The organism is Paraburkholderia caffeinilytica (assembly GCF_003368325.1).
Classification (GTDB): domain Bacteria; phylum Pseudomonadota; class Gammaproteobacteria; order Burkholderiales; family Burkholderiaceae; genus Paraburkholderia; species Paraburkholderia caffeinilytica.
Map to the genome: position 1 here is coordinate 1,380,653 of NZ_CP031467.1, position 57,303 is coordinate 1,437,955.

At 63.2% G+C, this 57,303-nt stretch carries 50 protein-coding genes (1 of these 50 running past the window's edge); 20 read left to right on the top strand and 30 right to left on the bottom strand.

Annotated elements, in window-relative coordinates; genetic code table 11:
- The first annotated feature begins 71 nt into the window (after window positions 1-71).
- Window positions 72-920, top strand: a complete 849-nt coding sequence (gene trxA, locus DSC91_RS22230; protein WP_115780885.1) for a thioredoxin — start codon at window positions 72-74, stop codon at window positions 918-920.
- Window positions 921-1,010: 90 nt separating this feature from the next.
- On the opposite strand, the gene tcdA is transcribed toward trxA, so the two are convergent.
- Window positions 1,011-1,868: a tRNA cyclic N6-threonylcarbamoyladenosine(37) synthase TcdA gene (gene tcdA / locus DSC91_RS22235; protein WP_115780886.1), complete on the bottom strand. Its 858-nt coding sequence runs from the start codon at window positions 1,866-1,868 to the stop codon at window positions 1,011-1,013.
- A 245-nt stretch (window positions 1,869-2,113) separates the two neighbouring features.
- Between tcdA and pdxH the strand changes: the two genes are divergently transcribed.
- The 3 genes from pdxH to DSC91_RS22250 all read left to right on the top strand — a co-directional run bounded on the left by pdxH (window position 2,114) and on the right by DSC91_RS22250 (window position 5,424).
- Window positions 2,114-2,755, top strand: coding sequence for a pyridoxamine 5'-phosphate oxidase (gene pdxH, locus DSC91_RS22240; RefSeq protein WP_115780887.1), 642 nt, complete (start codon window positions 2,114-2,116; stop codon window positions 2,753-2,755).
- 140 nt (window positions 2,756-2,895) lie between these two features.
- A complete protein-coding gene (locus tag DSC91_RS22245) occupies window positions 2,896-4,110 on the top strand; it encodes an SAM-dependent methyltransferase (RefSeq protein ID WP_115780888.1) in 1,215 nt (404 codons plus the stop codon).
- A 90-nt stretch (window positions 4,111-4,200) separates the two neighbouring features.
- A complete protein-coding gene (locus tag DSC91_RS22250; protein ID WP_115780889.1) occupies window positions 4,201-5,424 on the top strand; it encodes a DUF72 domain-containing protein in 1,224 nt (407 codons plus the stop codon).
- Here DSC91_RS22250 and msrA read toward each other — a convergent pair.
- Window positions 5,411-5,959, bottom strand: coding sequence for a peptide-methionine (S)-S-oxide reductase MsrA (gene msrA / locus DSC91_RS22255; protein ID WP_115780890.1), 549 nt, complete (start codon window positions 5,957-5,959; stop codon window positions 5,411-5,413). The genes DSC91_RS22250 and msrA overlap by 14 nt on opposite strands.
- 258 nt (window positions 5,960-6,217) lie before the next feature.
- Here msrA and DSC91_RS22260 point away from each other — a divergent pair, with 258 nt between their 5' ends.
- The gene (locus DSC91_RS22260) at window positions 6,218-6,727 is read left to right on the top strand and encodes a flavin reductase family protein (protein WP_115780891.1); all 510 of its coding nucleotides are present in this window, start codon (window positions 6,218-6,220) and stop codon (window positions 6,725-6,727) included.
- 93 nt (window positions 6,728-6,820) lie between these two features.
- On the opposite strand, the gene DSC91_RS22265 is transcribed toward DSC91_RS22260, so the two are convergent.
- A complete protein-coding gene (locus tag DSC91_RS22265; RefSeq protein ID WP_115780892.1) occupies window positions 6,821-7,330 on the bottom strand; it encodes an Lrp/AsnC family transcriptional regulator in 510 nt (169 codons plus the stop codon).
- Between the two features lie 130 nt (window positions 7,331-7,460).
- Here DSC91_RS22265 and kynB point away from each other — a divergent pair, with 130 nt between their 5' ends.
- From kynB to DSC91_RS22285, 4 genes are all read left to right on the top strand, one after another.
- Window positions 7,461-8,099: an arylformamidase gene (kynB, locus tag DSC91_RS22270; RefSeq protein ID WP_115780893.1), complete on the top strand. Its 639-nt coding sequence runs from the start codon at window positions 7,461-7,463 to the stop codon at window positions 8,097-8,099.
- 77 nt (window positions 8,100-8,176) lie between these two features.
- Window positions 8,177-9,427, top strand: coding sequence for a kynureninase (kynU, locus tag DSC91_RS22275; protein WP_115780894.1), 1,251 nt, complete (start codon window positions 8,177-8,179; stop codon window positions 9,425-9,427).
- Between the two features lie 25 nt (window positions 9,428-9,452).
- On the top strand, window positions 9,453-10,385 hold the full coding sequence (gene kynA, locus DSC91_RS22280) for a tryptophan 2,3-dioxygenase (RefSeq protein ID WP_425272048.1): 933 nt from the start codon (window positions 9,453-9,455) through the stop codon (window positions 10,383-10,385).
- Between the two features lie 396 nt (window positions 10,386-10,781).
- Window positions 10,782-11,267 (top strand): hypothetical protein, encoded by a 486-nt coding sequence (locus tag DSC91_RS22285; protein WP_115780896.1) that lies wholly within the window; start codon window positions 10,782-10,784, stop codon window positions 11,265-11,267.
- Between the two features lie 81 nt (window positions 11,268-11,348).
- Here the strand turns inward: DSC91_RS22285 and DSC91_RS22290 are convergent, their stop codons facing one another.
- The 7 genes from DSC91_RS22290 to DSC91_RS22320 all read right to left on the bottom strand — a co-directional run bounded on the left by DSC91_RS22290 (window position 11,349) and on the right by DSC91_RS22320 (window position 19,480).
- Entirely contained in the window at window positions 11,349-12,086 is a 738-nt protein-coding gene (locus DSC91_RS22290) for an SDR family oxidoreductase (RefSeq protein WP_115780897.1), read from the bottom strand.
- Window positions 12,083-13,627: an FGGY-family carbohydrate kinase gene (locus tag DSC91_RS22295; RefSeq protein ID WP_115780898.1), complete on the bottom strand. Its 1,545-nt coding sequence runs from the start codon at window positions 13,625-13,627 to the stop codon at window positions 12,083-12,085. Before DSC91_RS22295 ends, DSC91_RS22290 begins: the two co-directional genes overlap by 4 nt.
- 51 nt (window positions 13,628-13,678) lie before the next feature.
- The gene (locus DSC91_RS22300; RefSeq protein ID WP_115780899.1) at window positions 13,679-14,773 is read right to left on the bottom strand and encodes an alcohol dehydrogenase catalytic domain-containing protein; all 1,095 of its coding nucleotides are present in this window, start codon (window positions 14,771-14,773) and stop codon (window positions 13,679-13,681) included.
- Window positions 14,774-14,807: 34 nt separating this feature from the next.
- Window positions 14,808-15,842 carry an ABC transporter permease gene (locus DSC91_RS22305; protein WP_115780900.1) on the bottom strand — a complete coding sequence of 345 codons (1,035 nt, stop codon included), beginning with the start codon at window positions 15,840-15,842 and terminating at the stop codon, window positions 14,808-14,810.
- A complete protein-coding gene (locus DSC91_RS22310; protein ID WP_115780901.1) occupies window positions 15,829-17,349 on the bottom strand; it encodes a sugar ABC transporter ATP-binding protein in 1,521 nt (506 codons plus the stop codon). Before DSC91_RS22310 ends, DSC91_RS22305 begins: the two co-directional genes overlap by 14 nt.
- 70 nt (window positions 17,350-17,419) lie before the next feature.
- The gene (locus DSC91_RS22315; RefSeq protein WP_115780902.1) at window positions 17,420-18,373 is read right to left on the bottom strand and encodes an ABC transporter substrate-binding protein; all 954 of its coding nucleotides are present in this window, start codon (window positions 18,371-18,373) and stop codon (window positions 17,420-17,422) included.
- Between the two features lie 126 nt (window positions 18,374-18,499).
- Complete coding sequence (locus DSC91_RS22320) at window positions 18,500-19,480, bottom strand: AraC family transcriptional regulator (protein ID WP_115780903.1); 981 nt, start codon at window positions 19,478-19,480, stop codon at window positions 18,500-18,502.
- A gap of 387 nt (window positions 19,481-19,867) precedes the next feature.
- On the opposite strand from DSC91_RS22320, the gene dalD reads away from it, so the two are divergent.
- The 3 genes from dalD to DSC91_RS22335 all read left to right on the top strand — a co-directional run bounded on the left by dalD (window position 19,868) and on the right by DSC91_RS22335 (window position 24,000).
- Entirely contained in the window at window positions 19,868-21,280 is a 1,413-nt protein-coding gene (dalD, locus tag DSC91_RS22325) for a D-arabinitol 4-dehydrogenase (RefSeq protein ID WP_115780904.1), read from the top strand.
- A 212-nt stretch (window positions 21,281-21,492) separates the two neighbouring features.
- On the top strand, window positions 21,493-22,974 hold the full coding sequence (gene xylB, locus DSC91_RS22330) for a xylulokinase (protein WP_115780905.1): 1,482 nt from the start codon (window positions 21,493-21,495) through the stop codon (window positions 22,972-22,974).
- Window positions 22,975-23,052: 78 nt separating this feature from the next.
- Complete coding sequence (locus DSC91_RS22335; protein ID WP_115780906.1) at window positions 23,053-24,000, top strand: sugar-binding transcriptional regulator; 948 nt, start codon at window positions 23,053-23,055, stop codon at window positions 23,998-24,000.
- A 167-nt stretch (window positions 24,001-24,167) separates the two neighbouring features.
- Here the strand turns inward: DSC91_RS22335 and DSC91_RS22340 are convergent, their stop codons facing one another.
- The 6 genes from DSC91_RS22340 to DSC91_RS22365 all read right to left on the bottom strand — a co-directional run bounded on the left by DSC91_RS22340 (window position 24,168) and on the right by DSC91_RS22365 (window position 30,367).
- Window positions 24,168-25,277 (bottom strand): ABC transporter ATP-binding protein, encoded by a 1,110-nt coding sequence (locus tag DSC91_RS22340; RefSeq protein ID WP_115780907.1) that lies wholly within the window; start codon window positions 25,275-25,277, stop codon window positions 24,168-24,170.
- A 170-nt stretch (window positions 25,278-25,447) separates the two neighbouring features.
- The gene (locus DSC91_RS22345) at window positions 25,448-26,149 is read right to left on the bottom strand and encodes an HAD family hydrolase (RefSeq protein ID WP_115780908.1); all 702 of its coding nucleotides are present in this window, start codon (window positions 26,147-26,149) and stop codon (window positions 25,448-25,450) included.
- Entirely contained in the window at window positions 26,146-26,979 is an 834-nt protein-coding gene (locus tag DSC91_RS22350; protein ID WP_373291895.1) for a carbohydrate ABC transporter permease, read from the bottom strand. The genes DSC91_RS22345 and DSC91_RS22350 overlap by 4 nt, the downstream gene beginning before the upstream one ends.
- Before the next feature lie 38 nt (window positions 26,980-27,017).
- Window positions 27,018-27,953, bottom strand: a complete 936-nt coding sequence (locus DSC91_RS22355; RefSeq protein WP_115780910.1) for a carbohydrate ABC transporter permease — start codon at window positions 27,951-27,953, stop codon at window positions 27,018-27,020.
- 198 nt (window positions 27,954-28,151) lie between these two features.
- Window positions 28,152-29,474, bottom strand: a complete 1,323-nt coding sequence (locus DSC91_RS22360; RefSeq protein ID WP_115780911.1) for an ABC transporter substrate-binding protein — start codon at window positions 29,472-29,474, stop codon at window positions 28,152-28,154.
- A 110-nt stretch (window positions 29,475-29,584) separates the two neighbouring features.
- Window positions 29,585-30,367 carry an L-iditol 2-dehydrogenase gene (locus DSC91_RS22365; protein ID WP_115780912.1) on the bottom strand — a complete coding sequence of 261 codons (783 nt, stop codon included), beginning with the start codon at window positions 30,365-30,367 and terminating at the stop codon, window positions 29,585-29,587.
- 424 nt (window positions 30,368-30,791) lie between these two features.
- Here DSC91_RS22365 and DSC91_RS22370 point away from each other — a divergent pair, with 424 nt between their 5' ends.
- Genes DSC91_RS22370 through DSC91_RS22380 form a run of 3 tightly spaced genes read left to right on the top strand, consistent with a single transcriptional unit; the run spans window position 30,792 to window position 33,509 of the window.
- On the top strand, window positions 30,792-31,766 hold the full coding sequence (locus DSC91_RS22370) for a metal ABC transporter solute-binding protein (RefSeq protein WP_115780913.1): 975 nt from the start codon (window positions 30,792-30,794) through the stop codon (window positions 31,764-31,766).
- Entirely contained in the window at window positions 31,763-32,734 is a 972-nt protein-coding gene (locus DSC91_RS22375; RefSeq protein WP_115780914.1) for an ABC transporter ATP-binding protein, read from the top strand. Before DSC91_RS22370 ends, DSC91_RS22375 begins: the two co-directional genes overlap by 4 nt.
- A complete protein-coding gene (locus DSC91_RS22380; RefSeq protein WP_115780915.1) occupies window positions 32,727-33,509 on the top strand; it encodes a metal ABC transporter permease in 783 nt (260 codons plus the stop codon). The genes DSC91_RS22375 and DSC91_RS22380 overlap by 8 nt, the downstream gene beginning before the upstream one ends.
- Before the next feature lie 142 nt (window positions 33,510-33,651).
- Here the strand turns inward: DSC91_RS22380 and fghA are convergent, their stop codons facing one another.
- The 4 genes from fghA to DSC91_RS37585 all read right to left on the bottom strand — a co-directional run bounded on the left by fghA (window position 33,652) and on the right by DSC91_RS37585 (window position 37,888).
- Window positions 33,652-34,503 carry an S-formylglutathione hydrolase gene (gene fghA, locus DSC91_RS22385; protein WP_115780916.1) on the bottom strand — a complete coding sequence of 284 codons (852 nt, stop codon included), beginning with the start codon at window positions 34,501-34,503 and terminating at the stop codon, window positions 33,652-33,654.
- A gap of 79 nt (window positions 34,504-34,582) precedes the next feature.
- Window positions 34,583-35,689, bottom strand: a complete 1,107-nt coding sequence (locus DSC91_RS22390) for an S-(hydroxymethyl)glutathione dehydrogenase/class III alcohol dehydrogenase (protein ID WP_115780917.1) — start codon at window positions 35,687-35,689, stop codon at window positions 34,583-34,585.
- A gap of 257 nt (window positions 35,690-35,946) precedes the next feature.
- The gene (locus DSC91_RS22395; protein ID WP_115780918.1) at window positions 35,947-37,464 is read right to left on the bottom strand and encodes a xylulokinase; all 1,518 of its coding nucleotides are present in this window, start codon (window positions 37,462-37,464) and stop codon (window positions 35,947-35,949) included.
- A 199-nt stretch (window positions 37,465-37,663) separates the two neighbouring features.
- Window positions 37,664-37,888 carry a prephenate dehydrogenase gene (locus tag DSC91_RS37585; protein ID WP_162831451.1) on the bottom strand — a complete coding sequence of 75 codons (225 nt, stop codon included), beginning with the start codon at window positions 37,886-37,888 and terminating at the stop codon, window positions 37,664-37,666.
- Window position 37,889: 1 nt separating this feature from the next.
- Between DSC91_RS37585 and DSC91_RS22400 the strand changes: the two genes are divergently transcribed.
- Window positions 37,890-39,302 (top strand): nucleobase:cation symporter-2 family protein, encoded by a 1,413-nt coding sequence (locus tag DSC91_RS22400; RefSeq protein ID WP_162831452.1) that lies wholly within the window; start codon window positions 37,890-37,892, stop codon window positions 39,300-39,302.
- 209 nt (window positions 39,303-39,511) lie between these two features.
- On the opposite strand, the gene DSC91_RS22405 is transcribed toward DSC91_RS22400, so the two are convergent.
- Genes DSC91_RS22405 through DSC91_RS22415 form a run of 3 tightly spaced genes read right to left on the bottom strand, consistent with a single transcriptional unit; the run spans window position 39,512 to window position 45,479 of the window.
- Window positions 39,512-41,029: an efflux transporter outer membrane subunit gene (locus DSC91_RS22405; protein ID WP_115780920.1), complete on the bottom strand. Its 1,518-nt coding sequence runs from the start codon at window positions 41,027-41,029 to the stop codon at window positions 39,512-39,514.
- Window position 41,030: 1 nt separating this feature from the next.
- A complete protein-coding gene (locus DSC91_RS22410) occupies window positions 41,031-44,240 on the bottom strand; it encodes an efflux RND transporter permease subunit (protein WP_115780921.1) in 3,210 nt (1,069 codons plus the stop codon).
- Window positions 44,241-44,255: 15 nt separating this feature from the next.
- Window positions 44,256-45,479, bottom strand: coding sequence for an efflux RND transporter periplasmic adaptor subunit (locus DSC91_RS22415; protein WP_115780922.1), 1,224 nt, complete (start codon window positions 45,477-45,479; stop codon window positions 44,256-44,258).
- A 428-nt stretch (window positions 45,480-45,907) separates the two neighbouring features.
- Between DSC91_RS22415 and DSC91_RS22420 the strand changes: the two genes are divergently transcribed.
- Entirely contained in the window at window positions 45,908-46,585 is a 678-nt protein-coding gene (locus tag DSC91_RS22420; RefSeq protein ID WP_115780923.1) for a TetR family transcriptional regulator, read from the top strand.
- Between the two features lie 4 nt (window positions 46,586-46,589).
- Here the strand turns inward: DSC91_RS22420 and DSC91_RS22425 are convergent, their stop codons facing one another.
- Window positions 46,590-47,222, bottom strand: coding sequence for a cysteine hydrolase family protein (locus DSC91_RS22425; protein ID WP_115780924.1), 633 nt, complete (start codon window positions 47,220-47,222; stop codon window positions 46,590-46,592).
- Window positions 47,223-47,408: 186 nt separating this feature from the next.
- On the opposite strand from DSC91_RS22425, the gene DSC91_RS22430 reads away from it, so the two are divergent.
- The gene (locus DSC91_RS22430; protein ID WP_115780925.1) at window positions 47,409-48,407 is read left to right on the top strand and encodes a helix-turn-helix domain-containing protein; all 999 of its coding nucleotides are present in this window, start codon (window positions 47,409-47,411) and stop codon (window positions 48,405-48,407) included.
- A 246-nt stretch (window positions 48,408-48,653) separates the two neighbouring features.
- Here DSC91_RS22430 and DSC91_RS22435 read toward each other — a convergent pair whose 3' ends face one another.
- The 6 genes from DSC91_RS22435 to DSC91_RS22460 all read right to left on the bottom strand — a co-directional run bounded on the left by DSC91_RS22435 (window position 48,654) and on the right by DSC91_RS22460 (window position 54,439).
- Entirely contained in the window at window positions 48,654-49,415 is a 762-nt protein-coding gene (locus tag DSC91_RS22435) for an SRPBCC family protein (protein WP_115780926.1), read from the bottom strand.
- A gap of 32 nt (window positions 49,416-49,447) precedes the next feature.
- Window positions 49,448-49,846, bottom strand: coding sequence for a DUF427 domain-containing protein (locus tag DSC91_RS22440; protein ID WP_115780927.1), 399 nt, complete (start codon window positions 49,844-49,846; stop codon window positions 49,448-49,450).
- Window positions 49,847-50,052: 206 nt separating this feature from the next.
- Window positions 50,053-50,547 carry a carboxypeptidase regulatory-like domain-containing protein gene (locus tag DSC91_RS22445; protein ID WP_115780928.1) on the bottom strand — a complete coding sequence of 165 codons (495 nt, stop codon included), beginning with the start codon at window positions 50,545-50,547 and terminating at the stop codon, window positions 50,053-50,055.
- Between the two features lie 246 nt (window positions 50,548-50,793).
- Window positions 50,794-52,302 carry a DegQ family serine endoprotease gene (locus tag DSC91_RS22450; RefSeq protein ID WP_115780929.1) on the bottom strand — a complete coding sequence of 503 codons (1,509 nt, stop codon included), beginning with the start codon at window positions 52,300-52,302 and terminating at the stop codon, window positions 50,794-50,796.
- Between the two features lie 168 nt (window positions 52,303-52,470).
- Window positions 52,471-53,772: an ATP-binding protein gene (locus DSC91_RS22455; protein WP_115780930.1), complete on the bottom strand. Its 1,302-nt coding sequence runs from the start codon at window positions 53,770-53,772 to the stop codon at window positions 52,471-52,473.
- Between the two features lie 4 nt (window positions 53,773-53,776).
- Window positions 53,777-54,439, bottom strand: a complete 663-nt coding sequence (locus tag DSC91_RS22460) for a response regulator (protein ID WP_115780931.1) — start codon at window positions 54,437-54,439, stop codon at window positions 53,777-53,779.
- A 216-nt stretch (window positions 54,440-54,655) separates the two neighbouring features.
- Between DSC91_RS22460 and dacB the strand changes: the two genes are divergently transcribed.
- Together dacB and DSC91_RS22470 are read left to right on the top strand one after the other, a co-directional pair.
- Window positions 54,656-56,317 carry a D-alanyl-D-alanine carboxypeptidase/D-alanyl-D-alanine endopeptidase gene (gene dacB, locus DSC91_RS22465; protein WP_115780932.1) on the top strand — a complete coding sequence of 554 codons (1,662 nt, stop codon included), beginning with the start codon at window positions 54,656-54,658 and terminating at the stop codon, window positions 56,315-56,317.
- Between the two features lie 196 nt (window positions 56,318-56,513).
- Window positions 56,514-57,303, top strand: the 5' portion of a protein-coding gene (locus DSC91_RS22470) for a sterol desaturase family protein (protein WP_115780933.1). The gene runs 173 nt beyond the window's last position; 790 of the gene's 963 nt are visible here — the first part of the coding sequence; it begins with the start codon at window positions 56,514-56,516; its stop codon lies beyond the right edge, outside the window.

A 57,303-nucleotide genomic window follows, 5' to 3' on the forward strand; every position in this document is an offset into this window, starting at 1 on the left:
CGCATTGAACCATTGAATTCGCGGCATGCGGCCCCATCTAGCCCGCACACCGTTTTATGGACGAGGACGCAATGGACACCACTCTGGCCACATTCGAACAGGACGTCATCACGGCGTCGACACTGGCCCCCGTGCTGGTCGATTTCTGGGCGCCGTGGTGCGGTCCCTGCAAGACGCTCGGCCCGATGCTCGAGAAGCTCGAGGCCGAAGCCGCCGGCAAATGGAAGCTGGTGAAGGTGAACGTAGACGAGAACCAGGAACTGGCCGCGCACTTCCAGGTGCGCAGCATTCCGCACGTCATGGCGTTTGCCGACGGCCAGCCGGTCGATCAATTCGTCGGCGTGCTGCCGGAAGGCCAGTTGCGCGAGTTTATCGAGCGCCTCGTGCCGCAAGGCGCGGACGCAGCGCGTCTTGAAGCGCAAGCCGCGCTGGCCGAAGGCCGTCGTGAGGACGCGTACGACGCGCTGCAAGCCGCTCTCGCCTACGACCCCGGTTTCGATGAAGCACGCATGGATCGCATCGAAATGCTGCTCGAAGAGCATCGCATCGACGAAGCACGCAATGAAGTCGACTTGCTGTCGCCGAAAACCACGCAAGGGATCGACGCCCGCTTCAACGCGATCAAGACGCGGCTCGATGCTGTGGACGCAGCGGCCGACCTGCCGCCTACGGATGCACTCGAAGCCAAAGTCGCAGCGAACCCGAACGATCTCGAAGCACGCTTCGATCTGGCTAGCGCGCTTATCGCCCGCCGCAAATATGAAGGCGCGCTAGAACATCTGCTAGCCATCGTGCAACGCGACCGCGCGTTCCGCGACGACATCGGCCGTAAGACGATGCTGTCGGTGTTCGACCTCGCCGCGCACCAGCCGGAGCTGGTGTCGCAATGGCGGCGCAAGCTGAGCGCGCTGTTGTTCTGATCTGTACCGTGTTCAGGCGCGGCGAGGAAGCCGCGCCTGAATGCATTACCACATACGCTGCATAAACCGCGCTACCGCCGCCCAACCGCATCAACCCGCCGCCTGCTTTGCCAAGACCCGCAACACATGCGCGGCGGCGGCAAAGCCGAAGCTTGCCGTCACGCACACGCTCGAGCCAAATCCCGCACAGTTCAAACCTACCGGTCCCGTATGACCCGGCGACGTGGTGACGTGCTCCGCTTCCTCGTCGATATCGCAAACAGCGGTTTCGGGGTAGATCAGCGGCTCGTCGGAATACACCGCGCTCACCTTGAACTTCGCCTTCGGACCACGCGGGAAGCCATGCTGTTTGCGCAACTGCCCGCGCACTTTCGACAGCAACGGGTCCTGGATGGTCAACGCGAGATCGTCGATCCGGATGCGTGTCGGGTCCAGTTGGCCACCGGCGCCGCCCACCGTAATCAACGGCTGTTTCTTCTCGACGCACCACGCGATCAACGCGGTCTTGGTGCGCACGCTGTCGATCGCATCGATCACGTAGTCGAAGCCGCCGCCGAGCGTCGCCGAGAAATTGTCCGGCTCGACGAAGTCTTCAATCAGCCGCACGTCGCAGAACGGATTGATTGCCGCGATGCGTTCGGCCATCGCCTCGACTTTCGGTTTTCCGTAGTTGCCGTCCAACGCGTGGATCTGGCGGTTAGTGTTGCTCTCGGCGACATTGTCCAGATCGATCAAGGTCAGCGTGCCGACCGCGCTGCGCGCCAACGCCTCCGCCACCCATGAGCCGACCCCGCCGATGCCGATCACGGCGACGTGAGCCCCTTCGAACGCAGCAAGCGCCGACGTGCCGTACAGGCGGGCGATGCCACCGAAGCGCCGGGCGCGGTCGGCGGTTTCACTCCCGTCGAGGCTGGTAGTAAGATCGGAATGCGCGGTGGGGCTGGACATGGTGGAAAGCTCGTTCAAAACAGGCAAAACACGGAGTGATGGAAACGCTCAGGCACGCCCAAGCGTTCGCAGCCCGTATTTTGCCTGATCGCGTCAATCCACATGGCCGCACCAACCCGGAGATACGAACGGCCGCACACGGGGTTGCGCAGATGTCCACACAGCGCGGCGGGCCTTGATCTGGTCGTGGGCAAAAAATTCACGCCCTGGCTATACTGGTTAGACTGAAGTGTTCGCATAAGAAAATGACCTCACTCGCCGAACTTCGAAAAAACTATTCGCTCGGTTCATTGGATGTTGCCGATATTGACCACAACCCGTTTCGTCAATTCGACACGTGGTTTCAGCAAGCGGTAGACGCCCAACTGCCCGAACCGAATACGATGACGCTGGCCACTGTCGACTCGCGCGGCCGGCCGTCGGCGCGCATCGTGCTGATCAAAGGTGTCGACGAGCGCGGCTTTGTGTTCTTCACCAACTACGAAAGCCGCAAGGGCCGCGAACTGGCCGCCAATCCCTACGCGAGCCTGCTGTTTTACTGGATCGAACTCGAACGCCAGGTGCGCGTGGAAGGCCGCATCGTCAAAACCAGCGCGGAAGAAAGCGATGCGTATTTTGCGTCGCGCCCGCTCGGTTCACGCATCGGCGCGTGGGCATCCAATCAAAGTCAGGTAATTGAAAGCCGTTCGCAGCTCGAAACGCGCGAACGCGAAATCAGCCTGCAATACGGCGACCAACCGCCGCGCCCACCGCACTGGGGCGGTTATCGTTTGGTACCCGAAGCAATCGAATTCTGGCAGGGCCGGCCGTCGCGTCTGCACGACCGCCTGCTCTACACGCGTTCAAGCGAAAGCAGCAACTGGCAAATCTCCCGCCTATCGCCTTGAATCGAAATACAACACGTATGCGCGTTGCCAACGCAGCAGCGCGCGACGGCGGGATTGCGCCTCGCGGCATGGGAGTTGCGCCGCACTGAGCAGCGATCCACACAGGCTTTGCTTTAGTTCAACGGACACGGAGAAATCACATGTTCTGGGAGAAAAAGCTGGCGCAGTGGGTGGAAGACGTAAAAACCAGGGCTAACCTGCCAGCACGCCTCGTGCTGTGGGACGGCCAACAACATGACTTCGGGCAGTTCGCCGCGCCTCAGGTCACGCTACATGTCAAAAGCGCCACGGCGCTGCCTTATCTGCTCGAACCGAGCCTCGACAATCTGGGCGAGGCGTATGTGAAGGGCAAGATCGACATCGAAGGCAAGCTGTCGGACATCATCAACATCAGCTATCAGCTGGCACGCAACACCGTCACGAGCGCGAGCAAGCTGGCGCGCGTACGGCGCTACTTCCAGCACTCGAAATCGTCGGATAAGAAGGCCATTCAGTATCACTACGACGTCTCGAACGAGTTCTACAAGCTGTGGCTCGACGAGAACATGGTGTACTCGTGTGCCTACTTCGAGAATGGCGACGAAGATCTCGCCACCGCGCAGATCAAGAAGATCGACCACATCCTGACCAAGATCCAGTTGCAACCGGGGCAGCGCCTGCTCGATATCGGCTGCGGCTGGGGTGCGCTCGTGCTGCGCGCGGCGCAGAAATTCGGCGCCAGGTGCGTGGGCGTGACGCTGTCGCAGAACCAGTTCGATCTCGCTACGGCGCGCGTGAAAGCCGCAGGCCTTGAAAACCAGATCGAGATTCGTCTGCAGGATTACCGCGACATCCAAGGGCAGTTCGACCGCATCACCAGCGTCGGCATGTTCGAGCACGTGGGCCGCAAGAATCTGCCGGGCTACTTCGAGAAGATTCACGATCTGCTCGCCGACGACGGCATCGCCATGAATCACGGCATCACGTCGAGCGATTCGGACAGCGGCGAAACCGCGCTGGGCGGCGGCGAATTCATCGACCGCTATGTGTTTCCCGATGGCGAACTGCCGCATATCAGCCTCGCGCTCGAAGCGATGCAGCGCGGCGGGCTGGAAGCGGTTGACGTCGAAAGCCTGCGCCGTCACTATGCGCACACGCTGGACATCTGGGCGGAAAACTTCGAGGCGCATGCGGACGAAGCCCGCAAGCTGGTCGACGACGAAAAATTCCGCATCTGGCGCGTGTACCTCGCCGGTTGCGCGTACGCGTTCGAAACCGACGACGTCTCGATCTACCAGGTGGTATGCCGCAAAGCCGGCCGCAGCGCGAAATCCTTGCCGTGGTCGCGCCGCTACATGTACGACAAACCGCTGTGATACGGTTGCGCCGTGGCGGCGTGCCGGGTCTACGTGCATGGCGTGGGCGGCCCGACGCGGCGCAAACCTTAAACAGCAGGTCGAACATCGATGGACCAGAGCGGGACAAGTGAAGTTGAACAGCCGGTGAGCGGCGAGCAAGATGCACAGGCCGAGGAGGCGGTGCAGTTCGATCTGTTCGGAATGCCGGTGGAGCGAACGCCGGCGCCGAATCCCGATGTGGGCGCAAAACCCCGGCGCGCGACGGCCGGAGCCGACGCCAATGCAGCGCCCGCGACCGCCGATACGCCGAAGAGACGCCGTTCGCGCGACGTCCTCCCCGCACCACCCTCGTCCGAACTCCTGGCGCTCGCCGCCGAATTGCCCTCACAGGTCCACCTCGGTACGTCGACATGGTCGTTTCCGGGCTGGAACGGCATCGTCTACGGCGACGAGTACAGCAACAGCAAACTCTCGCGCGAAGGTCTGACGGCTTATGGCGCGCATCCGCTGTTGAAAACCGTCAGCATCGACCGGTCGTTTTACCAGGCGCTCACCGTCACCGAATACCTCCGCTATGCACAGCAGGTGCCGGAGCACTTCCGCTTCATCGTCAAAGCGCCCATGACGATCACCGACGCCACCGTGCGCGCCGAACGCGGCGAGCCGGTTTCGTTGAACCCGTGTTTTCTGAACGCGCAAATGGCCATCGACGAATTCGTCACGCCATGCATCGAGGGTCTCGGCGCGAAGACGGGCGCACTCGTGTTCCAGCTCTCGCCGCTGCCCGACCAGATGCTCGCGCAACCGGCGGTGTTCATCGAGCGACTCGCCGATTTCCTGACAGCGTTGCCGAAGCTGCCGGAAGGCACGTGCTACGCGATCGAGATCCGCGACGGAAGTTTGCTCACGCCGCGCTTCATCCGCACCTTAAAGGCGGCGGGCGTGCGCTATTGCGTGGGGATTCACGCGCGGATGCCCGACCCGTTGCGCCAGGCGGCGGCGCTCGCGCTGCTGGACGGCGAGCCGGCCGGACCGCTGATCGTGCGCTGGAGTTTGCACGGCGGCTTCAAATACGAACAGGCGAAGGCCAAGTACGAACCGTTCAACCAGCTGGTCGATCAGGATCCGGCGACCCGCAGCGCGCTCGCCGAACTGGCCGCGCGCTACGCGCTGGCCGGCCAGCCGGTGGTGATCGCCATCAACAACAAGGCGGAGGGATCGGCGCCGTTGAGTTGCGTGGAACTGGCGCGGGCGATCATTGAAGCGTATGCGCGCCTTGCTCATGAGCATGAGCACGAGGATGAGCCAACGCGCCGGCTCAGCTCGCCTTGATCCGGTGCGCGAACTTCTGACGAAACTTCGCGACCTTCGGCGCCACCACGAACGAGCAGTACCCCTGATTCGGATGCTGCGCGAAATAGTTCTGGTGATACGCCTCGGCCGGCCAGTAGTTGCCGTCGAGCGGCAGCACCTGGGTGACGATCTGGCCGTCGTAGATCTGCTGTTCGCCGATCTCCCGGATCGCCTGTAACGCCGTTTCGCGCTGCGCGTCGGAATTGGCGAAAATCACCGAACGGTATTGCGTGCCGACGTCGTTACCCTGCCGGTTCAACTGGGTCGGATCGTGGATCGCGAAGAAAATATCGAGAATCTCGCGATAGCTGATCTTCGCCGGATCGAAGTCGACATTCACGACTTCCGCGTGGCCCGTCGCGCCGTCGCACACCTGTTCATAGGTCGGCCGCTGGGTCTGGCCGCCCGCATAGCCGGACTCCACCGAATTCACCCCTTCGACGCCCAGATACACCGCTTCGAGGCACCAGAAACACCCGCCACCGAGGGTGGCGACTTCACCTGTCTGACTCATGCTGCTTGCTCCTTGTTACTCATAGTCGGCCGATGCCGGTCCCAGTCAAAACCGCCACGCTCATGCCACCACCGAGACTTTCCAGCTTAGCGGTTTTTCCATTAACCGGTAGGGGTCGCGGCCAGTCCACCGCGATTGCAGTTAAAATTGGGATAAATTGACGATTTTCACTATGACTTTTGAATCATTTGTTTCCGGCCGCACGCGCGACGGGTTCAGCCCGGGCGTCACCCGCCCCGGCACCAAGGCTTCCGCCCAATGAAGCACGCCAGCCCGCCCAACTTCGACCAGTCCGCCTTTAAACAGGCGCTCAGCCAATTCGCCACCGGCGTCACTGTCATTACAACGCGCGCAGCGTCCGGCCAATTGATAGGGATCACGGCCAGCTCGTTCAATTCGGTTTCGCTCAATCCGCCGCTGGTGCTGTGGAGCCTCGCCACGCGCTCGGCGTCGATGCCGGTGTTCCGGGCGAACAGTCACTACGTGGTCAATGTGCTGGCTGCGTCGCAGCTCGATCTGTGCAAACGCTTCGCCACGGTGAAGGGCGATCGTTTCGAAGGCGTGTCGCACGCCGAAGGCGACACCGGCATGCCGGTGCTCGACGGCGCCCTCGCCTGGTTCGAATGCCATAACCGCAGCCGCTACGAAGAAGGCGACCACGTGATTTTCGTCGGCGAAGTGGAGCGCTGCGGCGTCCACGAGAATGCCGCGGAGATTGCGCCGCTGGTCTTCCAGAACGGCCAGTTCCACGGACTCACGCCGCTCTGAGCGCGGCGCCGCTGTGGATAAACAGCGGCCGCAAGCACGCAAAGGCAGGCAAAAGCAGAGACAAGCCGACGCAAGCTGACCAGCCGCCCGCCCTCAGCTATGCGGCGCGCTGTGCCCGCTGGTTTTCTTCACTAGCGACACCGGCACGCCCGAATCTTCCTTGAGCGTCTGCAGCACGATATTCGAACGAATATCCATCACGCCCGGCGCCTTATAAAGGCGTTGCAGCACGAAATCCGAATAGTGTTTGAGATTGTGAGCGAGGACCCGCAGCAGATAATGGGTTTCGCCGGTCACGACAAATGCGCCGACCACTTCCGGCCAGTCCCGCACTGCCTCCGCAAAACGCTCGTGCCAGTTCTCCTGGTCGTTGCGCATCGACACCTGCACAAACGCTTCCAGTTCAAAACCCAGCACTTCCCGGTTCAGGCACGCGCGGTAATGTTCGATGACGCCCTGCTCTTCCAGCAAGCGCAGGCGTCGTAGACAGGCCGATGGCGAAAGCGAAATGCGCTCCGCCAGGTCGAGATTGCTGATCCGTCCTTCTTGCTGAAGCACCGTCAAGATACGGCAATCGGTGGCGTCGAGCGAGATCGCGTTCATATTCGGTCTCCCTTTCCCGTTTGTCTCAAATTATGTTCCAAGACACGGCTCAGAAGGAGATTTTTTCGCAATCACATTTCGCGGCAAGCCACCTATCATTCCTGGATAGACACAATCCGCTGATGGAGACATGGAAACACTCTGGGACATCACCCCCGCCGTCGATACCGCGACGCCCGTCTGGCCCGGCGATACGCCCGTCGGCATCGAACGTGTGTGGCGCATGGAGGCGGGCTCGCCCGTCAACGTCGCGCGTTTGACGCTGTCGCCGCATACCGGCGCTCACACCGACGCGCCGCTTCACTACGACGCCGAAGGCGCGGCGATCGGGCAAGTCGCGCTCGATGCGTACCTTGGACGCTGCCGCGTGATTCATTGCATCGGCGCTTCGCCTGTTGTCACGCCACAACACCTGACTGGCTCGCTCGACGATCTGCCGCCGCGAGTCTTACTACGCACTTACGAAAACGCGCCGACTGCGACTTGGGACAGCGCGTTTTGCGCAGTTGCGCCGGAGACCATCGATCTGCTGGCCGCGAAAGGGGTGAAGCTGATCGGCATCGATACGCCATCGCTCGATCCGCAGGAATCGAAGACGATGGACGCGCACCACCGGATTCGCGCGCATCGCATGGCGATCCTCGAAGGCATCGTGCTGGATGCCGTCGCGCCCGGCGACTACGAACTGATCGCGCTGCCGCTCAAGCTGACCACGCTCGACGCAAGCCCCGTGCGGGCCGTGTTGCGCGCGCTGCCCGAGTCCTGCTGATCGCCGACGCGCCGTAAAACTGAAGCACCACATTCATCGCATCCACCGAACTCCCTGATCTGATTGACTGGACCATCATGAACACTCGTGAAGAAGCATTGGCGCTGGATAGCGCCGACCCGCTCGCAACCCTGCGCGACCAGTTCGCGCTGTCGCCGACCACCATCTATCTCGACGGCAACTCGCTCGGCGTTCCACCGGCGGCCGCTGCGCAACGCGCGCAAACCGTGATCGGCGCCGAATGGGGCGAAGGCCTGATCCGCAGCTGGAATACTGCCGGCTGGTTCGAATTGCCGCGCCGTCTCGGCAACAAGCTCGCGCCGCTGATCGGTGCGGCCGAAAACGAAGTGGTCGTCACCGATACGATTTCGATCAACCTGTTCAAACTATTGTCGGCTGCCGTGCGGCTGGCGAATGCACGCGATCCGAAGCGTCGCGTGATCGTGTCCGAGCGCTCGAATTTCCCGACCGATCTGTACATCGCACAAGGGCTGATCGAACAGCTCGACCGCGGTTATGAATTGCGCCTCGTCGACGACCCGTCCGAACTGCCCGCCGCGATCGGCGAAGACACCGCGATCGCCATGATCACGCACGTGAACTACCGTACCGGCTACATGCACGACATGGCCGCGCTGACCCGACTGATCCACGACAAGGGCGCGCTCGCGCTGTGGGACCTCGCGCATTCGGCCGGCGCGGTGCCGGTCGACCTGAACGGCGTCGGCGCGGATTACGCGGTGGGCTGCACGTATAAGTACCTGAATGGCGGCCCGGGCTCGCCGGCATTCGTGTGGGTGCCGAAGCGGCATCAGAACGACTTTGCGCAGCCGCTGTCCGGTTGGTGGGGGCATCGCGCGCCGTTCAAAATGGACCCGGCGTATCAACCCGACGACGGTATTGGCCGCTTCCTGTGCGGCACGCAGCCGATGGTGTCGATGTCGCTGGTCGAATGCGGACTCGATGTGTTCCTTCAAACGGATATGCAGACGGTCCGCGCCAAGTCGCTCGCGTTGACCGATCTGTTTATCGAACTGGTCGAGGCGCGTTGCAGCGAGTTTCCTTTGAAGCTCGTAACGCCGCGTGACCACGCGCAGCGCGGTTCGCACGCGAGCTTCGAGCATCCGCATGGCTATGAAGTGATGCAGGCGTTGATCGCGCGTGGCGTGATCGGCGACTATCGCGAGCCGCATGTGTTGCGGTTTGGCTTTACGCCGCTGTACACGCGCTTTGTCGATGTGTGGGATGCGGTGGAGACGCTGCGCGACGTGCTTGCGAAAGAGACCTGGCGAGCACCTGAATTTGCCGCCCGCGGCGCAGTGACCTAAGGAGCGCGCGATGACCACCGATCACATGCAAACGCCGGGCTTGCCCGAAGAGAAGCCGGCGCAAGGGTGCCCGTTTGGACATGGCAGTGGGGTTGCTCATTCCGCCTCTACTACGGCCCCTGCCACCTCCGATTCCGGCGCTGGCTGGCACGACGCGCAGCTCGATTTTTCGGAATCGATGAGTTACGGCGATTACCTGTCGCTGGGGACGGTGCTGGATGCACAGCATCCGCTGTCGCCGGATCACAATGAGATGCTGTTCATCATCCAGCATCAGACAAGCGAGTTGTGGATGAAGCTCGCGCTGTATGAGTTGCGCGCCGCGTTGAAGGCCGTGCATCGCGATGAGTTGCCGCCGGCGTTCAAGATGCTTGCGCGCGTGTCGCGGATCATGGAGCAGCTTGTGCAGGCCTGGAGCGTTCTCGCGACGATGACGCCGTCCGAATACACGGCGATGCGGCCTTATCTGGGTAGCTCTTCCGGATTCCAGTCCTATCAGTATCGGCAGATCGAGTTTTTGCTCGGCAATAAGAATGAGCAAATGCTGAAGCCGCACGCGCATCGGGCGGATGTGTATGCAGAGGTGAAGGCTTCGCTGGAATCGCCTTCTTTCTATGATGAAGTCGTGCGCTTGCTGGCGCGGCGCGGGTTTGCGATTTCACCTTCCAGGTTGGAGCGTGACTGGACGCAGCCTACTGTGCATGATGCTTCCGTCGAAGCAGCCTGGCTGGAGGTCTATCGGAATCCTTCGCAGCATTGGGAGCTGTACGAGATGGCGGAGGAGCTTGTCGATCTCGAAGATGCGTTTCGTCAGTGGCGGTTCAGGCATGTGACGACGGTGGAGCGGATTATTGGGTTCAAGCAAGGGACAGGCGGCACGAGCGGTGCGCCTTATCTGCGGAAGATGCTGGATGTGGTTTTGTTTCCTGAGCTTTGGCATGTGAGGACGATGCTTTGATCGGCACGCTTCTATTGTCAATGCGCGAAGCATGGACTGCGTTCGCGCGCTGCCTGTCAACCTGCGGACGCTTCGACCTGAATGTAAAGATTGGTCACAATTCGCGTGTTTAGCCTGTGTGTTTGATCGTCTTAAAAAACAGTTGAGTTAGATTGCTAATTGCCGTCAAACAAAGCGGCCGGATGTGAGAGCCCGAAGCGCAAAACCGCACTATCAGCGAGAGTGGGTAGTGCACAACCATGCACGTCTGTTTCTATGGGCGGGCCGTGGTGAGGTAGCCGCAAGGCTCGCCGGTTTTGGTTTTGTGCCCGGTCTCTCAAACTCGCTACGTGCCCGCTCGCCCCAACTATTGGTTGACGGCTGTCGGGCGATCCAGGAACACACCGGAAATCGCACATGACCAAGACCACCAAGAAAAGTCAAACTGCATCACGCCCGCCCGTTGATGCACTCCAGTATGAAAAGCTTGCACTGTCGGCGTTTGGAGCTTGCGACCGGCAAATCCAGCAGCTTCGAACGCTGATTGATCTCGCGGCAAGCATCACGCGATGCCCCGCCACGACGGTTGAGGAGCGGCGTCGTGAGCGCAATCTGCTGGAACATCTTCTCTATACCGTCGAGCAATACCAGCAGGAAGTCGAATGCGACCGTGACCTGTACCAGGTGATCGCACTCGATGCCAAGGGGGTCGCTCACAGCCGCATCACGGCCAAGCTTGCGACACAGCTTCTTTCGGATGCTGCGCAGGCGGGACGAGAAGCAGGAGAGGCTGCAGCCGAAGCCGAAGCTGCGGCGGATAAAGCTGTGACGCGTAAACAGGGGCGCGTAAAGACAGCAGCGCGTGCGCGAGCTAACGCGCAGCAGACAGCAGTGAAGCACTAAGGTCAAATAGCGGCTACCACGCAGCGACGAAGAAGGCGCGACCAATCGTGCCTTTCTCCTCGCTCCGGCGCCGAACAACCCTCACCTCGCCGTATACCCCCCATCAATCGGCAAACAAACCCCACTAATCATCGAAGCCGCGTCGCTCAACAAAAACATAATCGGCACCGCGACCTCAGCCGACTCAGCGAAGCGCCGCAAAGGAATCGCCATCAAAGCGGGATCGCGCTTCGCCGGATCGCTCCACGCCTGTACCGCCATCGGCGTCAACGTAACCGTCGGATTGACGCTATTCACCCGAATGCCGTAGGGCCCCAACTCGATGCACAACGCGCGCGTAACGGCATCGAGCGCCGCCTTGGAAGCCGAATAACTCAAATGATCGTCGAGCGCCACGAGCGCAGCCTGACTGGATACATTCACGATGCTGCCGGCTCGCTTCGCATCGATCATCCCGCGAGCCACATGCTTGGCAACCAGCACCGCCCCTCGCGCATTCACCCCCATCACACGATCGAAACTCGCGCCGGTCGTGTCCACGGCACGCTCGAGCAAAGCAATCCCCGCACAGTTCACGAGCCCATCGAACGCCTCGAACGAACCGAATGCTTCATCGATCGCCGCTTCATCGCTCACATCGAGCATCAACGGCTCGCATCCGGTTTCCTCGGTCAACCGCGCAAGCTCATTCACATTTCGCGCCGCAGCAACCACATTCGCGCCAGACGCGCACAACGCTTCCACCGTCGCGCGTCCAATTCCGCTCGATGCGCCAGTGACCAGAATCGACCTGCCGGAAAAATCAAACGTAGCATTCATGATGTCTGCAACCGATGCATGACTGGCTTCAACGCCGGATATAAATCCGTATAGATGCCGAACCGCTGCGCGTACAACGCCATCCGTTGCGCGTTCGGCTCCGCGCGTTCAGTCAGCGTGACCCATCCGTTCTGCGCCGCCTCACGCGATACCAGGCCGACGCCGACTCCCGCCAGCAACGCCGCGCCCATCGCTGCCTCCACGTCCTGCTCGATCGTATAGACCGGATAGCCGGTGATGTCCGCAATGATCTGCATCCAGAGATCCGAATGCGCGGCGCCGCCGACGACAATCAACTTGTCATCCAGAGATTGCGCACCTTTACGCCCCGCTTCGATGTTGTGCTTCAGCGCGAACGACACGCCCTCCAACACCGCGCGATACAAATGCGCCCGTGTATGAAACAGGCTCAGGCCGACAAACGCCCCACTCGCCTTTGCATCCCAAACCGGACTGCGTTCGCCCATCAAATACGGCAAGAACATCACGCCGTCTGAACCCGCCGGAATTTGCGAAGCGCTCTCTTCAAGCAACCGATGCGGATCCCCATTCGGCGTCGCACGTGCGGCCTCGGTCTCCGCATGACAGAACTGCTCGCGATACCACGTCACCGAAGCGCCCGCCGTAATCGCGCCGCCGAACACATAAATATCGCGCTGGCCATTGAACACGTGCGGCATGCTGATCAACCCATGCCGCGCGTCGACGGTCTGATTGATATACCCCCAGCACATGCTCGTACCGATCATCGCAACGTGCTGCCCAGCGCGCGTCACGCCTGCGGCAAACGTCGCCACCGCCGCATCCACGCCACCCGCGACGATCGCCGTGCCCGCCTCCAACCCAAGCTGCCCCGTCCACTGCGACAACAATCCGCCCACCACGTCCGACGATTCCACCAGCCGCTCCGGCATCATCGTCGCGGGAATGCCGAGCATGTCGAGCGCGTCATCCGACCAGTCGCGTTTCGCAATGTCGTAAATACCGCCGATATTCCCCGCCGAACTGTGATCGACGGCGACCTCGCCGGTCAGCATATAAATCACGTAGGCATTGGGCGGCAGAAAGTAACGCGTATGCGCCCACACATCCGGCTCATGGTCGCGCAGCCACAACATCTTCGTGTAGCCGTAGTAGCTGTCCACGCCATTGCCCGTAATGGCATACAACCGTTCGAGGTCGATGTTTGCACGCACCCACTCGACCTGATCGGTCGCACGCCGGTCCATCCAGATCAGACACGGATAGAGCGGCCGCATCTCGCTATCAACGGGAATGCCCGAGCCGCCATACAAGCTGCTCACGCATACCGCCTTGATCGACTTCGCCGCGACGCCCGCCTCCCTCGCCTGGCGGACGCACGCGGCAATGCATTCCACCACCGCCTTCAACCACACCGCCGGCCATTGCTCGGCCCATAGCGGCCTGGGCGTATCCGGCTGATAGCTCGACGCATGCTGCGCGACGATCGCGCCGTGCTGATCGACCAGCAGCGCCTTGGTGCTCTGCGTGCCGATATCGACGCCGATGACGTAGTCCATACAGTCTCCGTTCATGTGCCGCTCGTCCTTGACCCACGCTGCGCCAAACTCTCAGGCACGCGGCTTCATCAACACCTTGATCGAATCGAGCGAATTGGCAACCTTGATCGCTTCGTCCCATTCTTCCAGCGAAAAGCCATGCGTGACGATGCCCTTTGACGTCACGAGTCCGCGCGCCAGCAAGTCGATTGCAATCGGATAGCAGTATGGGCCGAGATGCGCGCCGCGTACATCGAGCTCTTTGCGGTCGCCGATCACCGACCAGTCCAGCGTCGTATCCGCGCCGAATACGGAAAACTCGACGAAGCGCCCGAGCTTGCGAATCAGATCCATGCCCTGGTTGACGCCAATCGGCGCGCCGGTCGTTTCGATGTAGACGTCGCAACCATAGCCGCCGGTCAGCGCATGAATGATCGCCAACGCGTCGTCCTGCTTCGGATTGATCGTCACGTCCGCCCCATATTCACGCGCGAGTGCCAGACGCTCTTCAACCAGATCGATCACAACGAGCTTCTTCGGCGTTTTCAGATGCGCGACTTGCGTCATCATCAAGCCGAGCGGACCCGCGCCCGCAATCACCACCACGTCGTCGAGTTGCAGTTCGCCGCGGTTCACCGTGTGGATCGCGCACGCGAGCGGTTCGATGATCGCCGCGTCTTCGAGCGAGATCCCGTCAGGAATCTTGTGGACGATCGCGGTCGGCGGAATGCGCATGTACTCCGCCATGCCCCCGTCCGCGACTTCGCGCTGAAAGCCGAAGATGTTGTGCACCTCGCACATCCAGTACTGGCCGGATTTGCAATAGCGGCACTTGCCGCACGGCACGATCTGTTCGGCGATCACGCGGTCGCCCAACTTCACGCCAAAGTGATCGGCCGCGCCTTCGCCAATTTCTTCGACGAACCCGAAAAACTCGTGACCCGGAATCACCGGCGCTTTGACCCAAGGGCTCGGGCCGCCCCAAAACATCTTCGCGCCGGAATGGCATTTGCAGTCGCTCGCGCAGATACCGCACGCGGCGATGCGGATCACCAGTTCATGGGCACGAGCCTTAGGCTTGGACACCTGTTCGACGCGATAGTCTTTCGGCGCGTGGCAGACGATCGCCGTCATGTCCTGCTTATCTGAATGCGTGGATTGAGTCATTGCATGGTCCTGCTAAAAAGACGTCGGTTAAGAGTTACTTTCTGCGGTCGCGGCTGATGTAGATCGCCAACAAAATAATTCCGCCCTTGATCACGTTCTGCACATACGGATTCACGCCGACCATGTTCAGGCCGTTGTTCAATACGCCCAGCAGCAAGGCACCGATCGGGGTTCCGATGATCGAGCCGCGTCCGCCGGAGATCGAAGTACCGCCCATCACCACGGCGGCAATGGCGTCGAGTTCGAAGCCGACGCCCGCGTTCGGTTGGCCGCTCATCAGGCGTGCAGTCAGCACAATGGCGGCGAAAGCGGAGGTCAAACCTGCGAGCGTGTAGACAATCAGTTTCACGCGCGCCACGCGCACGCCCGAGAGACGCGTCGCCTGCTCGTTGCCGCCGATCGCATACACGTAGCGGCCGAACGGCATGCGTTCGAGCAGCACCCAGGCAATCGCGTAGATCACCACCATGATCACGACCGGCGCCTGGATGCCGAGGATCTTGCCGCTGCCGAAGAAGCTGACCCAATCAGGGAGGCCGTCGATCGGATAGCCGCCGGTGTAGATCAGCGCGAGGCCGCGCGCGATGCCCATCGTCGCAAGCGTGACGATGATCGGCGGCATACCGGCGAACGCAACGAAGAACCCGTTCGCGGCACCGAAACCCAAACCGACCGCAATCCCCACCGCCAACGCGGCCACGGCGTTCATGCCGGCGACCATCAAACCCGCGGCAAGCGTGCCCGCCAAAGCCATCACCGACCCCACCGACAAATCGATGCCACCGGTCAGGATCACGCACGTCATGCCCACGGCAATGATCGCGTTGATCGACACCTGACGCAGCACGTTCTCGATATTCGCAGCGGAAAGAAAGCTGTCGCTCGCGAACACCATCACGATGCACACCACCAGCAAGCCGATGAACGGATAGAACAGCGTCGAGCGTTTCAGCCCGGCCCACGTGAAGCGCATCGGCGCGCCTGGCGCATCCCCCGATGAGACCTCCTTCGGAGCGTCACGACTGACAGCTGAAGTTTTCGGCGAAGAAGAAGGACTAGGCGTGTTCATGGGTTGCTCCACGGGTGCCGGCTGTTGCATAGGTCATCACGGCGTTCGAATCGATCTGATCGCCTTCGAGCATCGCTTCGATGCGGCCTTGCCGGAACACGGCGACGCGGTCGCACATGCCGACGATCTCCGGCAGTTCGGACGAGATCATGATGATCGAGTAGCCGCGTGCGGTGAGTTCGCGCATCAGCAGATAGATTTCGGCTTTGGCGCCGACGTCGATGCCGCGCGTCGGTTCGTCGAAGATGAGGATGTTGGTGTGGTGATTCAGCCAGCGCGCAATCACCACCTTTTGCTGATTGCCGCCTGAGAGCGTCGCGACTTCGGTGTGCATCGTCGGGGCTTTGACGCCGACGCGCTTCATGATGTCAGCAGTGGCGCGCGCTTCGCTGCGCTGATCGATGAAGAAACGCAGCGAGCGGTATTTGCCGAGGTTGTTGATCGAGATGTTCTGCTTGATCGAGAAATCGGTGATCAGGCCTTCGGTCTTGCGGCTCTCCGGCAAGATGCCGACGCCGGCGCGCAATGCGTCGGCCGGATCGGACAGTTTTGCGGCCTCGCCGTTGACGCGGATCTCTTTCTCATACGCCGGGTCCGCGCCGATCACGGCCAGCGCAGTTTCCGTGCGGCCCGACCCGACCAGTCCCGCGAAACCGAGAATCTCGCCTTCGCGCAAATTAAAGCTCAGCATCGGGCTGTCTTTCAGCAGTTGCAGCTTGTCGACTTCGAGCACGACCTTCGTATCGACGCGCAACGGCGGCTTCGGCGGGAAACTGTTTTCGATGCGGCGCCCCACCATCATTTCCACGAGACGGCTCACATCGGATTGCGCGACTTCCGTCATGCCGACGTACTGACCGTCGCGCAGCACCGTAATGCGATCGCACACGTCGAAGATCTCTTCCAGGTGATGCGAGATAAAAATCATCGCGACGCCCTGCTTCTTCAGATCGCGCATGATCGCGAACAGATGTTCCGCTTCGGCCGGCGTCAACGTCGCGGTCGGCTCATCCAGAATCAGAATGCGCGCTTCCAGAGACAACGCCTTGCCGATTTCGACAAACTGCTGCTGCGCAACCGACAGTTCGCGAATCGGCACTGACAGGTCGATCGCCACACCGAGGCGCTGAAAAATCGCGGCGGCCGCGCGCCGCATCTTGCCGCGTTCGAGCAGACCCAAACCGTTCTTCAACTCACGGCCGAGAAACATGTTCTCCACCGCGTTCAGATACGGAATCAGGCTGAACTCCTGAAACACGATTCCCACGCCCGCGGCAACCGCATCGTGGTAATTCGTGAAGTGACGCGCTTCACCCGCGATCGTGATCATGCCTTCGTCCGGCTGATAGATGCCGCACAGGATCTTCATCAACGTCGATTTACCCGCACCGTTTTCGCCGAGCAAGGCGTGAATCTCGCCACGCGCGATTTCCAGATGAATGCCTTGCAGCGCCTTCACACCGGGAAAGCTTTTGCTGATGTTGTCGAGCTTGAGTATCGTGTCCATCGGATCCTCCTCTGCTGCTCGCCGCCATGTTCATCGAAGAAGCACATGCACATGGCAACGAGCATTCGCCTTACCAGCTGAAACCCTTGGCATTGCTCTTGTCGATCATCTTCACGTCGACCGGAATCGCTTTCGGCACATTGGCGCCCCACTTCCTGGCCAGCGCAACGCCGAACGCGATACGCACCTGGTCGGCCGGAAATTGCGCGGACGTTTCGATGAACTTCGAATTCGGCTTCTGGATCGCGGCAATCGCTTCCGGCGCACCGTCGACGCTGGTCAGCCTGATGTCCTTGCCCGACGATTCGATCGCCGAAAGCGCGCCCATCGAGCCGCCGTCGTTCACACTGAACACGCCCTTCAGATTCGGATGCGCCTGAATCATGTTCTCGGTGACGGACAATGCCGTCGCGCGTTCCTGCTTGCCGTTCTGCGTGTCCACGAGTTTGATGCCCGGCACTTTCGCCAGCGCCGCCTTGCAGCCGCGCACGCGTTCGAGAATCGGCACCACCGGAATGCCGTCGAGAATCGCCACTTCGCCGCTCCCGCCGATCGACTTCGCCAGGTAGTCGCAAGCCATCTCACCCGCGTCGAAATTCTTGGAGCCAACGAACGAATCGACCGGACCGTTCGCGTTCGCATCGACGGCGACCACTACCACGCCCGCTTTCTTGGCCGACGTCACGGCCGATTGAATGCCGGTCGAATCGGTCGGATTCACGAGCAGGATGTCGATCTTCTTTTGCAGCATGTCTTCGACGTCGCTCACCTGCTTGCTGACGTCATGATGCGCGTCTGTCACGACGACCGTCGCGCCAATCGACGCAGCCGCGTCGTTCAGCGCTTTTTGCATCGTCACGAAGTACGGGTTGTTCAGTTCCTGAAACGTCATGCCGATCTTCAACGGCGCGGCCTGTGCCGCCGGTGCGGCGATGAACGACAGGCCGAACGCGAGCGTTGCCCAAAGAGCGGTGCTGCGCGCGAAGGTCGTCAAGGATGTCTGCTTCGAGGTGGATTGCGTCATGGTTGTCTCCGTCATTGAACCTGTTCGATTAGGTGAGCACGTCCCTCACGCTGTCTGCGGACAGTGCGATGGGGTTGAAACGCGGGTAAGTTGGAACGCTTCGGGTTTAGGCGCAGCGTGGAAGGACTACGTCGGCGGACAGGCAGCCGCGGCGCTGCGCGGCAAATCCGGCGCAAGCACGATTGCGGGTGCATTGTCGATGCCCGCGCCGCGAGCGGCAGCTTCTTCAGAAGCGTCGCGGCTCGCGTCGTTCAGCTGCTGATAGCGGCGGAAGGTCGAGGGCGCCATGCCTTTGACCGCGAGGAACTGCCGGTTGAAATTCGACAGGTTGTTGAAGCCCGCCTTGAAGCAGATATCGGTGACGCTCAGTTCATCGTCCGTGAGCAGTTGGCACGCGAGGTTGATGCGCATGCGGTTCACGTACTGCACGAACGGCAAGCCGGTATGACGGCGGAAGTAGCGCGAGAACGCACTCACGCTTTGTCCGGCGAGTTGCGCGAGATCCGATTCGCGCAGATCGTTGGCCAGGTTCTTGCCGATATACGAGAGCGCGTGATTGATGCGGGTCGACGCAAAACCGGTCGGGTCGGCCTGATAGGCGGGACTCGCGAGCGTCTCGCGGTCCTCGGCGTTCATCAGGATCTCGAGCATCGACATGAACAGCACAAGACGGCGCAGTCCGCGCGCCGCCAGCAATTCGAGAAACAACGGCTGGATCGCGGCGCTCGTTTCTGCACCGAACGACACGCCGCGGCGTGAATCGGCCAGCAGCGCCTCGACCTGGCGCCACTCCGGAAAACTGCTCATGCAACTCGACACGAACTCCTGCCCGAATTGAACGACCAGATTGCGTTGCGCAATCGTCTCGCCTTCCGGCACGTCGCTGACCCAGTTGTGCGGCAGGTTCGGCCCCATCAATACCAGGTTGCCGGGCGCAACGCTGCTGATATGGTCGCCGACGAACATCTTGCCGGTCGTCGCCACGATCAGATGGATTTCGTATTCCGGGTGAAAGTGCCAACGCACGGTGCGATACGGATAGCCGTGCGACCACACTTTGAAGGATTCGTCGCGCCGTACGGCGACGACTTCCAGATCGGGTTGCATTCGCGTCGTCCTCCATGAAGCGGCGTGTTGCGGGTGCCGCTGAGCTTCGTCTTGTATAGCGAAAAGTAGCGCCCAAAAGCCTGATCCACCACTAAAAATCAAACCGCGGACCGATACTTTTTTGCATTCGGGTTAGTCCTGGCGCGGCGAAAGTCAAATTTGATGCAATGCAATACGCACGGTGAGACACGTCCCATAACGCGCGGACGCCACGCGAGTCGCGCCGAAAATCCCGCCACGCCGCGCTGCGCCACGAAAAGCCGTCTACGTCGCCTTGACATTCGTTTCGCCGGGTACGATCATTCGCTCACAGACAGAGCAAATGCTCCACCTTAAGAAAAAACGCACGCGCCGAGCCGTGCGATCAAGGACATTCAGGAGACGCACATGAATAGCGGGCAAGGCAGCGGCGCGGCCGCACACGTGATCCTGCACATCGGCGCGGGATCGTTTCATCGCGCGCATCAGGCGTGGTATCTCCATCGGTTGAACGAAGCGAAAGTGGCGGGCGAGCCGCACTGGTCGCTGACGGTGGGCAATATCCGCAGCGACATGAACGCGGTGCTCGACGCGCTCGCCGCGCAAAACGGCGTCTATACGCTCGAAACCGTCACGCCGCAGGGCGAGCGCGCGTACGAGACGATTCGCTCGATCGAGCGCGTGGTGCCGTGGACCGAGAGTCTCGATGCGCTGATCGAAGCGGGCGCCGATCCGGCCTGCAAGATCATTGCGTTCACCGTGACCGAAGGCGGCTATTACCTCGACGAACAGGACGAACTCGACACGGCCAATGCCGATCTCGCGGCCGATCTGAACGGCGGCCACACCACGATTTACGGCGCGCTCGCGGCGATTCTGGACGCCCGCATGCAGCGGGGCGCCGGCCCGGTCACGCTGCAGACCTGCGATAACCTGCGCAGCAACGGCGAGCGTTTTCATGCGGGCATGAGCGAGTTTCTCGAACGGCGCGGCGCGAACTTACTGGCGCAATGGTTCGACGACAACACGGCGTGCCCGAGTTCGATGGTCGATCGCATCACGCCGCGCCCGACGCCCGACGTGCGCGAGCGGGTCAAAGCCGCCACCGGTGTCGACGATGCCTGCCCGGTGATGGGCGAATCCTTCATCCAATGGGTGATCGAAGACCGTTTCATCGCCGGGCGCCCCTCGTGGGAAAAGGTCGGGGCGGAACTGGTCGGCTCGGTGCTGCCGTACGAGGAAGCGAAGATCCGCATTCTCAACGCGACGCATAGCTGCGTTGCGTGGGCGGGCACGCTGGTCGGACTGAACTACATCCACGAAGGCACGCTCGATCCGGACATCAACAAATTCGCCTTCGATTACGTGACCGAAGACGTGATTCCGTGCCTCACGCCGAGCCCGCTCGATCTCGAACGCTATCGCGACGTGGTGCTCGAACGCTTCGGCAATCCCTACATCCAGGACACCAACCAGCGCGTCGCGGCCGATGGCTTTTCGAAGCTGCCCGGCTTTATCGCGCCGACGCTCGCGGAATGCTTCGAGCGCGGCGTCACGCCTGCGGCGACGGCGATGCTGCCGGCGCTGTTCTTCCGCTTCCTCGAGCGCTGGAACGCCGGGACGCTGCCGTATGCCTATCAGGATGGCGTGATGGACGAGCGCGTCGCCCGCGGTTTCTTTAGCGCGCCCGATCCGTTGCAGGCGTTCGCCGCCGACCGGCTGCTGTGGGGCAGCATGGCGCAGACGCCGGAGTTGGAATCGGCATTGGCGGGCGCATTGGCGCGTGTCGACGTGTGGCTGGCCAAACGCGGCGCGGCTTGACAAGCTTGACGTGCAGCGCCGGCAACCAGCGCCTCCGCTCCAATGTGGCGCATGGAGACACCGGCAACAACGGGCATCGCGGCACTCACCCAGCACGGCGCGCTGCGCGCCGTTCGGCAACGAACCACGCCGGTGCCAGGCTTAATGCGCATGGCACCGCTTGCCCTATGCGGCTAAAGTAGCGCATCCCTAACGACGAAGGTTTCGCGCCCATGTATCTCGGCATCGACCTCGGCACGTCCGAAGTGAAAGTCCTGCTGCTCGCCTCCGATGGACGCGTGATCGGCACCGCAGGCTCGCCCTTTACCGTTTCGCGTCCGCATCAGCGCTGGGCCGAACAGAATCCCGAAGACTGGTGGGCCGGCACGCGCGCGGCATTGGCCGCCTTGCGCGCCAAGCATCTCGACGAGTTCGCGCAGATTCGCGGCATCGGCCTCTCGGGGCAGATGCACGGGGCCGTGCTGCTGGATGCGCAGGATCGCGTATTGCGGCCCGCGATCCTGTGGAACGACATGCGCAGCGACAAGGAGTGCGCGGAACTCACCGAGCGCGCGCCGGAGTTGCACAGCGTGGCCGGCAATCTCGCGATGCCCGGATTCACCGCGCCGAAGCTGCTATGGGTTGCGCGCCACGAGCCGGAAATCTTCGCGCAAACCGCCTGCGTGCTGCTGCCGAAGGATTACCTGCGTCTGCAACTGACCGGCGGCAAGGTGTCCGATCCATCGGATGCAGCCGGCACGCTGTGGCTAGACGTCGCCAAACGCGACTGGTCCGATTCGCTGCTCGCCGCCTGCAACATGACGCGCGCGCAGATGCCTGGCTTGCGCGAAGGCAGCGCGCCGTCCGGCACCCTGCTTCCCGAGGTGGCGCGCGAGTTCGGTTTGAGCGACGGCGTGATCGTCGCGGCCGGCGGCGGCGACAATGCCACGAGCGCGATCGGCATCGGCGCGACGCAACCGGGCGACGGCTTCGTCTCGCTCGGCACGTCCGGCGTGTTGTGCGTGGTCGGCGACAGTTTCCGGCCGAACCCCGCTTCCGCGGTACACGCGTTCTGTCATGCCATTCCGGATCGCTGGCATCAGATGAGCGTGGTGCTGTCGGCGGCAAGTTGTTTGCGCTGGGTCTGCAAGCTGACCTCCACCGACGAGCCGACCCTGCTCGCCGAAATCGAGGCGCTCCCGGCGGAGGCGTTGAACACCGCGCCCCTCTTTCTGCCCTATCTGTCCGGTGAGCGCACGCCGCACAACGACCCGTACGCGCAGGGCGTGTTCTTCGGCATGAATCACGCGACCGATCGCGCCTTGCTCGGCTACGCGGTGCTTGAAGGCGTGACGCTCGCGCTCACCGACGGCCTCGACGCATTGCGCGCGGCCGGCACCGAAGCGAAGGCGCTGTCCCTGCTCGGCGGCGGCGCTCGCAGCGACTACTGGGCCCAACTGCTCGCCGATGCGCTCGACACCGCCACCCGCAAGCACGGCGGCGGCGAAACCGGCGCGGCGCTCGGTGCGGCTCGCCTCGGCTGGCTGGCGGCGGGCGGCGACCCGGCCAAGGTGCTGACCAAGCCGCCGATCGAAAAGGAGTTCACGCCGAACCCGCGACGGCACGCCGAACTGCGCAACCGGCTCGAAGCGTATCGCGCGCTCTACCGCCACGTGCGGCCGCTGTTCGACCCCGCGCGGCAACCGCTCGCCTGACCGGCAAAGCACAGCCGGTTCCCGTCGAGACGCGGGGACCGGCTGCTATCATCGGCGCACTTCAAGCGAACCGTTACCGTGCCCAAGTCCACAGAAAAATTAGATCTTGCTACCCGCGCCGCGTGGCTTTACTACGTCGCAGGCAATACCCAGAACGAGATCGCCGAGAAGCTGCAGGTGTCCCGCCCGGTCGCCCAGCGGCTGGTTGCCTTCGCGGTCGAGAAGAACCTGATTCGCGTGCGCGTCGATCACAAACTGGCCGATTGCCTCGCGCTCGCCGATCAACTGTCGAAACGCTACGGCCTGAGCATGTGCGAAGTCGTACCGATCGACAGCGACACGTCGGAAGAAGTCGACCGCAAGCTGGCCGTGGCCGGGGCGCAGATCATGGAACGCTATCTCAGCGAAGAAAAGCCGATGGTGGTCGCCGTGGGCAGCGGCCGTACGCTGAAGGCCGCAGTCGATCAGATCGCGCAGCTGGAGCGTCCTCAGCACCGGTTGGTATCGATGGTCGGGGCGATCGCCCAGGACGGCTCCTCGAACCGCTACGACGTCGCGCTGCACATTTCGGAGAAGACCGGCGGCAAGCATTTTCTGCTGCCCGCGCCCTTGCTCGCCGATAGCGAGGCCGAACGCGCGCAGTGGTGCAATCACCGGCTCTACCGGATCGTCGAATCGCTATTGGCCAAGGCGGATGTCGCGTTCGTCGGCGTCGGCAATATCGGGCCGAAATGTCCGTTGCACGAAGACGGCTTCATCACCTCCGCGGAGGTGAAGGAGTTGATGCAGAACCGTGCGGTGGCCGAAATGCTCGGCCTGCCGATCGATGCAGCCGGCGCGCACGTCGAATCGCCGACCGGCCGGCGCGTCACCAGCATCGCGCTCGACTCGCCGCCGCGGCGTCCCACCATCGGCTTTGCCGGCGGCGAGCGCAAGCGCGAGGCGCTGATCGCGGTGCTCAAAGGCGGCTGGTTGTCGGGACTGGTGACCGACGAGCTGTGCGCACGGGCCGCGCTCGAAGCCTGAGCGCGACGCGCAAAGACGGCTGCCTGCCGGGACTTGTTCGCGACGCGTGAGGCCCACGCGGGCGTCGCTCAAAAACTGTGCGGCGGCGGCTTATCCCGGGCGTGATTGAAGGAGAACGGCGGGGAAGCGGTGGGAAAGCGGCGCCCGCCGCTTCCCCATTCACCGGCTCACGCGGCCAGCACTTCGACGATCTTGCGCTGGAATGCCTTCCCTTCGCTGTCGAACAAATGACAGTGCTCAGGCGTCGCGCCGACCCGTTGTGTTTCGCCCTTGCTGTGGCGTTCGAGCGGCGGAATCCGCGCAATCAGGCCATCCGGCGCCACGCTCGACTCCGCATACAGGTACGCCGCATCGCCGAGCGACTCGACCGCCATCGTGCGCGCCGACACGCCGTCCTCGGTCATGCCGACGTGCAGATGCTCCGGACGAATGCCGACGGTCACCTTGTCACCTTGCTTCACCGTGCCCGGCTCCACCGCGACACGTTGCGTCTCGCCGGTTTCGTAGCGCACCGTGACGCCATCGCGCGTCACCGACTGCACGATGCCTTCCATGAAATTCATCTTCGGCGAGCCGATGAAGCCGGCGACGAAGCGATTGGCCGGCGCGTGATACAGCATGGTCGGGCTGCCGACCTGCTCCACATTGCCCGCCGACAGCACGACGATCTTGTCGGCCAGCGTCATGGCTTCGACCTGATCGTGCGTCACGTAGATCATCGTGGTCTTCAGCTCGTCGTGCAGACGTGCGAATTCGAGGCGCATCTTCACGCGCAAGGCGGCGTCGAGATTCGACAACGGTTCGTCGAACAGGAACACCTTCGGCTTGCGCGTAATCGCGCGGCCGATCGCAACGCGCTGACGCTGACCGCCTGAGAGCTGTTTCGGCTTGCGGTCGAGCAGATGGTCGATGTGCAGAATCTTCGCTGCATTGCGCACGGCGGCGTCGATTTCCGGCTTTTTGGTGCCGGCGAGTTTCAGGCCGAACGCCATGTTGTCGTACAGCGTCATATGCGGATACAGCGCGTACGACTGGAACACCATCGCGATGCCGCGCTTGGCGGGCGGCACGTCGTTCACGCGCGTGCCGTCGATGGTCAGATCGCCGCCGCTGATGTCTTCGAGGCCGGCGATCATCCGCATCAGCGTCGATTTACCGCAACCGCTCGGGCCCACGAACACGACGAATTCGCCGTCCAGGATGTCGAGGTTGATGTCGCGCATCACTTCGTTGTCGTCGTAGGCTTTTCTGATGTTGCGCAGAGTTACGCTTGCCATGATGTGTCTCCGTGTATTGCTGTCTGTTGCTAACGATGCTTCAGCTGCTGCGGCTACGGTTGCCTATGTGGCTTGCCTTGCTTGCCTTGCTTCCCTATCTTCAGCAGCTGCATTGATTCGCTTCTCTGTACGCTGTTCAAGTCCTGCTCATTTGCTTTGACCTCCAGCGCTTACGGCGTCGCTGCCGTCGCGCTCAGCGTCCATTGCGCGACCAGGTCCGGCAACTGCAGCATGTCGTCGAATACGGTGCGCGCGCCCGCCGCATGCAAGGCGTCGATCTGCGCGTCACTCGCATGGCCGCCGCCGATAAAGCCCAGCACCGTCATGCCCGCCGCCGTCGCCGCCGTCACGCCCGTCACGCTGTCCTCCACCACGAGGCACGCGGACGGCGCAAGGCCGAGACCACGCGCGGCAGCGAGATAGACATCGGGCGCGGGCTTCGGATTCGGCACCGCATCGGCGCAAAAGAACCGGCTGCCGAAGAACTTCGCGAGGCCCGTGCGCGCCAGCACGTTCTCCACATACGGCCGGTAACTGTTGCTCGCGCATGCCTTGGTGAGCGGCACCTGCGCCAGCGCAGCCTCGATGCCGACGACCGCCGGCGCCTGCATCGCCGCCGCTTCCACCGCTTCGCGGATGGCCTCGATATCCTCGGCGCCGAGGCTCTTGCCCAGTTGCGCCGCCGTGCCTTGCAACACCTTTTCGATGCGCAAGCCGAGCAGCGGCAGCACCACCGGCTCGACGTCGACATCGGGCCAGCGCGCTTCGAGTTCGTGCACCAGCATGCGCGCCGCCACGGCTTCGCTGTCGATCAGCACGCCGTCGCAATCGCAGATCAGCGCGAAATGACCTACCGTCGTGCCTGCGGTCATTTGACCGCCCCAAAGGTGAGGCCGCGCACCAGTTGCTTCTGCGACAGCCATCCGACAATCAGGATCGGGGCGACCGCGAGCAGCGAGGCAGCGGAGAGCTTGGCCCAGAACAAGCCTTCAGGACTCGAATACGACGCGATGAACACAGTCAACGGCGCGGCGTTCGAACTCGACAGGTTGATACTCCAGAACGCTTCGTTCCACGACAGGATCACCAGCAGCAGCGCGGTGGAGGCGAGCCCCGGCAGCGACATCGGCATCAGCAGATAGACGATTTCCTGCCACGTCGCCGCGCCGTCGATCCGGCCTGCTTCGAGAATGTCGCGCGGAATTTCAGCGAAATACGTGAACGACATCCACACCGCAATCGGCAGATTGATCAGCGTGTAGACGATCACCAGACCGGACACCGTATCGAGCAGGCCGCTGTTTTTCCACAGCAGATAGATCGGCACCAGCACGCCGACCGACGGCATCATCTTGGTCGACAGCATCCACAGCAAGACTTTCTGCGTGCGGCGCGTCGGAAAGAAGGCCATCGCGTAGGCAGCCGGCACGGCGAGAATCAGACACAACACCGTGACGCCCACGGAAATCAGTATCGAATTCAACGCGAACGAAAAGTAATTGCTGCGCGCAAACACCTCGCGGAAGCTATCGAGCGTCGGGATGAAAAACAGCGACGACGAATACGCCTGCTGCTCCGTCTTGAATGCGGTGATCGTCATCCAGAAGATCGGGAAGAACAGCAGTAACGCGACCAGCCAGGCGATCACGCCGGGAATCCCGCGGCGAATCGCGGCGAACGGCGACTTGGCCGGCACGCTCATGGGCGCGGCGCCCGACGCAGAGGTAGAGGCAACGTGGCTCATTTTTCGTACTCCCCTTTCAGGTTCTTCGCGAGCATCCGCACAAGGAAGAACGACACGATGTTAGCCAGCACGACAGCCAGAATGCCGCCCGCCGAAGCGAGACCGACGTCGAACTGCTGCAGGCCCAGCGAATAGATCAGGTACGACAGATTGGTGGTCGCGGTGCCCGGGCCGCCGCCCGTGGTCGTATAGATTTCGGCGAAGATCGACAGCAGGAAAATCGTCTCCATCATCACCACCACCGCGATCGCCCGTTTCAGGTGAGGCAGCGTGATGTAGAAGAACATCGAGAACGGCCCTGCGCCGTCGATGCGCGCCGCCTCCTTCTGCTCCTGATCGAGCGACTGGATCGCAGTGAACAGAATCAGGAACGCGAACGGCAGCCACTGCCACGCGACGATCATGATCACGGCCGTGAGCGGATAGTCGGCGAACCAGTCGATCGGCTGCAGGCCGATCGAGCGCATGCCCTGCGCAATCAGGCCGTACACCGGATGCAGGATCATGTTCTTCCAGATCAGCGCGCTGACCGTCGGCATCACGAAGAACGGCGCGATCGCCAGCAGCCGCGCGATGCCCTGACCGTAGAACTTACGGTCGAACAGGATCGCCATCAGCACGCCGCCGACCACCGTGATCACCAGTACGGAGACGATCAGTTCGAGCGTGTGCCCGATCGACGGTCCGAACGATGGATCGCCGGCGAGAAACTTATAGTTGTCGAACCCGGCGAAACCCTTGAGATCCGGATTCAACAGGTTGTAGCGCGAGAACGAGAACCAGATTGTCATCGCCAGCGGAATCGCCATCCACAGCACGAGCACTGCGACGGAGGGCGAGACTAGCCAGCGGGCGGAATTGGCTTTGCGGACTTCGCGTTCTTTTTCTGTCTGGGGATGGGCATGCATGAGAGGTAGGCGCAGAGGACGCATGATTGACCACCTGTTCGGTAATGCGCGGGCCGTCCGGCGAAGCCACCGCCTTAGCCGCATCACTCACCGCGACGCCATGCGAAGTCGCGGCGCGTGGGTGACGAGTCAGTGGCGAGGACGGCCCGCTGTGCTGCGTGAGCCGGCTGACGGGCGTCAGCCGGCGCGTTTCACGTTACATTCCAGTGCCGGCAGGTCGGCTTACTTCTGATAGCCGGCCTGCTTCACCGCGCGGTCCGCGGTCGCCTGGCCGGCTGCCAGCGCCTGATCGATCGACATCTGACCAGCAACCGCGCCGGAGATGCTCTGACCGACCACGGTACCGAACGACTGGAACTCAGGGATGCCAACGAACTGCACACCGGTGTACGGCACCGGCTTGAGCGTCGGGTGATCCGGATCCGCCGTTTCGATTGCCTTCAACACGAAGTCGCCGAACGGTGCAGCCTGTTTGTATTCAGGACGGGCGTAAGTGGATTGACGCGTTCCCGGCGGCACCGAGGCCCAGCCTTCGTCCTTCGCGACCAGCTCGATGTACTGCTTCGACGTGGCCCACGCAATGAACTTCTTCGCCGAGTCAGCCTGCTTCGACGACTTCGGAATCGCCAGCGCCCACGCCCACAGCCAATGCGAACCCCTCGGCGTGACCGCCGTCGGCGCCGCCGCGAAACCCACCTTGTCGGCGATCTGCGACTGCTGCTTGTTGTAGAGCATGCCGGCTGCCACCGTTGCGTCGATCCACATCCCACACTTGCCCGAGGACATCAGCGTGAGGTTTTCGTTGAAGCCGTTCGAGCTTGCTCCCGGAGGGCCGTCCTTCTTCAATAGATCGACGTAGAACGAAATGGCCTTCTTCCATTCCGGCGAGGTCAGTTGCGCTTGCCACTTTTCGTCGAACCAGCGGCCGCCGAAGGTGTTCACCACCGTCGTCGCGTACGCCATGTTTTCGCCCCAGCCGGCCTTGCCGCGCAGACAGATGCCGTAGATGCCGTTGGCTTTGTCGGTGAGCTTGTCGGCGAATTGAGCGATCTGTTCGTAGGTCGGCTGATCGGGCATCTTCAGGCCCTTCGCCGCGAACAGATCCTTGCGGTAATACGTCATCGAGCTTTCGACGTAGAACGGCAGCGCGTACAACTGACCGCCACTGGAGAGGCCGTCGCGGGCCGTCTTCACGACGTCGTTCAGATCGTAATCGGCGGGCAGGCCGGTGAGCGGCGTGAGCCAGCCGCGCTTGCCCCATTGCGGCGTTTCGTACGCACCGATCGTCATCACGTCGAACTGGCCGCTGCCGGTCGTGATGTCGGTGGTGGCGCGTTGACGCAGTACGTTTTCTTCGAGAATCACCCAGTTGAGCTTGATATCCGGATTCGCCTGCTCGAAGGCGGGCGAGAGCTTCTTCAGCTCGATCATGTCCGGATTGTTCAACGTGGCGATGGTCACCGTCGCCGCTGACGCGCTCAGCGCAAAGCATGCAAACGCGCCGGCACTGAGCGCCTTCAGCGCGGATTGGGTAGCAGGTTTCATGTGTTGTCTCCTTTCTCGTACGTTATGTGATGCTGCGTTTGTTCTACGAAAATGACGATCGGTAAGGCGGGTGGGTCAAGCGGGTTCGGCTCGGCCACGCTGCTATTCGCTCAACTCATCCAGTTCCCGCCGTCGACGTTCAGGGTTTGCGCGGTGATGTAGTCGGCATCCGCCGACGCGAGAAACAGCGCGGCGCCGGTCAGATCGTCCGGCACCCCCATGCGGCCGAGCGGCACCGCTTCACCGACGAGGCGCTTCTTCTCGCCGAGCGGCCGGTTTTCATAGCGGGCGAAGAGCGCGTCGACTTCTTTCCACATCGGCGTATCGACGACGCCCGGCGCGATGCCGTTCACATTGATCTGGTGCGGCGCGAGGGCGAGCGCTGCGGATTGCGTATAGCTGAGTACGGCGGCCTTGGTTGCGCAGTAGTGCGACACCAGCGCCTCGCCGCGCCGCCCGGCTTGCGACGACATATTGATGATCTTGCCGCCGTGGCCCTGCTCGACCATTTTCCGCGCGACGGTTTGCATCAGGAAGAACATGCCCTTCACGTTGACCGCGAAGAGGCGGTCGAACACGTCCCAGGATTCATCGAGGATCGGGCGCATATCGAAGAGCGCCGCGTTGTTGAACAGGATATCGACCTGGCCGAAGCGCTCCAGCGTACTCGCGAGGATGCGTTCGATATCGTCGCGGCGCGTCACGTCGGCGCTGACGGTCAGCACGCGGTCGCCATAAGCGGCGCGCAACGCGTCGCCGAAACTGTCCGCCGGTTTGACGTCGACCAGCACGCAGCGCGCGCCTTCGTCCAGATAGCGGCGGGCCACGGCTTCACCGATTCCGCTTGCCGCGCCCGTCAGAATGGCCACCTTGTCTTGCAATCGTGCCGCCACTGCCTGTCTCCGGTTCGTTTCGCTTCTTGAGGCGCGGTGAGCGAACGCTCGTTGCGCGAACAATTGCTCTGTTAGTGATCGAATGATCGGATACGGACCGGGTCATGTCAAGGCGCTCGACCAGATTTCGATGGTGCAGCGCGTCAGGACCGCCACGCATCCCGCCACGCCCCCTCTTCCGGCCTCGATCGGCATAAATATGAGAAATCGAAGACCGCCGATCTGCTTTCTGCTCAAGTCGCTGACAAAAATTCGAGATACGTTATATCATTTCGAACTCGCTCAGCTTCAGCGGCGCAACGACCTGCGCGCGGCATCGCCGGTACGCAGGCATGAACGGCGGCGCAAACGCCCCCATGAACGCCGAAGCGCGCCGCTCACAAGGTTTGCAGTTCATTCAACTCTCACGCAGCAGGACACAACGATGAAGAAATTCGGCTCGATGTTGAACGGGGCGCGCCGTGCGCTGAAGCTGTCGAAGACCGTAGCCATGGGCGCGGCGGTCGCTGCTGCTGTCTCGCTCAGCCAAGGCGCGTTAGCCGCGGATGCGAAAATCCCGGTGGTGGCAGCGGAAAACTTTTATGGTGACGTCGTGCAGCAGCTGGGCGGCGAGCGCGTCGACGTGACGAGCATCCTCAGCAATCCGGATCAGGACCCGCACCTGTTCGAAGCCAGCCCGAAGACGGCGCGCGCCTTGCAACATGCGAGCCTTGTGGTCTACAACGGCGCCGACTACGATCCGTGGATGGCGAAACTGCTGGCCGCGTCCAAGGGCTCGAGTCGCACGACGATCGTTGCCGCCGAGCTGACCGGCAAGAAGAGCGGCGATAATCCCCACCTCTGGTACGACCCGGCCACCATGCCGAAAGTGGCGCGCGCCGTGAGCGCGGCGCTCGTCGCGGCTGACCCGGCGCACAAGTCGGCGTACGATGCGAACCTCGCGAAGTTTCTCGATTCGCTGAAACCCATCGACGCCAAAGTCGCCGATCTGCATGGCCGCTACGCCGGTGTACCGGTGACGGCGACCGAGCCGGTGTTCGGCTATATGTCGGACGCGGTAGGCCTCTCGATGCGCAATCTGCGCTTCCAGATGGCGACGATGAACGACACTGAAGCAAGCGCGGCCGATATCGCCGCGTTTGAACGCGATCTGCGCGAAAAGCGCGTGCGCGTTCTGATCTACAACAGCCAGGCAACCGAGGCCCTGACCAAACGCATGTTGAAGCTCGCGCAGCAATCGAAGGTGCCGACCCTGAGCGTCACCGAAACCGAACCGGCCGGCAAGACCTATCAGACGTGGATGCTGACGCAGCTCGACGCGCTGGGCACGGCGCTGGGCGCGGCCGATGCGGGCGGAGCAAATGCGGCGGCGGCCACTGCCAAAGGAAAAACCCAATGACCGAAACTGGCCGCAGCACGCCAGCTGACGTATCAACCAGCGCACCCGGCAACTCGCCCGTGCTCGAACTCGAGCGCGTGACGCTCGAACTCGGCGACCGCACGATTCTGCGCGACGCCGGCTTCGTGGTGAACCAGGGCGAATTCATCGGCGTGCTCGGGCCGAACGGCGCGGGCAAGACCACGCTGATGCGCGCCGTGCTCGGCCTCGTGCCGGCCGCGAGCGGCGCGATCCGCGTGCTGGGGCAGCCGGTGGAACGCGGCAACGCGTCGATCGGCTATATGCCGCAGACTCGCAGTGCGCTGGCCGGGCGCCGCGTGCGCGGCCGCGACTTCGTCGCCATGGCCGCCGATGGACACCGCTGGGGCCTGCCCCATGCGGACAGCAAAACCCGCGCGGATGTCGAACGGGTGCTCGATCTGGTGGGCGGCCGCCAGCTGGCCGAGCGGCCGTTGTCGGAACTGTCGGGCGGCGAACGGCAGCGTCTGCTGCTCGCGCAATGCCTGCTCGGCAACCCCAAACTGCTGCTACTCGACGAACCGCTGATCAGCCTCGATCCGCATCATCAGAAGAGCGTGGTGGAACTGGTGCGGCGCGTGCAGCAGGAACTCGGCATCGCCGTGCTGTTCTCGGCGCATGAACTGAATCCGCTTCTGCACGCGCTCGATCGCGTGCTGTATCTCGGCAGCGGCGTCGCCGCGCTCGGCACCGTCGACGAAGTCATTACGAAGCCGGTACTGTCGCGTCTCTATGGCTCGCCGATCGACGTGATGCGCGTGAACGGCCGCATCTTCGTGATGTCGGGCGACGTCGAAGTCGAAAAACACGATCACGAGCACGAACACGACGAGAACGGCGGCCATGGCCACTCGCACTCGCACGGGCATGCCCATTCGCACGACCACGGTGGCGCGCACAGCCACTCACACCAGCACGACTCACGCGACGGACACAAGCACGATGTTTGAATACGATTTCATGGTGAACGCGTTCGCGGCGTCGGGGATCGTCGCGGTGCTGGCAGGCGTGGTGGGCTATTTTCTGGTGATGCGCGGGCAGACCTTCGCGGGTCACGCGCTCTCGCACGTCGGCTTCACGGGTGCGACCGGCGCGGTGCTGATCGGCATCTCGCCGATCTGGGGGATGATCGGCTTCACGCTTGCAGCAGGCGTCGGCATGGGCGCGCTCGGCGAGAAACTGGCCGGGCGCGATGTCGCGATCGGCGTGATCCTGTCGTTGTCGCTCGGTTTCGGCTTGCTGTTCCTGCACTTCTTCACCGCGTACGCGACCCAGGTCACTGCGCTGCTGTTCGGCAACGTGCTCGGCGTGAATGCGTCGACGCTCGGCGTGCTGGCGGCGTTGGGCGTCATCAGTTTGCTGGCGCTCGCGGCGATCATGCGACCCTTGCTGTTTGCTTCGTTGCAGCCGGAATTGGCGGAAGCCAAAGGTGTGTCGCTGCGCAAGATGTCGGTGCTGTTTCTCTCGATTGCCGCGCTTGCCGTGGCGGCGTGCACGCAGATTGTCGGCGTGCTGCTGGTGTTCACGCTGATGGTGGGGCCGGCCGCCGCCGCGCAAAACATGACGACGCGGCTCTCGACCGGGCTCGTGCTCGCCGCCGTGTTCGCGCTGGTGCAGGCGTGGCTCGGTCTGACGCTCGCGTTCTATACCGACTGGCCGACGAGCTTCTGGATCACCGTGCTGTCGGCGCTGGTGTATGGCGGGAGTTTGCTGCGCCGGCGTTGAAGCGGCGTTGAAGCGGTGTTGGTACGTTGAGCGGCTAACTGAGCGTACCGGCTCCATGGTCACATTGTCGCATTCGCCGTTGGCAACGATCCGGCAATGGCGGCAATACATCAGCGTGCCGCCGCCATCGCCGTGCGGGATGTCAACCGAGCAGCACGCTCGCGTGATGGGCGAGATGATCCTCGATGAACGTCGAGATGAAGTAGTACCCGTGGTCGTAGCCCGCATGACGGCGCAAGGTCAGCGGCTGTCCCGCGGCCTTGCACGCAGCTTCGAACACATCCGGGTTCAACTGCTCGGCGAGAAACTGATCCGCCAGCCCCTGATCGACCAGAATCCCCTCCGCGAACTTGCGCGGCGCGTGGGCGACCAGCTCGCTCGAGTCGTACTGCCGCCACGCTTCACGGTCTTCGCCTAGATACCCGCTGAACGCCTTCACGCCCCACGGGCACTGCGAAGGCGCGGCGATCGGCGCGAACGCCGACACCGACCGATAGATCTCCGGGTTGCGCAGCGCCAGCATCAACGCGCCATGACCGCCCATCGAATGCCCGAAGATGCCCAGACGCGCACCGTCCAGCGGTAAATTCGCGAGCACTGTTTCGCGCAGTTCGTCGCGCACGTACGAGTACATGCGGTAGTGCTTCGCCCACGGCTGCTGCGTCGCGTTGACGTAAAAGCCCGCGCCCACGCCGAAGTCCCACGCCGCGCTTTCCCCCGGCACGCCCGCGCCGCGCGGACTGGTGTCCGGCGCGACGAGAGCGATGCCGTGCTGCGCCGCGAAGCGCTGCGCGCCCGCCTTGATCGGGAAGGTTTCCTCGGTGCAAGTCAGCCCGGCGAGGTAGAACAGCGCGGGCACATTCGCGTTGGCCTGCAAAGCCTGCGGCGGCAGATAGACCGAGAAGCGCATCGGCAGACCGACGGTCTGCGAGTCGTGCCGGTAGATCCGCTGCTCGCCGCCGTGGCAGGCATGCGAGGACAATAGTTCAAGCATCGACAGGCTCCTTTCTGTGCCGGCTCACTGATGCGTCACCGACGCATCAGTGACGCATTGGTTGCGCACTAGTGCCGCGTTAGTACAGCACGACCGAGCGGATCGACTCGCCCTTCTTCATCAGATCGAAGCCTTCGTTGATGCGCTCGAGCGGCAGACGGTGCGTGATCAGGTCGTCGATGTTGATCTTGCCTTCCATGTACCAGTCGACGATCTTCGGCACGTCCGTGCGGCCGCGTGCGCCGCCGAATGCCGAGCCCTTCCACTCGCGGCCCGTCACCAGCTGGAACGGACGCGTGCTGATCTCCTCGCCCGCCGCCGCCACGCCGATGATGAACGACTGCCCCCAGCCCTTGTGCGTGCACTCCAGCGCCTGACGCATCACCTTGGTGTTGCCGATGCATTCGAACGAATAGTCCGCGCCGCCGTCGGTGAGTTGCACGATGTGGTCGACCACGTTCTCGACTTCGTTCGGGTTGATGAAGTGGGTCATGCCGAATTTCTTCGCCAGCTCAATGCGGCCCGGATTGAGATCGACGCCGATGATCTTGTCCGCGCCGACCATCTTCGCACCCTGGATCACATTCAGGCCGATGCCGCCCAGGCCGAACACCACCACGTTCGCGCCCGCTTCGACTTTGGCCGAGTACACGACCGCGCCCACGCCCGTCGTCACGCCGCAGCCGATGTAGCAGATCTTGTCGAACGGCGCGTCTTCACGCACTTTCGCGACCGCGATTTCCGGCACGACGATGTAATTCGAAAACGTGGAGGTGCCCATGTAGTGAAACAGCGGCTTGCCGTCCAGCGAGAAACGCGAGGTGGCGTCGGGCATCAGGCCACGGCCTTGCGTCGAGCGGATCGCCTGGCAAAGATTGGTCTTGCGCGACAGACAGAATTTGCATTGGCGGCATTCCGGCGTGTACAGCGGAATCACGTGGTCGCCCTTCTTCAACGTGCCCACGCCCGGACCCACGTCGACGATCACGCCCGCGCCTTCGTGGCCGAGAATCGCCGGGAAGATGCCTTCAGGATCGGCGCCGGAGAGCGTGTAGTAATCGGTGTGGCAGATGCCCGTCGCTTTCACTTCGATCAGGACTTCACCGGCGCGCGGGCCTTCCAGATCCACTTCTTCGATCGTCAACGGGGCGCCGGCTTTCCATGCGATTGCTGCTTTGGTTTTCATCGTGAATGCTCCTGTGAGTCTGTGAATGCCTGGCGCGTCGCGCTGAGATATCGTGCGGCGTGCCGGTGTCGCGGTTCGCTTATGCAGTTATTCGGTCAAGCAGTTATTCGGCTATGCAATTATTTCGTGTGCCGGACCAGGGACGGACGGTGTCGTTGCCGCCCGGCATCGTTCGCCGGCCTCTACCTTAGCGTGCGAAAGCCGTCATGGTATTGCAAAGTGCGTCGCGGCATTGTCTGTAGCTGACATCGCGTTGCTCAGCGAAGCGGCGTTTCGCCGAACCATGATTCGACGCGGCCATACAGATCGAGAAAACGCGCATAACGTTCGGCGAGCGCCGCGTCGCCTTGCGGTCCGGCAACACGCGTCGCACCCGGCGCCAGCGCGGCGAGGTCGCTCGCGTGCCAATGCCCGCCCGCCAATCCACCGAGGATAGCCGCGCCACGCGGCGCCGCGTTTGGACAATCCACGGCATACAGATCGACGTTCAGCGCGTCGGCGAGCAACTGCCGCCAGCGCGCATCGACCGAACCGCCGCCCGCGAGTTTCAGGCTCGTCACCGTCGCGCCGCTCGCACGGATCGCATCGAGGCCGGCACGCAGCGAGAACGCGACGCCTTCGAATGCGGCGCGCATCATCGTGCCGCGTGTGTGGTCGAGCGCAAGACCGAGCCAGCCGCCCCGTGCGGCCGGATTGAGCCACGGGGTGCGCTCGCCGGTGAGGTAGGGCAGGAAGGTGAGCCCTGCTTCGGCGCTGGCGATAGCGGCTGTTGTCTCGCCAAGGGCACCATCCGATGCGTTGCCGGCGAGACGGCTGGATGCATTGCCGATCGCAGCACTCGTCGCATCGCCGAACGCATCACGATAAGCATCAACCCATTCATACGACAGCCAGCCGCGCACGCGCTCCAGCGCGACGCCGACGTTTTGCATCGCTGCCATCCGATACCAGTGATCGCTCGCGGCTCGATAGCGATGCAAGCCTCTCACCGCTTGCGGCGCGTGTTCGGCGAGCACGACGATTTGTCCACCGGTGCCCGTGGTGAGCAACGCGTCGCCGTCACTCGCGAGACCACTGCCGAGGGCGGCACAGGGCGTATCGGCGGCGCCAATCGCGAGCACGATGCCGGCTCGCAGGCCCAGTTCCTGCGCAGCGTTTTGCGACAAAACACCGCCCGCCGCATAGGAAGGGGCAAGCGGCGCAAACCATTCGTTCGGCAATTCGAGCCGCTCAAGCAACGCCCGATCCCACACGCCCGCAGGATCGGCGAGCGCCGTCGCGCAGGCGTCGGAAGGATCGGTTGCAATCGCTCCACCCAGCGCGACGCGCAGCCAATCCTTCGGCTGCAGGGCCCAACGCGTCTTGCGCGCGGAGTGCGGCTCGTTCTGCACGATCCAGCGCAGCAACGGACCGGCCATGCCTGGCGCAACCGGATTCGGCTGCGGCTCGGGCCACTGATCGAGCCAGCCCAACGCACGCGTGTCGGGCCACAGCATCGCGGGGCGCACGGCTTCGCCATCGGCGTCGATCAACACGACGCCGTGCATCTGTCCGGAGAAGCCGATTGCTTGCACTTCACGGCGCAAACCGTCGGGCAAACGCGCCGCCGCGTCGCACAGCGCGCGCCACCAGGTTTGCACCGAGATTTCGGCCCATCCGGGATGCGGCGTTTCGAGTGCATACGCGACACTCGCCGCTGCCTGTTCGCAGCCGCTTTCGTCGACGATTGCCACTTTGAGGGAGCCGGTGCCGAGGTCGATGCCAAGAAAACTCATGGGCGATAGGACGTCAATTTGAGCCTGGGAATAAGCACGCGAGAGGTGCCTGGAACGGCGTATTTTCCATCACTGCTGCACGGTTCCGGAAACGCGCCCGAATGCACGCTGAAAACCGGGAATCGCGGGTTAACCCCGCCACGCCGCGAGCCGCGCAAAAACAGCACTATGCGTCGAGCGAGATACACCTCATTGATTCTCACACATAACCCGTCACCACGGGCGCGCGCGGTACGTGAACGCCCATCGCCGCCGCATGGGGCTGACGGCCGATTTGTGCGGCGCACGCATTTCTTTTGCCTTTCAAACGGGTCTCATCCATATCGTCGCCGGGAATGCCGGAATAGGCTCCAGTGGTCTTGTTGCAGTTTTTCGTTCCGCATACCTTGGAGCCATCCCAAAACGAGATGGTGGAGAGAGACAAAATGCAATCGAACACGGTTCACCCGTGCGACGAGCGACTGCCCGCGGGCCAGTTGCTGACGCTCGGCATTCAGCACGTTCTGGTGATGTACGCAGGCGCTGTTGCGGTGCCGCTGATCATCGGCGCGGCGCTGCAATTGCCGAAAGACCAGATCGCGTTCCTGATTAGCGCCGACCTGTTTTCCTGCGGCATCGCCACGCTGATTCAAACCCTCGGACTGTGGATCTTCGGCATCCGTCTGCCGGTCATCATGGGCTGCACGTTCGCGGCGGTCGGTCCGATGGTCGCGATCGGCACCAATCCGTCGCTCGGCATTCTCGACATCTTCGGCTCGACGATCGCGGCCGGCGTGATCGGCATCCTTCTCGCACCGGCGGTCGGCAAGCTGCTGCGCTTTTTCCCACCGGTGGTGATCGGCGTGGTGATCTCGGTGATCGGCCTCTCGCTGATGGAGGTGGGCATCAACTGGGCGGCCGGCGGCGTGGGCAATCCCGATTACGGCAACCCGATTTATCTGGGCCTGTCGCTCCTCGTGTTGATGCTGATCCTCCTGATCAACAAATTCGCCAAGGGCTTCCTCGCCAATATCTCGGTGCTGCTCGGCATCGTTGCGGGTTTCATCATCGCGCTGGCGCTCGGCCGCGTGAACATGGACGGCGTCACGCACGCGCCGTGGGTCGGCATCGTGATGCCGTTCCACTTCGGCCTGCCGCATTTCGATCCGCTCGCGATCGCGACGATGGTCACCGTGATGTTCGTCACCTTCATCGAATCGACCGGCATGTTCCTCGCGGTCGGCGACATGGTCGATCGTCCGGTGGATCAGAAGACGCTGGTGCGCGGTCTGCGCGTCGACGGTCTGGGCACGTTGATCGGCGGCATCTTCAATTCGTTTCCCCACACCTCGTTCTCGCAGAACGTCGGCCTGATCGGCGTGACGGGCGTGAAGAGCCGCTTTGTCTGCGCGATGGGCGGCGTGATCCTGGTGCTGCTGGGCCTGTTCCCGAAGATGGCGCAAGTGGTGGCCTCGGTGCCGGCCTTCGTGCTCGGCGGTGCGGGCATCGTGATGTTCGGCATGGTCGCGGCGAACGGCATCAAGGTGCTGGCCAAGGTCGACTTCGTGAAGAACCACCACAATCTGTTCATCGTCGCGGTCAGTATCGGCATGGGTCTCGTGCCGGTGGTGTCGCCGCAATTTTTCTCGAAGCTGCCGCCGGCGTTGTCGCCGCTCTTGCATAGCGGGATTTTGCTGGCGTCGGTGTCGGCGGTCGTGCTGAACCTGATCTTCAACGGCGTGAAGAGCGAGAAGAAGGCGCAGTGCGAAATTCGCAAGGCCGGACATGATTTCGACGGACGCGGCGGTGTTGAGTCGACGGGCGGCGATGAGATGCTGCGCGCGGTGGATCTGCACTGAGCGTCGGACTGCACGCAGCGCGGTTCGGCAGAGATTGCGCTGAGCGCGGGTGTTGAGCTGAGTTGGGCCGATCCCGGTTGAGTCGATCCGGGTTGACCTGAGTACCAACAAAAAAACGCCACGGCATGCCGTGGCGTTTTTTATTACCGGCGACACAGGACGGCTTCGCTGAAGCCGAAAACCGCCCTACGCGCCTGCCGCTACAAGACTCAACCCGCGGTCGCTGCCGAAGCCGCCGCCGGCGCACTCGCCGCACCGTAATCGACCGGTGCATCGGCCGGACGCGGCTGCTCGCCGGCCCGCTCGATCCAGCCGCCGCCGAGTGCCTGGTACAGCGTGACCAGGTTCTGCAGACGCTGCATGCGCGCGGTCACCAGCAACTGCTGTGCGGTATACAGATCGGTCTGCGCGGTCAGCACCGACAGATAGCTGTCGACGCCGTTCGTATAACGCAGATTCGACAGATCCAGCCGGCGCTGTTCGGCAAAGGTATTGCGCTCGAGTGCCTGGATCTGCTGGTCGTATGTGCCACGCGCCGCCAGCGCGTCCGCCACTTCGCGGAAGGCCGTCTGGATCGCTTTTTCATACGTCGCGATCTGGATGTTCTTCTGCACCGTGGCGAGGTCGAGATTGGCCTTGTTCTCGCCGCCTTCGAAAATCGGCAAGGTGATCGACGGCGCAAAGCTCCACGCTGCCGAACCCGGCTTGAACAGACCGCCGAGCGTCGGGCTCAGCGTGCCGAAACTGCCGGTCAGCGAGACTTTCGGGAAGAACGCCGCACGCGCCGCGCCGATGTTCGCGTTGGCCGCAAGCAGGTTCTCCTCGGCCTCCATGATGTCCGGACGACGTGTCAGCAGATCGGACGGCAGACCCGCCGGAACATCCGTCAGCAGGTTCTGATTGTCCAGCGACATGCCGGCCGGCAGATCGTCGGGCAACGGCTCGCCGAGCAGCAACACGAGTGCGTTATCCGCCTGGGCCCGCAGACGCGCCTGCGACTGCAGGTTAGAGTTCGCCTGCTCGACTACCGTTTGCGCCTGCCGCAGGTCCAGTTCCGAACCCGTGCCGTTGTCGAACTGCAGCTTGGTGATCCGGTATGACTCCTGCGCGGTCTTGAGCGTGTTCTGCGTAACCTTCAGCAGATCGTCCAGCTCGAGCACCGTCATGTACTGATTCGCCACCTGCGAGACCAGCGAGATTTCCGCGGCCTTGCGTGCCTGAGCGGTAGCGAGGTATTGAGCCAACGCCTGATCCTTCAGACTCTGAAGCCGCCCGAAGAAGTCGATCTCCCAGGAGGCGTTCAGCCCCACCGAGTAAGTGTTGCTGATCGTCAGGCCGGTGGACGACAGATCTTTCGGCGTGCGCTGCTTGGTTTGCGACGCCGCGGCGTCCAGCGTCGGGAACAGCGCCGCACGCGTGATCCGGTACTGCGCCTGCGATGCCTGGATGTTCAGCACCGACACGCGCAGATCGCGGTTGTTCTTCAGCGCGATTTCGATCAGCCGCTGCAAACGCGCATCGACGAAGAAATCACGCCAGCCGATATCGGCGGCCGCCTGGCCGTTCGCGGTACGCGAGCCACCCGCCGCGCCCGGCTGCGTGTCGTACACGCCGCCGGCCGGGAAGGTCGCCGTCACGGGAGCATCCGGGCGATGGTACTTCGGCGCCATCGTGCAACCCGCGGCGAACAGCGCAACCGCCACTGCAATCAAAGAGTGTTTTTGCATCTCAATGTCCGTCCTTGCCCGAGCCGTTACCGTCCGACGCGCCGCCTTGCGGATCACGCGGATGGTGCTGGTTGTAGTGTTCGAGCGCTGCATCCGGGTCTTCCTGTTCGCCGCCGAACTTCGCGCGGACCACGACGAAGAACATCGGGATCATGAAAATCGCGAGGAAGGTCGCCGTCAACATCCCGCCGATCACGCCGGTACCGATCGCGTGCTGGCTGGCCGAGCCCGCGCCGTTACTGATCGCGAGCGGCATCACGCCGAGAATGAACGCAAGCGAAGTCATCAGAATCGGACGCAACCGCAGACGCGCCGCTTCCAGCGCGGCCTCGATCGGCCCCATGCCTTGACCCTGCTGCAGTTCCCGGGCGAACTCCACGATCAGAATCGCATTCTTCGCCGACAGCCCCACCGTGGTCAACAGACCCACCTGGAAGAACACGTCGTTCTCGAGCCCACGCAGCGTAGCGGCCAGCAGTGCGCCCACCACGCCGAGCGGCACCACCATGATCACCGAGAACGGGATCGACCAGCTTTCATACAACGCGGCGAGACACAGGAAAACGACGAGGATCGAAATACCGTACAGAATCGGCGCCTGCGAACCGGACTGGCGTTCCTGCAACGACAGACCTGTCCATTCGTAGCCGATACCCGCCGGCAGCTTCGCCGCGATGGCTTCCATGGCTCCCATCGCCTGGCCGGTACTCTTGCCCTGGGCTGCCGCGCCCTGGATTTCGACAGCGGAGATACCGTTGTAGCGTTCGAGCTTCGGCGACCCATATGTCCAGCTGCCGGACGCAAACGAGTTGAGCGGCGCCATCCCGCCCGATGCGTTGCGCACGTACCAGTTGTTCAGATCTTCCGGATTCATGCGGAACGGTGCATCGCCCTGCACGTACACCTTCTTGATCCGGCCATCGGTATCGAGGAAGTTGTTCACATAGACCGAGGCCCACGCGATCGAGAACGTCTGATCGATTGCCGACAGCGACACGCCCAACGCCGACGCCTTTTCGTGATCGATCGAGATCTTGAACTGCGGCGTATCGTTCAGGCCGTTCGGACGCACCTGCGCGAGCAGCGGATCCTTCGCGGCCATCCCAAGCAGCATGTTGCGCGCTTCCATCAGCTTCGCGTGGCCCAGACCGCTCCGATCCTGCAACTCGAAGTCGAACCCCGATGCCGTGCCCAGTTCCGGAATGGACGGCGGATTCACCGGATACACCAACGCGTCCTTGTACGACGAGAAGTGCATGAACATCCGGCCGATCAACGCCTGCACCTTCTGGTTCGTATGCTGGCGCTCGGCGTAGCCCTTCAGCTTCACGAACACGAGACCGGCATTCTGGCCGCGGCCCGCGAAGCTGAATCCGTTCACCGTAAACGCCGATTCGACGATGTCCTTTTCCTGGTTCAGCACGTAGTCGGACACATCCTGAAGGGCATGCGCCGTACGCTCCTGGGTCGAGCCGGCCGGCGTTTGCACCAGCACGAACATGATCCCCTGGTCTTCGTCAGGCAGGAACGACTTCGGCAGACGCACGAACAGCAGACCGACCGCGACGATCACCACCAGGTAGATGATGAGCCACCGGCCCGAACGCTTGATCACGTGGTGCACGCCGGAGTGGTACTTGTCGCGGCTCGTCTCGAAGGTCCGGTTGAACCAGCCGAAGAAGCCCTTCTTCACTTCGTGATGGCCCTTCGGGATCGGCTTGAGAATCGTCGCGCACAGCGCCGGCGTGAGAATCAACGCGACCAGCACCGACAACACCATCGCCGCCACGATCGTCAGCGAGAACTGCCGGTAAATCGCACCGACCGAACCGCTCGAGAACGCGACCGGCACAAACACCGCCGACAGCACGAGCGCCACGCCAACCAGCGCGCCGGTGATCTGCTCCATTGCCTTGCGGGTGGCGTCGCGTGGCGACAGTCCCTCCTCGGCCATCACCCGCTCGACGTTTTCCACCACCACGATCGCATCGTCCACCAGCAGACCGATTGCGAGCACCAGGCCGAACATCGACAGCACGTTGATCGAGAAGCCCACCGCGCTCATGATCGCGAACGTGCCCAGCAGCACCACCGGCACCGCGATCGTCGGAATCAACGTCGCGCGGAGGTTCTGCAGGAACAGGTACATCACGAGGAACACCAGCACGATGCCTTCGAGCAGCGTCTTCACCACGTCTTCGATCGACAGGCGCACGAACGGCGTCGTGTCATACGGGTACTTCACGACGAGGCCGTGCGGGAAGTACTTCGACAGATCGTCGATCTTCGACTTCACGTTCTTCGCGGTCTGCAGCGCGTTGGCGCCCGTCGCGAGCTGAATGCCGAGACCCGCTGTCGGCTTGCCGTTGTAGTGCGTATCGAAGTTGTAGTTTTCGCCGCCCAGCTCGACGCGCCCGACGTCCCTGATGCGCACTTGCGAGCCGTCCGTGTTCACCTTCAGCAGCACGTTGCCGAACTGCTCAGGCGTATTCAGCAGCGTCGCCTCGGTAATCGTGGCCTGCAGCATCTGGCCCGGCACCGAAGGCGTACCGCCCAGCGAGCCGCCGGCCACCTGGACGTTCTGCGCCTGCAGCGCGGTCTGGACATCGACCGGCGTCAGATTGAACTTGTTCAGCTTCGACGCATCGAGCCAGATCCGCATTGCGTACTGCGTGCCGAACAGCGTCACGGTACCCACGCCGTCGAGACGGCTGATCGGGTCCTTGACGTTCGACGCGACATAGTTCGCGAGGTCGATCTTGTTCATGCTGCCGTCTTCGGAATTGAACGCCAGCACGAGCAGGAAGCTGCTGCTCGACTTGGTGACGTTAATCCCTTGCTGCTGCACGATGGTCGGCAGAAGCGGCGTCGCCAGTTGCAGCTTGTTCTGCACCTGCACCTGGGCGATGTCCGGATTCGTGCCGGCCGCGAACGTCAGCGTGATGGTCGCCGTACCGGAGTCGTCCGACGTGGACGACAGGTACAGCAGGTGGTCGAGGCCGCTCATCTGCTGCTCGATCACCTGCGTGACGGTGTCTTCCACCGTCTTCGCCGACGCGCCCGGATACACGGCGCTGATCTGCACCGCCGGAGGCGCGATGGTCGGATATTGCGCGATCGGCAGCGTAAACACCGACGCGATACCCGCGAGCATCAGGATGATGGCGATCACCCATGCAAAAATCGGGCGATCAATAAAGAACTTTGCCATGAAGCAGGCTCCCTGTTATTTCGCGGCCGATGCAGCGGACGCAGCCTGCGCCGTCTGTGCACCGCTGGCCGCCGGCGCTTCCTGAGCAGTTGCGTCGGAGGCTGGCGTTGGCGCGGGAACTGTCTTGACCGTCATGCCCGGACGCACCTTGTCGGTACCGAGCACGATTACGCGGTCACCCGGGTTCAGGCCGCTCTCGACCACCCAGTTCGAACCGTAGGTCGACGAGGTGACGAGCTGGCGCACCCCGACCTTGTTCTGCGCGTCGACAACGAGCGCGGTCGGCTGGCCCTTCGCATCGTGCGTGATGCCCGATTGCGGCACGACGATTGCCTTGTCATTGACGCCTTCGTCGATGCGCGCCCGCACGAACATGCCCGGCAGCAGGACGCGGTCCTTGTTCTGGAAGATCGCGCGGATCGTGACCGAACCGGTGCCCTGGTCGACCGTGACGTCGGTGAACTGCAGCTTGCCCTGTTCGGAATAGGTGCGGCCGTCTTCGAGAATCAGCGTGACTTTCGCCGCGTCCGGGCCGTTCGTCTTCAGGCGCCCTTCCTGCACCTGACGGCGCAGCTTCAGCCCGTCGAGGCTCGACTGGGTCAAGTCCACGTAGACCGGATCGAGTTGCTGAACCGTCGACATCAGCGTGGCCGCGCTAGCCTGCACGTACGCGCCCGGCGTGACCTGGGAAATGCCGACCTGGCCGGTCACCGGCGAAGTCACGTCCGTATAGCCGAGATTGATTTGCGCCGTATCGACCGCGGCCTTGCCGGACGCCACGTCTGCCGCGGCCTGTCCTTCCGCGGCGACCGCGTTGTCGTAGTCCTGCTTGCTGACCGCATTGGCCGCGACCAGCACCTTGTAGCGGTTTGCCTGCGCGGTGGTGGTGGCGAGATTCGCCTGAGCCTTCGCAAGCGTTGCCTTGGCGCTGTTCAGCGCCGCGATGTACGGCGCTGGATCGATCTTGTACAGACGCTGGCCGGCCTTGACCTGGCTGCCCTCGGTGAATTCGCGGCGCAGCACGATGCCGTCGACCCGCGCACGCACTTGCGCCACGAGGAACGCGTTGGTACGGCCCGGCAATTCGGTGGTGACCGGCACAGAAGTCGGCTGTACCGTGACGATGGCAACCTCGGGCGTTTGTTGCGGCGGGGCAGATTGTTTTGGTCCGCACGCTGCCAGCAATACGGCAGCCGTCGCGGCACTGATTAAGCGGAATGGAACCCGTTCGACGCGCATGGAGCGACCTCTGTCAATGACTGAGAATGAAAAAGTGCGCGCATCCCTACCCCGGGGACGACAGCGCACACATGCGTCTTGCGACGCCAGACCGGAAGCCCGAGGATGCAAACACACCTGCAAGGGCATCCTGAGCGAAATGCGCCATACCGGGGAAATGCCGCACGGCGCCGCCCGTCGGGGCGCGGCACAAGAGCGTTTTGAAAGGCAACAGTGACGGATATTAACCGGTCGTCACGGCTTGGGCTATCCGATCGTGGGATGCTATTATATATACATCCACGAATGCATGTAAAAGTGCGTTTACGTTTTTGTGGGCAGGGGACCCGCAAGATCGCTTCGTAAATTGCTTAACAGCAGACAGATTGTCATCGAGCGTACTTAAAAGCGCCCGGGAAAACCCCACAATCAGGGCAGGTCACGACAATATGGTCAGAAGAACCAAGGAAGAGGCGCAGGAGACGCGCAACAGCATTCTCGACGCAGCCGAACAGGTTTTCTTCGAGAAGGGCGTGTCGCGCACTTCGCTCGCCGACATCGCGCAGGCCGCCGGCGTCACGCGCGGCGCGATCTATTGGCATTTCGCGCACAAAAGCGATCTGTTTACCGAAATGTTCGACCGCGTGCTGCTGCCGCTGGACGAACTCAAGGCCGCTTCGCTAGACCCCAATGAACCCGACCCGCTCGGGCGCCTGGTGGAGATCTGCACGGTCTGTCTGCGCGACACCGCCAACGACCCGCGCCGCCGGCGAGTGTTCGACATCCTGTTTCTGAAGTGCGAACTGGTCGAAGAGATGGGGCCGGTGATGGTCCGCTATCAGACCAATATGCGCGAAGGGCTGACGAAGCTCGAAGGCGGTCTGCGCAATGCGATCTCCAAAGGGCAACTGCCGGCCGATCTCGACACCAGGATCGCCGCGGCGATGCTGCATGCGTTCGTCGGCGGCTCGCTGCGCGACATGCTGTTTCTGCCGGAGGCGGCGGATTTCGGCAAGCATGCGGAACAGATGATCGCCGGGATATTCGATGCCATGTTGTTAAGTCCGGCCCTGCGCAAGGGAAATCGGACGGCGCCGGCCGCCCGTTCGCCCGGTCAGGCTAGCTAGGTACTTACGCGGCAACCCGGCGCGCCCGCGCCTTCTGATTCGACGAGTAGATATCGCCGCGCTCGAGCGGCGCCCCACCCCGCACTGCCGCGATCCACTGCTCCGTACTCGCCACCGCCGCGAAGTTCGACTGCAGTACCACGCTGAAGACCCGGTGAATCTCCTGCGCGCTGGCCAGGCCCGCGCTGTTCTCATAGGGCAGCGAGCCGGTTGCGTCGTGCAGAAACTCGACGGCAAACCCCGCATGCCACGCCTCGTTGATCGTCGACGCGTCGCAGTTGTGGGTCATGTAACCGACGACCGTCAGCGTGTCGATCTGCCGCGCGGCCAGCCAGTCGGCGAGATCCGTACCGGCAAAGGCGCTTGCCCGCGACTTCTCAAGATAGTGATCGCGGGCCCGCGCGCCCACCACCGGATGCAGCTCGGCGCCTTCGCTGCCGCGCGCGAACACCGGCGAGGCGGCCGACGAGACATGTTGCACAACCACCACCGGCACGCCGGCGGCGCGCGCCGCATCCATCGCGCGGCCGATGTTGGCGAGCGAGGTTTGCACATCCGGATATTCGATCGGCAGATCGCCGGTAACGTATTCGTTCTGCACGTCGATGACGATCAGCGCGCGGCGTGGTGCGGTCATGGCAAGACTCCTGTCGGTTGAGCAGTTAAGGCTCGCGCTGCGCGGCCCGGAATGGGCCGACGGCAAGCAGCGGCGATGACCGCATTGTTCGTCAGCCAGTCCATCGCCGACAGCGACCCGAATGACAATCTTCGCTAGAATCGGGCCATCATCGGATCAGCATTGACCGCCACAGGGCGATTGCGAATGACGGCTACCCCCACCTCCTCTACCGCCGAACGCGACGGCGCACCCCGCCACATTGTCGCGGTGGTCGCGTTCGACGGTATCAGCCCGTTCCATCTTTCGGTACCGTGCGTGGTGTTCGGCGAGGACGGCAGCAACGGCGGCGTGCCCGTGTTCGACTTCCGCGTCTGCGCAGCCGAGCGCGGCACGCTGACCACCACCGTCGGTTTCTCGATTGCCGTCACGCATGGGCTCGAAGCGCTTGCCGACGCGCACACGATCATCGTGCCGAGCTGGCGCGATCCGAACGAGACGCCGCCCGCCGCCCTGCTCGACGCACTGCGCGCCGCCCACGCACGCGGCGCCCAGCTGGTTGGGCTGTGCCTGGGCGCGTTCGTGCTGGCGGCCGCCGGCATTCTCGACGACCGGCCGGCGTCGACCCACTGGGCGTGGGCGGACGACTTCGCGCGCCGCTATCCGCGCGTGCGGCTCGATCCCGACGTGCTCTATGTCGACGACGGCAACGTGCTGACCTCGGCCGGCACCGCCGCCGGCCTCGACTGCTGCCTGCATGTCCTGCGCAAGATGTGCGGCGCGCAGGCGGCGAACTATGTCGCGCGCCGGCTGGTGGTGCCGCCGCATCGGCAGGGAGGCCAGGCGCAATACATTCAGCAGCCGGTCGCGCCGAACGTGCGCGGCGACCGCCTGTCGTGTCTGCTCGAATGGGTGAGCGCGAATCTGGATGCACCGCATACGCTCGACACCCTCGCCGGGCGCGCGTTGATGAGCCGCCGCACATTTACGCGGCGCTTCCGGCTCGCCACCGGCACGACCGTCGGCGCATGGCTGCTGGCGCAGCGGCTCGCCCGCGCGCAGCAACTGCTGGAAAGCACGGATGAGTCCGTGGAGGCCATTGCGGGGATTGCGGGATTCGGCTCGACCGCCTCGCTGCGGCAACATTTCGCGGAAGCGTTTCGCATCTCGCCATCCGCGTGGCGACGGGAGTTTCGCGGCGTGTGAGCGTAAGTGAAAGCGTCCGATAGGGTGGCGAACGGGCGAGGGCGAGCGCGGGTACGCGGGTACAACCGGCAAAAATGCCGATCAAGCCTTCAGGGCCGCCAACGCCCTGTGGCCAACGACAGTTCGTAGTGACTCACCGAAATTTCGTAGTCGCGCCCGCGCTACAGCAGCGCGCCGAACCGTCGTAGCCAGGCCATGTCGTCGCGGTGGCAGTGGCAGTGGCAGTGGCCGAATTAAATCGCCTCGTCACTGTTCGCCAATCCAGCGCGCCACGTACAACAGCAGCGCCACCAGAAAAATCATCACCGCCCACGCCCAGTTCGGGACGACGTGCGGACTGGGCTCGTGATGCGAAACCCCGTGCGACACGCCGTGAGACGCCCCATGCGACGCACTCGCCGCCCGTCCGGGCAGCGCATTGCCATGATCCACACGCGTGCGCCTCGCGATGCCGCTGAGCGTGATCGGCCGCAGAAACACGTGCTGCCGACGCCCCGCCGAGCCGCGCGCACGATTCGGCCCTTGCCCATGCTTGGCGCGAACGACCGCGCCGAACTCGTCGAAAAAATCGTCGGCCAGTTGATGCAGCGCGTTTTCGAGCTGGCGCGTGGGCAGTTCGGCGAGCGGTCCGGACGAAGTCGCCCAGATCGTGTAATCGATCCGCGTGCCCCGCTCCCGGCCGATGCCGTGCGAGCTATCCTCCGCGCGCAATCTCACTTCGATCTGTCCGCGCAACGAACCGATGCCCTCGGCTCGCGCCTTGAAGTTGATGGTGCGGCGCTGCGCGTCAGCCGGCCCGGAATCCTGACCGGCCACGTGGGCGCGCGCTTCGTAACGCGCACGCAACGGCCCGAGCGGCACGGTCATGGTGAGCGCATATTCGCCGTCTCCAAGCCGCGTGAACGACTCGCAGTTGTCGAGGCTGGCACGCAACAAGGCGAGGTCCTGCAACGCCTCCCAAACATCGGACGGCGCAAGCGGAATCCGTAACGCGTCGTTCAGTTCCATGACAGCCTCCCCGATGAGCGCGCGACAGCCGGTCAGGACGTCTGATCGATGCGGTCGACGCGCGATGCGTAAAACGCGAGATACCCTTTTATCCGTGCCATCGGCTCGAGCGGCGTCTCATAGCTCCAGACGGCGTTTTCGATCAGACCGTCTTCAGTGCGCAGATGGTAGTACGAGGCATCGCCCTTGAACGGGCAGTGCGAGGTATGGGTGGAGCGTTCGAGGCGAGCCATGTTGACGTCGCTGCGCGGGAAATAGAACACGTCCGGCAGGCCGGTTTCGCTGAGTGTCAGGCAAGCGTGGGTATCGGCCATCGTCACGCCGCCGTGAATCACGCGCACCCGATGGTTGTTGCCGCTGATGGCGATGGTGTGCCCGCCCGTGCTCGCGCCGGAGCCAGGGCTTCCGTGAGGTGTCAAGGCATCGCTCATGTCTCGGCTCCGTGGTCGTGTACAACTCGGGTGTGCAACGCGGTATGCGGCCATGCAACAAAAAAGCCACGGGGTGCACCCGTGGCCTCATTATCGGCCAAACTTCAGCCGATTGCGCGGCCTTCCTGAATGTCGCCGGGGCGTCTCGCCCGGCGCCGCTCAGGGAGACGGGCCGCTTACTGCGGGTTATGGCGGTTTATTACGGTCTATTGCGTATTCCAGTAGAAGGCGGCCTTGGCCGTACCCTTGGTCGGAATCGTCACCGGCTTGGTCTGGTCGCTATCCTTGTATTGCGCGTGCACGGTATAGCGGCCCGGGCGCAATCTCACCAGCATGTAGGGCCCGCGCGAGGTGGCGCTCAGCACATCGCCATCGTGCGCGTCGACGATCCGCACGCGGACGTCGGCAAGAAAATCGGAGCCGGGGCCGGTGAAGCGCATCGACAGCGGCCATTGGCTTTGCGCCTGCTGGAGTGCTTTCGATTCGTCGAGACCGACGCCGCCCGACACGAACGAGACGTCACCCTGGTGCTGGATCTGCGGCAGGCCGCCACCGTTGGCGTTGCCCGCGCTGGTCTCGTCGGTGGTGGTGCCGCCGGTTACGTCGCTCGCCTGTGCATACGCGCCGCCCGCCAGACCAAGGGTGAGCGCTGCGCAGACCGCGGCGGCTACGATCCTTCGCTGCTTGGGTTGGGTTTTCATGGCTTCACTCCTTCTCAAGGCCTTTATCGTCCGGAGTCCCTCAGAGGGTCCATATCAAGGCCGACGCAACCGGCGTGCCAGCCATCCGTTCGTGTCTTGTGGAAACCGCTGCTGCGCCGCGCCACGCCGCACAGAGCGCCCTGCTTTACAGCTTTGAGACGGCTTTGAAACAAATGAAAAAATGCCGGTCCGTCAGCAGTAAGTGCAAGGACCGGCAAGCTTTACTTCAATCTGATCAATGTCCGCTCAGCCGAGATCGACCGGCACGAAGATCTGCGCATTGTCCCGCTGGATCAGCAACGCGATGCTGTTGCCCGCGCCGGCGATCATCTGCTTCAACTGATCGACGCTCGTGACCGGCCGGCCGTTGACCGCCAGGATCACGTCGCCCGGCTGGATGCCGGCGCTCTCAGCCGCACCGCCCGATTGCTGCACCAGCAGCCCGTGCGACACCGACGCGCCGCTCTTCTCTTCCGGCGTCAGCGGCCGCACCGCCACGCCGAGACGGCCTTGCAGCTGCGCCGGCTGATCGGCCTTGTCCGAGGCCACCTTGGCATCGGACAGCGAACCGATCGTCACCTTCAGGTCCTTGGTGGCCTTGTCGCGCCACACCTGCACGGTGGCCGAGCTGCCCGGCGCCAGACCCGCCACCTGCGCCGGCAAATCCGACGAGTCGCCGACCGGCTCGCCGTTCACCGAGAGAATCACGTCGCCCGGTTGCAGGCCGCCCTTGGCCGCCGGGCCGCCCGGATCGACCGAGCTGACGAGCGCGCCCTGCGGCTTCTGCATGCCGAACGAATCGGCCAGCGTCTGATTCATGCCCTGCACCGCGACGCCGAGACGTCCACGGCTGACATGGCCGGTCTTGACGAGATCGTCCTTGACCTTGATCGCTTCATTGATCGGGATCGCGAACGAAAGGCCCTGGAAGCCGCCCGTCTGCGAATAGATCATCGAGTTGATGCCGATCACTTCGCCTTGCAGATTGAACAGCGGTCCACCGGAGTTGCCCGGGTTCACCGGCACGTCGGTCTGGATGAACGGCGTGTAGTTCTCGTTCGGCAGCGAACGCGACTTCGCGCTGATGATGCCCGAGGTCACCGTGTTGTCGAAACCGTACGGCGAGCCGATCGCGACCACCCACTGGCCGACCTTGCTCTGACGCGGATCGCCGATCTTCACGGTCGGCAGATTGCTCGCGTCGATCTTCAGCACGGCGACGTCGGACTGCTTGTCGGCGCCGACCACTTTCGCCCTGAATTCACGCTTGTCGGTGAGCTTCACGGTGACGACGTTCGCGCCGTCCACCACGTGGGCGTTGGTCAGAATGTAGCCGTCATTGCTGACGATGAAACCCGAGCCGAGGCTCGCGCTCGGCTGATCGGACCCATCGCCGCCGTCGCCGCCCTGCATGCCCGGCATGCCGCCGAAGAAGTGCTTGTAGAACTGGTAGAACGGATCGCTCGGGTCGATCGGCAACTGGTTGCCGCCGCCGGCGCCGTTGCCGCGCAATGCCGTCTGCTTGACCACGTGCTTCGCGCTGATGTTGACGACTGCCGGGCCGTACGTTTCGACCAGACCCGAGAAATCGGGGACGCCGGTTTTGGCAGCGGCTTCGGCAGGCATCATCGCGGCCTGCGCCGGCGTGATCACCTGCGGCGCGGGCACGTCGCGATGCCCCGCCACATAGCCGGCGGAGAGCGCCACGGCGACAGCAACGGCAACAGCGCTGCGGGACAAGGTTTTCGCGTTCATCGTGTACTCCTGACTGGGAGAAAGAGGCTTTGGAATGAGATGAAGCGTACGTGGCATCGCTTAAAAGAGTCTTAAGCAGCGCCAGATCGCTTCAGGCCCATTCGTAAGACGTGTTTAAGCCCCGCTTAAGCCACGTTCGAGCCACTTTACGAACAGAAAGCCTCACCTTCAGAAGCGCACGTCGACCTGTAAACCACCCGCCGCGGATTCGTCGAGCTTCACCGCCGCATGGTGTTGCGTGGCGATGCGGCGCACGATCGCAAGGCCGAGGCCGCTGCCCGCCACATCGGTACGCACGCGGTTCGCGCCGGCGCCGGCCCGGTAGAAGCGATCGAACACGCGCTCGCGTTCGGCCGGCTCGATGCCCGGCCCGCTGTCGGCAATCCGCACCACCGGATGCCCTTCGTCGACATGCAGACTGACGTCGACGCGGCCGCCTCGCGGCGTGTATTTGGTTGCGTTGTCAACGAGGTTGTTGAACATGACGCGCAGCGCGTCAGTGTCGCCGGTCACCGTGGCGGGTTCGCTCGCCTCGATGCCGAGATCGACTCCGCGATTCTGCGCAAGCGGCGCGTACGCCACCACACAGTCCTGCAGCAGCGCGCGCAGATCGATCGCGTTCGTCGCCGCGATGCCGTCCGGCTCCGAACGGGCGAGCGCCAGCAATTGCTCGGCGAGACGTGTCGCACGCGTGACGCCTGCCTGCAGGTCGGCCAGCGCTTCGCTGCGCGTGGTGTCGTCTTTCGCGCGGGCCACCAGTTGCGACTGGATCTGCACGGCGGCAAGCGGCGTGCGCAATTCGTGCGCGGCATCGGCGACGAATGCTTTCTGAATGTCGAGCGCAGTGGCGAGCCGCTCGAGCAGGCCGTTCAACGCGCGCACGAGCGGCTGCACTTCGAGCGGCAGACGCTGATCGGGCAAGGGATCGAGCGCCTCGGGGTGACGCGCGTCGAGCGCGCTGGTCACGCGCCGCAACGGCCGCAGCCCGCGCCCGACGATCACCCACACCGCCAGCCCTAGAAACGGCAGCAGAACAATCAGCGGCCACAGGGTTCGCAACGCGACATTCGCCGCCAGCCGGTTGCGCACCGAAACCGGTTGCGCCAGTTGCACGACGTTGTCGCCGACGATCGCGCCGTACACACGCCAATCGCCGCGTTCCGTGTGCTCGGTCGAAAAGCCGATCTCGGCGCGCGGCGCGAGCGGCGCACGCGGGCGCGAGTAGTACATCAGCACGCCGTTGCGATTCCAGATCTGCAGGACGATGCCTTCGTCGCCGGTGTCGCGCGAGCCGAGCACCTGGGAGAACGGTTCCGACGGCAGCGCCGCGGCAATCTGCTCCAACTGGTAATCGAACAGTTCGTTGGCTTCGGCAAGCGCTTGCCGGTAGATCAGCCAACCCGCAATGCCGACGCCGAGCAACACCAGCGCCAGCAGCCAGAACAACAATTGACGGCGAATCGAACGCATCGGCTCAGGCGTCCTTCGCGATCATGTAACCAAGACCGCGCACGTTGCGGATCAGGTCCGCGCCGAGCTTCTTGCGCAGGGCGTGAATGTAGACCTCGACCGTATTGCTGCCGATTTCCTCACCCCAGCCGTACATTTTTTCTTCGAGCTGGCTCTTTGAAAGCACTGCGCCGGGCCGTGCGATCAACGCTTCGAGCAGCGCGAATTCACGCGCCGACAACGCGACCGGCGCGCCGTCGAGCGTGACCTGATGCGACGCCGGGTCGAGCGTCAGATTGCCGTGGCGAATCGTCGAATCGCTGCGGCCCGATTGGCGGCGGATCAGCGCGCGCATGCGGGCGCCGAGCTCGTCGAGGTCAAACGGTTTGACGAGGTAGTCGTCCGCGCCGGCGTCGAGCCCTTTGACGCGATCGGCAATCGCGTCGCGCGCGGTCACGATCAGCACCGGAATGGCCTGGCCTTTGGCGCGCAGCGTGCGCAGCACGTCGAGCCCGTCGCGTTTGGGCAGGCCGAGATCGAGCAGCACCAGATCGTAAGGTTGGCTGGCCGCGGCGCTGAGCGCCGCTTCGCCGTCTTCCACCCAGTCGACCGCGAAGCCTTCACCGCGTAGCGCCTTGCGCACGCCTTCCGCGATCATCCGGTCGTCTTCGACTAGCAATATGCGCATGGTTGGGTCGGTCCCGAAACATTTGACGATGCCGCATTCTAGCGCCCGGCTCCGAGGTGCGCGCCGCGCGACGCTTTTTCACCGCAGCGCAGCGGCATGTCTCTACAATGGGCGCTTTGCGGCGCACCGCGCTTTTCCGCGCGTCACGCGACGCTTCGACACACTCTGGATTGCCGCGCGCCGCCACGCCCCGACATCCTGCTTCTTCGCCTGTCCATGACGCACGCTTTTTTGCCCATTTTTGTGTCTTCTTTCGCACGCCGTGTGGCGCTGCGCCCGCTGTCTTCTCCTGCTGCAAACTCCCTGCCTCGCCGGTTCTCGTCGCGCACCGCGACGTTACTGCTCGCCTGCGCCGCACTCGGCAGCGGCGCAACGCTGCCGCTTGCCGCGCAGGCGCGCGTCAAGGCCACGCATCCGAGCGTCAACGTCACCACGGTGTTGCCGCAGCCGGTGATGATCGGCTTGCAGCGCGCGCACGTGCCCTTGTCGTCGATCAGCGTGGTGGTCGAGAAAGTCGGCGACCGCACGCCGATCGTCGCGCTGAATGCCGGCAAGCCGATGATGCCCGCCTCGACGATGAAGCTCGTCACCACCTACTCCGGCCTCTCGATCCTCGGCCCGGACTATCGCTGGCGCACGAACGCGTATGTGGACGGCACGCTCGACGCCAACGGCGTGCTGCACGGCAATCTTTACATTCAGGGCACGGGCGATCCGAAACTCGTGCCCGAAGAACTGATCGACCTCGTGCAGAAGATCCACAAGGCGGGGATCAACGGCATCGACGGCGCACTGGTGCTCGACAAACGCTATTTCGACGCCTCCACGCGCGATCTTCCGCCGTTCGACGACGACACCACCGCGCCGTACAACGTCGGCCCCGATCCGCTGCTGTACGCCTTCAAATCGCTGTCGTTCACGCTGACGCCTTCCCCGGACGGCAGCGTCGCGATCGACGTCTTGCCCGCGCTCTCGCAGTTGCAGATCGACAATCAGATGCACGCGGTCAATGGCCCGTGCCGCGGCGACGCCGCCTCCGTCTCGCCCACCGTGACGCCGCAGCCGAACGGCACCGTGGTGGCATCGTTCAACGGCGATTACTCCGTGCGCTGCGGCCCGCGCACGATCAACGTCGCGGTGCTCGATCACTCCGCGTTCTTCGCGGGCGGATTCCTCGCACTGTGGCAGCAAACCGGCGGCACGTTCAGCGGCGCGACCCGCGAAGGCCCGGTGCCGGTCGGCGCGCGCCTCGTCGCGACGCACCAGGGGCCGATGCTGTCCGACATCGTGCGCGACATCAACAAGTTCAGTAACAACACGATGGCGCGCAACCTGTTCCTGACGATCGGCGCAACGGAAGAAAAGGCGCCCGCCACGCCCGCGAAATCGGCGCGCGCCATCGAGGAATTCCTGCGCCGCGACAGCGTCGACATGCAATATCTGACGCTCGACAACGGCTCGGGCCTGTCCCGCGACGAGCACGTTACCGCGCTCTCGCTCGCCGATCTGCTGCAGCGGGCCAATGCGAGCCCGGTCGCCCAGGTGTTCGTGGAATCGCTGCCGATTGCGGGCGTCGACGGCACGATGCGCAATCGCTTGACCAACCAGGGCGCGGGCGGCAATGCGCACATCAAGACCGGCACGCTGCGCGACGTGCGTGCGATCGCCGGCTACGTGGCCTCGTCGGATGGCAACAGCTACGTGGTGGTGAGCCTGATCAACGACCCGCATTCCGAGGCCGCGCGCGCCGCGCACGACGCCTTGCTCGAATGGGTGTATCAGGGCCCCGCCCAGGGATTCACGAAGATCTCCGCACCGGCCGCCGAACCGCGCGCCGGCAAGCCCAGGAAAAACCCGCACAAGCGCGGCACCCATTGAGGATTCCTTCTATAGAACCCACGCGCCTCAACGCGCCCAAGCGTGTACGCTGTCGGGCAGTGTTTGAGGCGCGCGTAAAACGTAACGCGTAGCGCATGAGCCGCGCACCCGTTACGAAAAGCGTGGCCCAATCAAACAATAACGACAACATCCGCTGCAACAAGCGCAGCGGCAAGGGACGACGGAGGAGGACACCATGCAATTCGATGCCGAATTGCTGCTGCTCGCCATGGCGCCAGTCTTTCTCGCATGCATTGGCTGGGAGGCGTGGCACCTGCGGCGTACGCGCCCCGGCGCGCAGCTCTATAGCTGGCGCGACACGCTCTGCAACGCCGCGCTCGCGCTGATGCAGCAAGCCGCCGACAAGCTCGCGTGGCTCGCGATCATCCCCGTCTATGCATTTTTCTACGACCGCTATCGCGTCTATACGTGGCAGGCAAGCTGGATGTCGTTCGTCGTGCTGTTCGTCGCCCAGGATCTGCTCTATTACGGGTTTCACCGCTCCAGCCATCGCGTGCGCTGGCTGTGGGCCGCGCATGTCGTGCATCACTCGTCGGAGCGAATGAATTTTTCGACCGCATTCCGGCAGAGCCTGATGTATCCAATCGCCGGCATGTGGCTGTTCTGGATTCCGCTTGCCGTGTTCGGCTTTCCGCCGAAGCAGATCGTCGCGATCGTGCTGATCAATCTCGGCTTCCAGTTTTTCGTGCACACCCAGGCAATCGGCAAATTCGGCGGCAAGCTCGGATGGCTCGAATACGTGTTCAACACGCCGTCGATTCACCGTGTGCACCACGCCCGCAACGACCGTTATATCGACCGCAACTATGCCGGCGTGCTGGTGATCTGGGATCGCCTGTTCGGCAGCTACGTCGAGGAAGATCCGCACGATGCGCCGGTGTACGGCATCGTCGAGCCACTTCACACCTATAACCCGCTGAAGGCGACGTTTCATGAATGGGCGTCGATGGCCGCCGATTTCGTGA

Excerpts from the sequence above, each read along its gene's own strand:
- trxA (WP_115780885.1), top strand. The coding sequence starts at position 72 with ATGGACACCACTCTGGCCACATTCGAACAGGACGTCATCACGGCGTCG.
- tcdA (WP_115780886.1), bottom strand. The coding sequence starts at position 1,868 with ATGTCCAGCCCCACCGCGCATTCCGATCTTACTACCAGCCTCGACGGG.
- pdxH (WP_115780887.1), top strand. The coding sequence starts at position 2,114 with ATGACCTCACTCGCCGAACTTCGAAAAAACTATTCGCTCGGTTCATTG.
- DSC91_RS22245 (WP_115780888.1), top strand. The coding sequence starts at position 2,896 with ATGTTCTGGGAGAAAAAGCTGGCGCAGTGGGTGGAAGACGTAAAAACC.
- DSC91_RS22250 (WP_115780889.1), top strand. The coding sequence starts at position 4,201 with ATGGACCAGAGCGGGACAAGTGAAGTTGAACAGCCGGTGAGCGGCGAG.
- msrA (WP_115780890.1), bottom strand. The coding sequence starts at position 5,959 with ATGAGTCAGACAGGTGAAGTCGCCACCCTCGGTGGCGGGTGTTTCTGG.
- DSC91_RS22260 (WP_115780891.1), top strand. The coding sequence starts at position 6,218 with ATGAAGCACGCCAGCCCGCCCAACTTCGACCAGTCCGCCTTTAAACAG.
- DSC91_RS22265 (WP_115780892.1), bottom strand. The coding sequence starts at position 7,330 with ATGAACGCGATCTCGCTCGACGCCACCGATTGCCGTATCTTGACGGTG.
- kynB (WP_115780893.1), top strand. The coding sequence starts at position 7,461 with ATGGAAACACTCTGGGACATCACCCCCGCCGTCGATACCGCGACGCCC.
- kynU (WP_115780894.1), top strand. The coding sequence starts at position 8,177 with ATGAACACTCGTGAAGAAGCATTGGCGCTGGATAGCGCCGACCCGCTC.
- kynA (WP_425272048.1), top strand. The coding sequence starts at position 9,453 with ATGCAAACGCCGGGCTTGCCCGAAGAGAAGCCGGCGCAAGGGTGCCCG.
- DSC91_RS22285 (WP_115780896.1), top strand. The coding sequence starts at position 10,782 with ATGACCAAGACCACCAAGAAAAGTCAAACTGCATCACGCCCGCCCGTT.
- DSC91_RS22290 (WP_115780897.1), bottom strand. The coding sequence starts at position 12,086 with ATGAATGCTACGTTTGATTTTTCCGGCAGGTCGATTCTGGTCACTGGC.
- DSC91_RS22295 (WP_115780898.1), bottom strand. The coding sequence starts at position 13,627 with ATGGACTACGTCATCGGCGTCGATATCGGCACGCAGAGCACCAAGGCG.
- DSC91_RS22300 (WP_115780899.1), bottom strand. The coding sequence starts at position 14,773 with ATGACTCAATCCACGCATTCAGATAAGCAGGACATGACGGCGATCGTC.
- DSC91_RS22305 (WP_115780900.1), bottom strand. The coding sequence starts at position 15,842 with ATGAACACGCCTAGTCCTTCTTCTTCGCCGAAAACTTCAGCTGTCAGT.
- DSC91_RS22310 (WP_115780901.1), bottom strand. The coding sequence starts at position 17,349 with ATGGACACGATACTCAAGCTCGACAACATCAGCAAAAGCTTTCCCGGT.
- DSC91_RS22315 (WP_115780902.1), bottom strand. The coding sequence starts at position 18,373 with ATGACGCAATCCACCTCGAAGCAGACATCCTTGACGACCTTCGCGCGC.
- DSC91_RS22320 (WP_115780903.1), bottom strand. The coding sequence starts at position 19,480 with ATGCAACCCGATCTGGAAGTCGTCGCCGTACGGCGCGACGAATCCTTC.
- dalD (WP_115780904.1), top strand. The coding sequence starts at position 19,868 with ATGAATAGCGGGCAAGGCAGCGGCGCGGCCGCACACGTGATCCTGCAC.
- xylB (WP_115780905.1), top strand. The coding sequence starts at position 21,493 with ATGTATCTCGGCATCGACCTCGGCACGTCCGAAGTGAAAGTCCTGCTG.
- DSC91_RS22340 (WP_115780907.1), bottom strand. The coding sequence starts at position 25,277 with ATGGCAAGCGTAACTCTGCGCAACATCAGAAAAGCCTACGACGACAAC.
- DSC91_RS22345 (WP_115780908.1), bottom strand. The coding sequence starts at position 26,149 with ATGACCGCAGGCACGACGGTAGGTCATTTCGCGCTGATCTGCGATTGC.
- DSC91_RS22350 (WP_373291895.1), bottom strand. The coding sequence starts at position 26,979 with ATGAGCGTGCCGGCCAAGTCGCCGTTCGCCGCGATTCGCCGCGGGATT.
- DSC91_RS22355 (WP_115780910.1), bottom strand. The coding sequence starts at position 27,953 with ATGCGTCCTCTGCGCCTACCTCTCATGCATGCCCATCCCCAGACAGAA.
- DSC91_RS22360 (WP_115780911.1), bottom strand. The coding sequence starts at position 29,474 with ATGAAACCTGCTACCCAATCCGCGCTGAAGGCGCTCAGTGCCGGCGCG.
- DSC91_RS22370 (WP_115780913.1), top strand. The coding sequence starts at position 30,792 with ATGAAGAAATTCGGCTCGATGTTGAACGGGGCGCGCCGTGCGCTGAAG.
- DSC91_RS22375 (WP_115780914.1), top strand. The coding sequence starts at position 31,763 with ATGACCGAAACTGGCCGCAGCACGCCAGCTGACGTATCAACCAGCGCA.
- DSC91_RS22380 (WP_115780915.1), top strand. The coding sequence starts at position 32,727 with ATGTTTGAATACGATTTCATGGTGAACGCGTTCGCGGCGTCGGGGATC.
- fghA (WP_115780916.1), bottom strand. The coding sequence starts at position 34,503 with ATGCTTGAACTATTGTCCTCGCATGCCTGCCACGGCGGCGAGCAGCGG.
- DSC91_RS22390 (WP_115780917.1), bottom strand. The coding sequence starts at position 35,689 with ATGAAAACCAAAGCAGCAATCGCATGGAAAGCCGGCGCCCCGTTGACG.
- DSC91_RS22395 (WP_115780918.1), bottom strand. The coding sequence starts at position 37,464 with ATGAGTTTTCTTGGCATCGACCTCGGCACCGGCTCCCTCAAAGTGGCA.
- DSC91_RS22400 (WP_162831452.1), top strand. The coding sequence starts at position 37,890 with ATGCAATCGAACACGGTTCACCCGTGCGACGAGCGACTGCCCGCGGGC.
- DSC91_RS22405 (WP_115780920.1), bottom strand. The coding sequence starts at position 41,029 with ATGCAAAAACACTCTTTGATTGCAGTGGCGGTTGCGCTGTTCGCCGCG.
- DSC91_RS22410 (WP_115780921.1), bottom strand. The coding sequence starts at position 44,240 with ATGGCAAAGTTCTTTATTGATCGCCCGATTTTTGCATGGGTGATCGCC.
- DSC91_RS22415 (WP_115780922.1), bottom strand. The coding sequence starts at position 45,479 with ATGCGCGTCGAACGGGTTCCATTCCGCTTAATCAGTGCCGCGACGGCT.
- DSC91_RS22420 (WP_115780923.1), top strand. The coding sequence starts at position 45,908 with ATGGTCAGAAGAACCAAGGAAGAGGCGCAGGAGACGCGCAACAGCATT.
- DSC91_RS22425 (WP_115780924.1), bottom strand. The coding sequence starts at position 47,222 with ATGACCGCACCACGCCGCGCGCTGATCGTCATCGACGTGCAGAACGAA.
- DSC91_RS22430 (WP_115780925.1), top strand. The coding sequence starts at position 47,409 with ATGACGGCTACCCCCACCTCCTCTACCGCCGAACGCGACGGCGCACCC.
- DSC91_RS22435 (WP_115780926.1), bottom strand. The coding sequence starts at position 49,415 with ATGGAACTGAACGACGCGTTACGGATTCCGCTTGCGCCGTCCGATGTT.
- DSC91_RS22440 (WP_115780927.1), bottom strand. The coding sequence starts at position 49,846 with ATGAGCGATGCCTTGACACCTCACGGAAGCCCTGGCTCCGGCGCGAGC.
- DSC91_RS22445 (WP_115780928.1), bottom strand. The coding sequence starts at position 50,547 with ATGAAAACCCAACCCAAGCAGCGAAGGATCGTAGCCGCCGCGGTCTGC.
- DSC91_RS22450 (WP_115780929.1), bottom strand. The coding sequence starts at position 52,302 with ATGAACGCGAAAACCTTGTCCCGCAGCGCTGTTGCCGTTGCTGTCGCC.
- DSC91_RS22455 (WP_115780930.1), bottom strand. The coding sequence starts at position 53,772 with ATGCGTTCGATTCGCCGTCAATTGTTGTTCTGGCTGCTGGCGCTGGTG.
- DSC91_RS22460 (WP_115780931.1), bottom strand. The coding sequence starts at position 54,439 with ATGCGCATATTGCTAGTCGAAGACGACCGGATGATCGCGGAAGGCGTG.
- dacB (WP_115780932.1), top strand. The coding sequence starts at position 54,656 with ATGACGCACGCTTTTTTGCCCATTTTTGTGTCTTCTTTCGCACGCCGT.